Raw genomic sequence first — 56,485 nt, 5'->3', positions numbered from 1 at the left:
GCCGCCGCTGGCGTAACTGGAGACGAACATCCGGTTCTCCGCGTCGAACGCCGCGTTGTCCAGGCCTGCCACGCCACTGGTGACCAGGGTCCTGGACCCGGTGCCGTGCAGGTCGATGCGGGTCACCCTGCCCTCCGGCCCGAGCGACAGGACGTGCAGTACACCGCCCCGGTCGAAGCGCACCGCGACCGGCCGGTCCACCTGGTCCGCGACCATCTCGGGCTCACCGCCGTCCGGTGGGATGCGCCAGATCTGCTCGCTGACCATGTGCGGGTAATAGAGGTACCCGTCCGGCCCGCACTGCATCGCGTTGCCCATGGCGAGCCCGCCGGTGAGCACGGCCGGCTCACCGCCGTCCGGAAACAGTTCCAGCAGACGGCCGTCGGGCTTCATCTCGTTGACGAACAGCCGGTCTCCGATGCAGGTGATGCCGTTGGGATTCCTCACCTCGTCGCAGACCAGGGAGTACTCGCCCTGGGGGCTGCGCCGCCAGACCCGGCCCGGGACCAGGTCGGCGACGTACATCGAGCCGTCCGCCCCGAATGCGAGGTCGTCCGGCGACCGGACCGGTCCGCCCGCCGGTACGACGACGTCGAGTTCACCCCGCGCGAGATCGACCGCGCTGATCCTGCCCCCCAGGAACTCGGCGACGTACAGCCGCCCGTCCGGGCCGAACGTGATGCCGTTGGACCCCCACAGCGGGTTGGCCGGATTGAGCCTCCCGGCGGACCGGTGACCACCGCTGCGCGACCGGGTCCCGTCGTACCGGCTGGGGTACGCGGTTGCCTCCTCCTCCGCTCCGCCCGTCCTCACCGCTCCGCCTCGACCAGGACGTCGTTCATGCCGTCACCCTCGCGCCAGTTCCTGAGCAGTTCGTGGAAGGCGACCGGCCCGTCACCGAAGGACTCGCTGCGTGCCCGGGGCCTGCCCTCGTTGTTGTAGTACCCGGGGGTGCACTCGGCCTGGAACGCGTGGAGGCTCGGCGCCTTCCGGCGGATCGTGGCCACCCACGCCTCCTGCGCCTCGGCGGTGGGTTCGATGCGGTGGGCCCGGCGCTCGTACGACTCGGCGACGACGGCGGCGACGTGCGTGGCCTGCTCGTCGAGGATGTGGACGTAGTTGACGGAGCTGGCGTTCTGGAGCGGGCCGAGCTGGAAGAAGTTGGGGAAGCCGTGACTGTAGAAGCCGTGGAGCGTCTTCGGGCCCGCGGCCCAGGACTCCAGCAGGGACACCCCGTCCCGTCCGTACACCGGGAGCTTCCCGGACATCACACCCGAGATGCCGACCTCGAAGCCGGTCGCGAAGATGATGCAGTCGACCTCGTACTCGACGCCGCCGACCACCACGGCGTTCCGGGTGATCCGCTCGACCCCATGGCTGTCCGCCGTGTCGACGAGAGTGACATGGGGACGGTTGAAGGTCTGGAGGTAGTGGTCGCTGAACGTGGGCCGCTTGCACATGTAGCGGTACCAGGGCTTGAGCTTCTCGGCGGTCTCGCTGTCCTCCACGAGGGCGTCCACGCGGGCGCGGATCTCGTTCATCTTCTGGAAGTCGGCGATCTCGTAAGCCCGTTCGCGTTCCTCAGCCGGGACATCGGCGTACGCGTCGGTCGGGATGAGCTTCTCCTGCAGGCGGGCCGTGCTGGTCCAGGCGTCGTTCACCAGGTCCTCGTCGACCTTCTTGCCGGTGACGACCTTCAGGAAGTTCTCCATCCGCCGCCGCTGCCAGCCGGGCCGGAGCGACTCGGCCCATTCCGGGTCGGTGGGCCGGTTGTCGCGGACGTCGACCGAGGAGGGCGTGCGCTGGAACACGTACACCTGGCGCGCGTCGGCTCCGAGGTGCGGCACGACCTGGACGGCCGTGGCGCCGGTACCGATGAGTGCCACGCGCTTGTCGGCGAGCCCCGTCAGGCCGCCGTCCTGGTTCCCCCCGGTGTACGCGTAGTCCCAGCGGCTGGTGTGGAAGGTGTGGCCCTCGAAGCTCTCGATGCCCGGAATGCCGGGCAGCTTGGCCTGGCTGAGCGTCCCGCTGGAGACCACCACGTAGCGGGCGCGCATGCTGTCCCCACGGTCCGTGGTGACCGTCCACTCCGACGCGTCGTCGTCCCAGCGCAGTCCGGTGACCGCGGTCTGGAAGCAGGCGTCGCGGTAGAGGCCGAAGTGCCGGGCGATCGCCTGCGAGTGTTCACGGATCTCCTCGCCCGGGGCGTACTTCCACTTCGGGACGTATCCGACCTCCTCGAGCAGAGGCATGTAGGTGTAGGAGTCGATGTCGCAGTGAATACCCGGATACCGGTTCCAGTACCAGGTACCGCCGAAGTCCCCGCCCTTCTCGATGACCCGGATCGACTCGACACCTGCCTGGCGCAGCCGGGCCGCAGCGAGGAGACCGCCGAATCCGCCACCGACGATCACCGCGTCGACCCGGTCCCGCAAGGGCTCCCGTGTGAAGTGCGGGTCGGCGTGGGGGTCGGCGTCGTAGTAGCCGAACTCACCGGCGGTACGCCGGTACTGGGCGGCGCCGTCGGGCCGGATCCGCCGGTCGCGTTCCGTGCGGTACTTCAGGCGCAGTTCCTCGGGATCGAAACCCAGCTCGTGCGGGTCAGGGCCGGCCGGCGTGGGGGAGACGCGGGGGGAAGGCATACGGGGCCTCATTCCTCTTCCTGGATCAGGGCTGATGGCGTCGTGCGGACGCCGACGCGCGCAGCGGCGGCCGTGGGCGGGGTTCTGCGGACTGCGTACCGGCGAGGTGTGCGGGACCGGTTGTGAGGAGGTGCGGACACGCCTCGAAGTGCATAGTACACATGATGTGCCTAATGCATATTCATCTCTGGCGGGTGGGGTGGCGGGTGGCCGGAAACCGCCGGACCCCACCGACGTGGATGCGGGAAGTCCCGCCGGTCCTGCGGGATACGCGGCGCGGGGGGAGGGCTGTCCCGTGCCTCGCCGGAAGCGGAGGCGTGGGGCCGGTCCGGAAGCCGGGGGCCGGTCTCCCGCTCGCCCCTGTCCGGCCTTCCGGCCGCGAGCCGACCCGGCCCGCCCGTGCGTCGTCCTCGTGTGAGGGGTGTTCAGACCGCGGACCAGCCGTTGTCGACGGGAAGGACCGCCCCGTTGATGTTGCTCGCCGCGTCGGAGGCGAGGAAGACGATCGCCGCCGCCTGTTCCTCGGCCCGGGAGGGGATGCCGGCGTTGCCCGTGTAGGGGGCGAGCGCAGCCGGGCCGTGGGTGCTCCGGTCGGCGTCGACCCGGATGTTGGTGATCGTGCCGCCGGGTGCGACGGCGTTGGAGCGGATGCCCTTGTCGCGGTACATGACCGCCAGCGACTTGGTCAGTCCGGCGATGCCGTGCTTGGACGCCGTGTACGCGGCCCCTGCGGCGCTGCCCCTCAGTGAGGCCTCCGAGGCGGTGAAGACGACGGCGCCCTTCCCGGCCGCGAGCATGTGCGGCAGGACGGCCCGCGTGAGGCGGAAGGGCGCGGTGAGGTTGATGCCGATGACGCGCTCCCACTCGTCGTCGTCGGTGTCGGCGGCCGCCGACATGCTGTCCATGATCCCGGCGTTGTTGACGAGGACGTCCACGCCGCCGAACTCCGCCGTCGCCGTGGCCGCGACACGGTCGACGACGGCCTGGTCCCGCAGGTCGCCGATCACGGTCACCGCGGTCCCTCCGGCCTGCTCCACCTCCTCGGCGACGGCTCGCGCGGCGGCATCGTCGACATCGGCGATCACGATCCGCGCGCCCTCTTGTGCGAACAGCAGGGCGGTGGCCCGGCCGATACCCGATCCGGCGCCGGTGACCACGACGCTGCGGCCCGGGTCGCTGGTGGTGACGCTCACGTGATGCTCCTTGTGTTCGGCGGTGGTCCGGGCACGCTACCTTTGGTGGCGCACAGTGCCAATCTGGCAAGTTGTGCCATAAAAAATATCGATACGATGAGCGCAGCCGGAAGGAAGGTGGCCGAAAGCCGTGGAACCCGCGCACACCGGAGGGACGCAGAGCCCGGCCGCCGCCGGGACCGGTGGTGCGGCCCGCCTCGGGCGCCCTCCGCTGACCGAACGCCGCAAGGCCGCGACCCGGCTGGAGATCGCCCGCGAGGCCGTGCGCCTCTTCGCCGACCGGGGTGTGGCCGCGACGACCGCCGAAGACATCGCCGTCGCCGCGGGAATCTCGCAGCGGACCCTGTGGCGCTACACCTCGTCGAAAGAGCTGTGCGTCAGCCCTCTGCTGACGTACGCGCTCGACTTCGTCACCGCGCTCATGAGGTCGTGGCCACGCGACCGGTCACTGGTGGAGGCCGTGGCCGGTACCCCGTCCTCGCTGCAGGACGCTCCCGCGGACGCCGATGCGGAAGCGCTGCGCGATCTGGTCCTCCTCACCCGTACCGAGCCCGGGCTGCGTGCCGTGTGGCTCCAGGTCCACCACGACGCGGAACTCGTCTTCGCCGAGGTCATCGCCGAACGGACGGGCCACGAGCCGGACGACCTGGGGCCGAGGATGCAGGCGACCGTTCTCAACGGCGCGCTCCGCGTCGCGGTCGAGCAATGGGCGTGGAGCGCGGATGTGCGGCACGCTTCGCTGTCCCGGACCATCCACGGTGCGCTCGGCATCGCGCAGTCAGGTCTGTCCGTCTGAACGGCAGCTCCGGCCGGGGGTGGGATCCGGACGTGTCCGGTCGTGCGGCTCCTCGTTGACCAGGGCATGAAACTGCGGTCCATGTCCCTCGGGCTCGTCGCCCTGCTGGCTACGGCCGGATGCGTCTCCGTGCAGGGCGAAGCGGGGAGGCCCGCGCCTGCGGCTTCCGCGCGTTCCGGCAACGACCCCGCTGCCCACGCGTCCCCGGCGCCCACCGAACCCCCCGCGGTCCACGACGTCCTGGGCAGAACCGGGGAGCTGCCGGGGTCCGCCGGCGGAAAGGAAGGGAAGGAGGGGGAGGGGGACGCGTCGACCAGGCGCGCGGACGCGCCACCGGCCCGCCAGGAGGCCCGGAACCAGCCGCGGCGTGTGGCCCCCGCCCGTCCCGGGCTGCCGGACCGTGCGGGCACGCCCCGCAGGGCGCAGCCCCGCCGGACGTACGACATGCGCACCATCTGCGCGACGGGCCAGGGTGTCGCCTCCGCCGACATCGTCGAGCTGTGCCGCACCGCGTACGGCCGCTGACGACGCGCGGGCCTGCGCGGCCCTGGCCCGGGCGGGGCGGTGGGCGTCGGGGAGCACTGCCGCGTGCGGTCGGCAGCGGGTGAGCACGGACCGGTGCGGCGCCGGGCCCGGTGCGTTCACCTCGGCCGCATCGGCCGGGCCCCGGTTCCGCGGGCCACCGTGGCGCTGCCGGGCCCCCTCCGGTGGAGCCGTGTCCGGCCTGGATGCCGGGTGGGCGCGCCGGTGTCCGGGCAGGTGCTCCGTCACGTCCGCGTCCGGACCACGACGTCCTGGCCATTGGCCGGACCTTGGTAGGCATGCAGGTGGATGAAGTGGGCCAATGGCTCAGTCCGCAGGGCGACTGTTGAGCCAGCAGTCGGATGCGTGGTCTGATGGTCGCGTCGATGGCGCTGCGGATTCCGTGGCGCCCTTTTTCATGAGGATGGGGCGGAAAGCTGTGCTGAAGAGGGCGTTCGTGGCTCCGGATCCGGGGTGGCTGCGGCTGCGCCACGCGACCAGGGCCGTCCTCGGTATCGGACTGGCCGTCGTGGTGTGCGGGCTGGCCGGTCACTCGCTCGTCGGTGCCGTCACCGGCGGGCTCGCGGCGCTCCTGGCCCTGTTCACGGTGACCGACCCCACGGTGCGGGGGCAGGTGGTCACGACGGCGCTGCTGCCCGTGGCGGGCCTTCCCGTACTCGCCCTGGCCGCTGGACTGCACGGCCTCCCGGTGGCACGTGACCTCGCCTTCCTCGCCGTCATGGGGGCGGGCGTCTACGCCCGGCGGTGGGGACCGCGCGGCCACTCCCTCGGGGTGTTCGCCTTCATGGCGTTCTTCGTCACCCAGTTCCTCCACACCCTGCCGGCGCAGCTCCCCGAGCTGTACTCCGCCGTCCTGCTCTCACTGCTCGCCTCGTCGGCCGTCCGTTTCGGATTCTGGTGCTACGAGCGGCGGCTGCCCGTCGCCGCCGTGCTCGCGCCGGTGACCGGACGGGGGCTTGCCCGGGCGACCACACGCCAGGCGGTCCAGGCGACCGCGGGCGGAGCGCTCGCGCTGATGGCGGGACAATTTCTCTCGGGGGAGCGCTGGTACTGGGCCGTGGGTGCCACCTGGTGGGTCTTCGTCAACACGGCGTCCCGGGGCGAGGCCCTGGTCCGCGGGTTCCGCCGGGTGCTGGGGACGCTCGCGGGCATCCCCGTCGGTCTGGCCGTCATCGCTCCGCTGCACGGAGCGGCCCTGCCCTCCGCGGTCCTGGTGGCGCTCGGTGTCTTCGGGATCTTCTACACCGCGGCTGTTTCCTACACCTGGATGATGTTCTCGGTGACGGTCCTGGCGGGGACGCTCTACGGGCTGCTCGGCGTCCTCGATCCCGCGTTGCTCGCACTGCGTCTCGTGGAGACCGGCGTCGGAGCGCTCGGTGCGATGGTGGCGGTGCTCCTGATCCTCCCGGTCACGACCCACGCCACGACCGATGCCTGGATCCAGCGGGCGCTGCGCTGCGTGCACGCGTGCACCAACGAGGCCGCCGCACGGCTCGCCGGGTCGGCGACCGCCGACCCCGCCCCCCGCGTCGCGGAACTGGAAGCGCTCCTCGGGCGGGTACGGCTGTCGCTGGGCCCGCTCGTACATCCGCTGAGTCCGTTCCGTGCCCGTAAGGCCCGGGCCGGGCGAGTGCTGGCGCTGCTCGACGTCTGCGCACGCGAGGTGCGGGGTCTGGCGTCCGTCGCGGCTGACCCGGAGGCATCCCACGACGCCCGGCTGGCCGCTGCCTGCTGGCGCGTGGAAACCTCGGTGGAGGCACTGACGGCGCCCGAACGGAGGCACCGTACGGCGGCGGTGACCGCCGGTGCACTGCCGCCCGCCGGCGTCGCCGGACCTGCGCTGGAACACCTGCACAGCCTGGAGAAAGCGCTCGCCGAACTCGCCGCGCCCCTTCACAGCTCCCCGCGTGCTCCGCTGCTCGGCGCCTGAACCCGCCGCGGCCCCGTTCTGGTCCGGACCGGAAAACGCTGCCTGCTACCGTCGGCCGGGAAGATCGTGACGGACATGAAGAGGGGTAGCGCGATGGGCGCCGAGCGCGCAAAGCGGGCATTCATAGGGTCTTTCACCTCGGCGGGGGGCCGGGGGGTCAGTGTCGCCGCGGTCGACCGTGACACGGGGGCGCTCTCCGTCCTCGCATCCACGGATGCCGTCGCCGACCCGTCCTACCTCGCGGCCGGGCACGCCCCGGGGACGGGGGGCACCGTGCTGTACGCGGTCAGTGAGACCTCCGACGGCGCAGCGGCGGCCTTCGGTATCGACGACGACGGCACGCCGCGGCTGATCGGCGAGGAGCGGCCGGTCGGCGGGAGCGGCCCTACGCATCTGACCCTCACGGCGGGCCACCTGCTCACGGCCAATTACGGCTCGGGCAGTGTCAGCGTGCTGCCCGTACGGGACGACGGAGCGCCCGGCCCCGTGGCCGGCGTGCTGCGGCACGAGGGCCGTGGTCCCGACGAAAGCCGTCAGTCGGGCCCGCACGCGCACCAGGTCCTGGCCGACCCGTCGGGGAACTGGGTGCTGAGCGTGGATCTCGGTACCGATTCCGTACGCGTCTGCGCCCTCGACCCCGGCGACGGTTCCCTGCGTCTGCACGCCGAAACGGCGCTGCGGCGGGGATCCGGACCGCGTCACCTTGCCTTTCACCCGTCCGGGGGACACGCCTACGTCCTGAACGAACTCGAGCCGACGGTCACCGTGTGCCGCTGGGACGCGGCCGGAGGCACGCTCGAGCCGCTGGGCGAGACGCAGGTGCTTCCGCACGACCACGACGAAGGTGAGGCCGTGCGCACGTATCCGTCGGAGGTGGTGGTCTCGCATGACGGCCGGTTCCTGTGGACCGCCAACCGCGGGCACGACAGCATCTCCGTCCTCACGCTCGACGAGACGGCGGAGAAGCCCGTCCTGGCGGCGGCCGTGGGGTGCGGCGGACGCTGGCCCCGCGATCTCACCCTCGACCCCACCGGACAGTGGCTCTACGTCGCCAACGAGCACTCCGGGAACGTCAGCTGGTTCGCGGTGGACGCGGAGACGGGAATTCCGGTGCACGCGGGCTCCGCCGAGGTCCCGGCGGCCTCCTGCGTGGTCTTCGCCTGACACCCCGCGCGACGACCGCCCGGGTGAAAGGGCATGGCGGAGCACGGCGCGGGCCGGAGAGGACCGCGCCGTGCTCCGCCGGGGCGCGGCAACGGAGCAGGTCAGTGCGCCTGGGCTCCCTGGGGCGTCACCGGCGTGATGCCCAGTGTCGTCGCGTACAGCGAAAGGACGAGCTTGCCGATGGCCGGGTACGCGCCGAGCGGCTCGGCGGTCGAGCAGCCTGCCTCCTTCGCGGCCGCGTCCAGCAGCCCGGCGTCGATCTCCGGGCCCACCAGGTACGGCGCGAGCGCGAGCTGTGCGGAACCGGAGTTCTGCAGCTGCGCGGCCACCGAGGCGACCGAACCCTCCACGTCCAGGGCCGCGGCCATCACCGGTACGGCGAGACGGGCAGCCAGCAGCATGCCGGTGATGCCGGCCGCCTGCACGGCCTCCTCGCCGCCGACCGTGGCGAGCACGATGCCGTCGGCAGCCGTCGCCACGGTGAACAGCCTCGCGCGGTCGGCGCGCGCCAGCCCCGCCTCCGAAAGGCGCACGTGCAGCGCTTCGGCCAGCAGCGGGTGCGGACCGAGCACGTCGGTCAGCTCGGCCTGTGTGCCGCTGTCCATGACGGCCTGCCGTATGCGCCGGACCATGGAGCTGTCCGGGCCCGCGAGCAACGGCACCACGACGGCGGACGGGCCTGAGGGTTCGGCGACTTCGCGGCCCGCGGCGGCGGCGTGCTCGTAGCGCGCGGTGCGCTCGGAGGCGGCATGGGCGAGCACGGAGGTGAGCGCGGGATATTCGGCGTCATCACCGTCGAGATAACCGATGTGTGCATTCAGGCCGGGCAGCTCGGAACGGGCGATGCTGATCACTTCGTCGGCCAGGCTGCGCGAGGCGGACGAAGGGGCACCGGGAACGGCAAGAACGAGCGCGGCAGCGCCCTCAGGTGCGACCACGGGCTCCGGGCGGCGGTGCCGTCCGGACTGGCGAGGTCGCGGCATTCGTACAGGCAGGCCGGAAGCGGGCCCAGTGGGGGTGCTCATGGCGCCGCATGCTACTGGTTTTGCGTGCCCCTCTGTTCGGGGAGGGGGTGGCAAGGCGTTGTCTGTCCGCATATGTCTGCTGAACGGCAAAGTGGAGGATCGGCCCGTTCTGTCCGGACGGAGGATTGCTCGAATCCTCTAGGCCACTCCCGGTACGAACAGCAGGGAGGGATGAGGGGGCAGACGCAGCCCCGGACCGGCGAGAGCTCTGGCGATCTCCAGTGCGCCGTGCAGCGGGTCCCCCTGCGCCGGCACCACACGTGCCTGGGGGACCTGCCGGGCGAGCTCCCTGTGAAGCGGCCCGAGAAGAGGCTCGCCCATGCGGAAGAGCCCACCGGTCAGAGCGACTTCACAGTCACCGGCGCGAGGGCCGGCGGCGCGGGGGCACACCGCGGCAGCCGCTTCGGCGATATGCGCCGCTGCCTCACGGAGAATTCCGGCCGCTGTCCCGTCGTCGGCCGCGCAGGCCCCGACCTCAGGTGCGAACGATGCGAGCAGTGCGGGGCGGTCCGCACGCGGATAGAGCAGACCCGGAAGGCCGGTGGCCGGGCCGAAGACCGCCTCGAGCCGCGCGAGCAGCAGCGGAGACCCGCCCCGCCTGCCGTCGTGGGCCCGCATCGCCGCGTCGAGCCCCGCCCGGCCGATCCAGGCGCCGCCGCCACTGTCACCCAGCAGATGGCCCCATCCGTCCGCCCGGCGCCACGTCCCGAGGTCGGTGCCGAGCGCGATCATGCCGGTGCCGCCCGCGACGACTGCTCCGGGCCGCTGTCCCAGCGCACCGGCGTACGCCGTCACCGCGTCGGCGGCCAGCGCCACCCGTCGTACACCCAGTGCGTCCGCGAGCGCGTCGGGGAGCCGGGCGCGCAGTTGCTCGCCGAGGGTCGCCATGCCGGCGGCCCCGATCGCCGCGGCGACGACGACCGCCCCGGGACCCGCCTGCGCCAGCAGCCGGCGGACGGCGGGCAGCAACTGCTCCAGCAGGTGCCCGGCGTCGATGCCGTCAGCGCCCGTCCGTACCGGTTCCGGGCAGACGGCGGTGTGCGCCGGACGCCCCGCCTCCACCGGCCCGAGCGTCACACGAAGCCCTGAACCGCCCGAATCCACCCCGAGGGCGAACGCGCCCCGTGCGGTGGCGGCCACGGCAGGCCCCGGGCGGCCGGGTGCCGGCCGGCCGGCCTCACCTGAAGTCACGGGCACCACCGTCCGGGGACGAGCGTCTGCGTGACCTCATGGACGGACTCCGTGGGATGGAGGACTGACGACGAGCGGCACCCTACCGCCCGGCCCCGGTCCATGGGAGCGGACGCGATCATCCGGGACCCTGCGGGCCGGTAGGGTGACGGCTGTGGCAGCGCGACCGTTGAGTGAACTTGTGGAGCCCGGCTGGGCCGAGGCGTTGGCGCCCGTGGCCGGCCGGATCGCGGCGATGGGGGACTTCCTCCGTGCGGAGATCGGGGTCGGCCGCACCTATCTGCCGGCGGGGAAGAACGTTCTTCGCGTCTTCCAGCAGCCCTTCGACGAGGTACGCGTCCTGATAGTGGGTCAGGACCCTTACCCGACCCCGGGCATGGCCATCGGGCTCAGTTTCGCGGTGGCGCCCGACGTCCGGCGTCTGCCGGGCAGTCTGGAGAACATCTTCAGGGAACTGCACACCGACCTCGGCCTTCCCCGGCCCTCCAACGGCGACCTGACGCCCTGGACGCAGCAGGGGGTGCTGCTGCTCAACAGGGCGCTGACCACGGCGCCCGGCAAGCCCGCCGCCCACCGGGGCAAGGGCTGGGAAGAAGTGACCGAGCAGGCCATCCGCGCCCTGGCCGCACGGGGCAGGCCGATGGTCTCCGTGCTGTGGGGACGCGACGCACGCAACGTGAGGCCGCTCCTCGGCGACCTGCCCGCTGTCGAATCCGCCCATCCTTCCCCCATGTCGGCGGACCGCGGCTTCTTCGGCTCGCGGCCCTTCAGCCGCACCAACGACTTCCTGGTGCGCGCAGGGGAACAACCGGTGGACTGGCGTCTGCCGTAAGCGGTGCCCGCATCGGCACGTGCGCCTGTGCGGCGCGGCCGTCCCTCGGCATATGCCCGTATGACAGAACGACAACGGCTGTGCGGAACGCCGTCGGCCCGGCTCGGGGAACGGCGAAGCTGTCACCATGAAGCACATCGCCAGTGCCGCCGTCCTCGCGGGTGCCGGAGCCCTCGCCCTGCTGTCGGGCTGCACCGGCGACGGGGCGGCGGATCCCGGCCGGTCCCTCGCCACTGTGGGCCCCACGGCCACGACCACGGTCGCGCCCGATGCCGCCGCGCAGGTGGCGAAGCGGTACCGGGTCGCGGGCGGGGCGCGGACGGTCTACGGAATCCAGACGAGTGACGGGCCTGACGGGGTACCCGTGCTTGTCGTGTGGACACGTGACCCCGACGGCAGTGCCCGGGTGTTCGACGAGCTGAAGGGGTCGGTCACCGGCTACCTCGAACGCGAGGAAGGACTCTCGCTGGACGAGGGTTATCTGCTGGACGTCTTCGGACCGGACGGTTCGCTGCAGCACCGGCTGGACGCCCGGCCGTAGTCCGCACGCAGATCCGGCCGGGACAAGCCCGTCATCGTGGGCGGCGGCTGCGGCGAGCGCCCTGCCCTCCCCGGCCGGGCCGGGCGGCGGTCAGTGGAGCACCGCCGCCCGCACACACAGCACGTCGGGCAGATGTGAGAGCAACTGCTGCCAGCTGTCACCGTCGTCCGCGCTCGCGTACACCTCGCCGTTGCGATTGCCGAAGTAGACGCCGGCGGGGTCCGCGTCGTCCGTGCAGAGCGCGTCACGCAGCACCGTGCCGTAGTGGTCACCGTCCGGAAGGCCCCGCGTGAGGGGCTCCCAGGTCTCACCCGCGTCCTGCGTACGGAACACCCGGCAGCGGCGCCCGGCGGGAACACGGTCCGCGTCGGCGTTGATCGGGAAGACGTAGAACGTGCCGGCGCGATGGGGATGCGCGGCGGCGGCGAAGCCGAAGTCCGAGGGCAGGCCCGCACCGATGTCCTTCCAGTGCTCCCCGGCGTCGTCGCTGCGGAAGACGCCCCAGTGGTTCTGCAGGTAGAGCCGGTCGGGGTCGGCCGCGTCCCGGGTCACCTTGTGCACGCACTGGCCGAACTCGGGGTCCGGGTCCGGCAGGAAGACCGCGGAGACACCTTTGTTGGACGGTTTCCAGCGCTCGCCGCCGTCCTCGGTACGGAACACTCCCGCGGTGGATACGGCGACGGTCACCGCTCCGGCGTCCCTCGGGTCGGTCAGGACGGTGTGCAGCCCCTCGCCGCCCCCGCCAGGGACCCACCGGGACCGCGTCGGATGCTCCCAGAGCGGGCGGACCAGCTCGAAGGACTCACCGCGGTCGTCCGAGCGGAACAGCGCCGCAGGCTCGGTCCCCGCGTACACGACGCCGGGGGCCTCCGGGCCGGCGGGATGCAACTGCCACACCCGCTCCAGCGACGCCCCGGTGAACTCCGGGAACTTCACGGCGGGTCGCCTGGGCTCCACCCAGGTCGCACCCAGGTCGTCCGAGTGGAACACGGAGGGCCCCCAGTGCGCGCTGTCGCCACCGACCAGGAGCCGGGGCGTCCCCCCGCGGGTGTCGATCCCGATCGAGTAGATCGCCTGGGCGTTGAAGTGAGCGTCGCCGAACTCCCAGGAGCCGCCCTGCCTGCGGCCGATGAAGAGCCCTTTGCGGGTACCTACGGTGAGCAGAACATCGGTCATGACAGGACCTCCCGAGACGCCGTTGTACCGGACGGGGACAGTCTGCACCCGGCCACTGACAGTGGCGGGCAGACATGCTGTCGCCCCAGGTCACAGTGATCGTGGCAAGGGCGCACAGGCCACAGGGCCGGACATCGCGGCCCGTACGCCGGGAGTGACGAGCCGCCTGCTCACCGTGCCGGCGGGGCCGTGCTGCTGCGGACCACCAGACTGGTGGCCAGATCGACCCGGGTGGTCGCAGGCTGCCTGCCCCGGCCCAGGTCGAGCACCAGGCGGGCCGCGGTCTCGGCCATCTCTATCAGCGGCTGGCGCACCGTGGTGAGCGGCGGGCCGATCCAGCGGGTGAGCGGCAGGTCGTCGAAGCCGACCACGCTGAGGTCCTCCGGAATCCGCAGCCCCAGCTCGCGCGCGGCCTCGTAGACGCCGAGTGCCTGCAGGTCGTTCCCCGCGAAGACCGCTGTCGGCGGTTCAGGCAGACGCAGCAGCTCCAGGGCCGCCGTATAGCCGCCCTCATGGTTGAACTCGCTCTCCCGGACGAGCTCGCGGTCCATCGGCACACCTGAGGTCTCCAGGGCCGCGCGGTAACCGTCGATCCGGGCGCGGCTGCACATCATGCGGGTCGGTCCGCCGATGACACCGATCCGCCGGTGGCCCAGACCCGTCAGATGGCGGGTCGCGGCGAGGCCGCCCTGCCAGTTGGCCGCCCCCACCGACGGGATGTCGTCCCCGGGGTCACCCGCCGGATCGACGACGACGAAGGGGATGGAGCGGCTGGTCAGCTGGGCCCGCTGTGCCGCGTCGAGATCCGAGAGGACCAGGATCACTCCGGCCGGGCGACGCGCCAGAACGCCGTCCACCCAGGTCTGGCCGGGGGTGAGCCGGCCGGCGCTCTCGGAGAGGACCAGACTCAGGCCCTCCTCCCTGGCGACGTTCTCGACACCCCGGACGACCTCCATCGCCCAGGCGCTGTCCAGCTCGTGGAAGACGAGATCGATGAGCTGGGACTGCTGGGAGGCGCCACGCCTGCGACGGTAGCCGTGCCGCAGCAACAACTCCTCCACCCTCGCGCGCGTACCGGGGGCGACATCGGCACGCCCGTTCAGCACCTTCGAAACTGTCGGAGCCGAGACTCCGGCCGCTCGGGCGATCTCTGCCAGCGTGGCGGTGCTCTCCGACGACTCGTCGGTGGACACCTTCTCCTGTTGGGGCTGGACCTTTGCAGGGCTCATGCACGAATCGTAGCCCCCCGGCACGCCGAAAAGACGTCCGGGCCGGGTTCGTAAATCCTTGCTCCCGCCCCCTTGACTGGCCCGAAACGTGACCGTACGGTTCCGGCAACATTCGAAAAGCACGCCGAAACATTCGACAGAGGGTGCGGTCATGCGGTCGGGGATATTCACTCAGGGCACACGTACGACGAGATGGGCCGCGGCGGGCGCGGCGGTGGTCATGGCCGGCGTGCTGGCCGGCTGCGGATCAGGGGGCAGTGGTGGTGACAGCGGAACCATCACCGCCTATGTCTACGGCGACGACGCGGTCAAGGTTCAGCAGGCGGCGGTCGACACGTTCAACAAGACCTCCAAGGTCAAGGTGAAGCTGGTTCCGGTCCCCGGCGCCGACTACGTGAACAAGCTGCGCAGTGCCATGGGCTCGCCCAACGCCCCTGACGTCTTCTACAACTGGGGCGGCGGCTCCATCAAGCCGTACGTCGACTCCGACGACCTGGTCGACCTGACGTCGACGGTCAAGAACGATGCCACCCTCAAGGACGGCTTCATTCCCTCGATCATGACGGCGGGCAGTCTCGAAGGGAAGATCTACGGGGTGCCCATGCGTGGGATGCAGCCCGTGATGCTCTTCTACAACAAGACCCTCTTCGCCGAGCACGGGGTCGAGCCCCCGAAGACCTGGGAAGACCTCCAGGCGGCGATCAGGACCTTCAAGGCCGCCGGCATCACCCCCTTCGCGCTCGGTGGCGCCGAGAAGTGGCCGGAACTGATGTGGATGGAATACCTGCTGGACCGGATCGGCGGCCCGGAGGTCTTCAGGAAGATCCAGGACGGCGACACCGACGGCTGGGGCGACCCCGCGGTCCTCAAGACGGCCCGGACCGTCAAGGAGCTGATCGACCAGGGTGCCTTCGGCAAGAACTTCAACTCCGTGGACTACGGCAGCGGAGCGGCGCCGACCCTGCTCAGCAAGGGCAAGGCGGCGATGCACCTCATGGGCTCGTGGGAGTACTCGACCCAGTTGGGCAAGGCCCCCGAATTCGCCAAGAAGGACCTCGGCTGGACCGCCTTCCCGACGGTGGCAGGCGGAGTCGGCGACCCGGCGAACATCGTCGGCAACCCGACCAACTACTGGTCCGTCAACGCCCGGACCAAGCACAAGGACACCGCCATCGCGTTCCTGAAGACGATGGCGTCGAAGACCTACGCGCAGGCCCTCGTCGACAACGGTGACGTCCCCACCACGTCCAACGCGGCCTCGATGCTGAGCGGTTCCCCCAACCCGCAGTTCGCCACCGACCAGTACGAAATGGTGCAGAAGGCCCCGAGCTTCACCCTCTCGTGGGACCAGGCACTCGAAGCCCAGTACGCCACGCCACTGCTCACGGAGATCAGCAAGCTGTTCGCCGGCAAGACGACCCCCGAGCAGTTCGTCGAAGCAATGAAGGCCGCAAAGTAACGATGTCCCACCACACTCCGGTCGCGAAGAGGCACGGAGACAGGAAGGCGGCCGCCGGCAGCGTCGGCCGCCCACCGGTCGCCTGGGCCGTCCCGGGCATCCTCTTCTTCGCCGTCTTCGCGATCGCCCCCCTGGCGATCGCCGTCTACCTCTCCTTCTGCGAGTGGGACGGGCTCGGCTCCCCGGCCTTCACGGGTCTGGACAACTGGACCCGCTTGTTCAAGGACTCCGAGTTCGGTCAGGCTGCCTGGCTCAGCCTCCTGCTCACCACGATCAGCTGGGTCTTCCAGACTCCGGTGGCCCTGTTGCTGGGCGTATGGGCCGCGGGCCGCCAGCGCAGCCGTGCGTTCCTGTCCGCGATCTTCTTCATCCCGCTGCTGCTCTCCACCACCGCCATCGCGATGCTGTTCCGCGCCCTCCTGGACCCCAACTTCGGTGTGATCCAGACGATCGGGCCCTGGTTCGGCATCGACCCCAACATCATGGGGTCGTCCACCGGCGCGCTGCTCGTCGTGGCCTTCGTCGGCGGCTGGCAGTTCATGCCCTTCCACACCCTGATCTACCAGGGCGGCGCCCGGCAGATCCCGGAGGTCCTCTACCAGGCCGCCTCCATCGACGGAGCGGGCATGGTGCGGCAGTTCTTCCACATCACCCTGCCGCAGCTGCGCCACACGATGACCACCTCGTCGATCCTGATGATCGTCGGCTCGCTGACGTACTTCGACACCGTGCTCATCATGACCAAGGGCGGCCCCGGCACGGACACGACGATCCTGCCCTACCTGATGTACCGGACCGGCTTCCAGACGTACGACCTCGGCTACGCGGCGGCCATCGCCACGGCTCTCGTCGTCGTGGCCACCAGTATCTCGCTGATCATGGTCCGCCTCAGTGGCTTCGGGTCCATGCGGTCCACCCGGGAAGGTATGTGACGAGATGTCGATCGACACCCGCCCCGCTTCGCCGAAGCAGCGCGCGATGCCCGACGCGTCGCGTCGCGGCCGCCCGGCCCGCCGGCGCAGGTCCCCGGGCAACCCGGTGGCCGGCATCGGCTCGCTGATCTGGCTGGTCATCGTCCTGGTGCCGCTCTACACGATGGTCTCCGCGTCGCTGATGCGGCAGGACGAGGCCCTGAACGGCGACCCGCTGGCGATCCCCGCCGATCCGACGCTCGAGAACTACGACTTCGTGCTGGACAGCGGGTTCCTCACGCTGATCGGCAACACCGCGATCGTCGCGGTGGCCACGGTCGCCATCGTGCTGGTGCTCTCCGTTCCGGTGGCGTACGTGGCGGTGCGCACCCGCAGCCGCCTCTCGTCGCTCGCCTTCCGGACCTTCCTGCTCGGTGTGGCGATCCCGGCGCAGGCGGTGATCGTGCCCCTCTACCTGATGATCGGCAAGATGGGGCTGTACGACACCCTGTGGGCGATCATCCTGCCCACCGCCGCCTTCGCGATGCCCGTTGCGGTCCTCGTGCTCAGCGGCACGATGCGCGACGTCTCCGAGGAGATGTACGAGGCGATGGCCCTCGACGGAGCTTCGCCCGTGCGCATGCTCTGGCAGCTGGCGGTGCCGCTGTCCAAGGCGGGGATCAGCACGGTGGCGATCTTCTCGGCCCTGCAGGCGTGGAACGGTTTCCTGTTCCCGCTGATCCTGACGCAGTCGGAGGAGCAGCGCGTACTGACGCTGGGGCTGTTCAACTTCATGAGCCAGTTCGGAGTGAACATCCCCGCGGTACTGGCAGCCATCGTCCTCTCCGTCATACCCATCTTCGCCGTGTACCTCGTGGCCCGGCGGGCGCTGATCAACGGACTGATGGGGGTGGGCGGCAAATAGCGCACCGACGCCGCCCCGGACCACCGCACTCATGAGAGGAACTCCTGCCGCCATGGCAATCCACCCCGCCCCACCGGCCCGCCAGGCCGACCCGCCCCCCGCTGTCGACGGACCGTGGCGCGACCCTTCGCTCAGCCCCGAAGTGAGGGTGGCCGACCTCGCGGCCCGGATGACGCTCGAGGAGAAGGCCGCCCAGCTGTACGGAATCTGGGTGGGCGCCGATGCGGAGGGCGACGGGGTCGCACCGCACCAGAACGACATGGTCGATCCGGTCGACTTCGAGGAGATCACCACCCGTGGGCTCGGCCAGCTCACCCGGCCGTTCGGCACCGCTCCGGTCGATCCGGGCGTCGGCGCCGTCTCACTGGCCACGGCCCAGGCCAGGATCGCCGAGGCGGGCCGGTTCGGTATTCCGGCACTCGCCCACGAGGAGTGCCTGGCGGGCTTCACCGCCTGGGGCGCGACCGCGTATCCCGTCCCGCTCGCCTGGGGCGCGGCCTGGGACCCGGAACTGGTCGCCGAGATGGCACACCGGATCGGCAGCGACATGCGGTCGGTCGGTGTCCACCAGGGTCTCGCCCCGGTCCTCGACGTGGTGCGGGACCTGCGCTGGGGCCGTGTCGAGGAGACCATCGGCGAGGACCCCTACCTGGTCGCGACCATCGGTACGGCGTACGTACGCGGCCTGGAGTCCTCCGGCGTCGTCGCCACGCTCAAGCACTTCGCCGGCTACTCCGCGTCGGCCGGCGCCCGCAATCTCTCCCCGGTCCGGGCGGGCGCCCGGGAGATGGCCGACGTGATCCTGCCGCCGTTCGAAATGGCGGTCCGTGAGGGCGGCCCCCGTTCGGTGATGCACTCGTACGCCGAGATCGACGGGGTCCCGGTCGCCGCCGACCCGGCCCTGCTGACCGGGCTCCTCAGGGACACCTGGGGATTCACCGGCACGGTCGTCGCCGACTACTTCGGCATCGGCTTCCTCGAAACCCTGCACAAGGTGGCCGCGGGCCGCGGTGACGCGGCCCGCCTCGCCCTGACGGCAGGCGTCGACGTGGAGCTGCCCACCGTACGCAGCTACGGCGACGCCCTGGTCACCGCCGTCCGTGACGGACTCGTGGCCGAGGACCTGGTGGACCGTGCCCTGCACCGCGTACTGCTGCAGAAGTGCCGGCTGGGCCTGCTCGATCCGGGCGGGCCGGCTCTGCCCGCCGTGCTGAAGGGGGTGGACCCGGAGCAGGCGCGCGGCACGGTGGACCTCGATCCGCCGCGGAACCGGGCCCTGGCCCGGCTGCTCGCGGAACGGTCCTGTGTCCTGCTGGCCAACCCCGGGGGTGCGCTTCCGCTGAGCGGCACCGGACGGGTCGCCGTCGTCGGACCTCGCGCCGACGACCCACTGGCCATGCTCGGCTGCTACTCCTTCCCCAGCCACGTCGGTGTGCAGCACCCCGGGACGCCGATGGGCATCGAGGTGCCGACGGTGCTGGAGGCGCTCCGCGAGGAGTTCCCCGGTGCGGTCCTCGACTATGCGCAGGGCTGCGACGTGGACGGTTCCGACGCCTCCGGGATCGAAGGAGCGGCGGCACTCGCGGCCGGAGCCGATGTCTGTGTGGCGGTGCTCGGCGACCGGGCCGGGCTGTTCGGCCGCGGTACCTCGGGCGAGGGCTGCGACGCGGCCGACCTGGCGCTGCCCGGTCTCCAGGACGAGCTGCTGGACGCGCTGCTCGCGACGGGCACCCCGGTCGTCCTGGTGCTGCTGACGGGACGTACGTACGCGCTCGGCGGGTGGGCGGGCCGGCTGGCCGGCTGTGTGCAGGCGTTCTTCCCCGGCGAGGAGGGCGGGCCGGCGCTCGCCGGTGTGCTCTCGGGGCGGGTCAACCCCTCGGGGCGTCTGCCCGTGTCGGTGCCCGACGGCCCGGGCGGCCAGCCGTGGACGTATCTGCAGCCACCGCTGGGCCGGGCGAACGGGGTCAGCAATCTGGACCCGACTCCGCTCCACCCCTTCGGCCACGGGCTCTCGTACACCTCGTTCGCCTGGGAGGCCGGGGCCGACGCACCGGCCGAACTCCCCACCGACCAGGGGACCGACCTCGCGATCACCGTCCGTAACACCGGTGACCGCGACGGGGCCGAGGTGGTCCAGCTCTATGTCCACGATCCGGTCGCCCAGACCACGCGTCCCGAGGCACGGCTGATCGGATACGCCCGGGTGCCGCTCACCGCCGGGGAGTCCCGGAGGGTGACCTTCCGGTTCCACCCGGACCTGGTCTCCTTCACCGGGGCGGGAGGGCGCCGGATCGTCGAACCCGGCGACCTGGAGCTGCGCTTCGCCACGTCCAGCGACGCGGCCGACGTGAGACACACCGTACGGCTGCGTCTCACGGGACCCGAGCGAACCGTGGATCACCGGCGTCACATGGTGTGCACCGTGACGGTCGACGAGCTGATCACGCAGAAGTGACGTGCGGGGGCCGTGCGGCCCCCGCACGCCCGTCCCGCGCACTCCTCCAGGAGGAGTGTGCGGGACGGGCGTCGAAACTTTCGAAAGCAGCCCGGCGTGCTCGGTCCACGGCCTCACGGCCGAGCGCCTCCACGGAGGGAATATGTCATGCTCAGGGCAATCCATTCGATCGCCGTCGGCTCCGCGGCCGCTGTTCTCCTGAGCCCCGCGTCCACCCTCACCAGTGCTTCCGCCGCCACCGGCGACACCGTCCGGCACGGCGGCAAGCAGCACGACGCGGCCCGCAGACGCTCGGAGCTCTCGGCAGGAAGACAGGCCCGCGCATCGGGACGGACGTCGACACCTCCGCACCGGCCGAGGACGCGCCCTGCCGGGCCAGGACCGCGGGGAAGTTCTCCTCCGCCCAGGGCGCGGCCGGCATCTTCGACGAGAACTACGCCCCCGAGCCGGCCCGCAGCACCCTGACGCCCGCCGCGGGCCGGTGCTGGACCACCCCATCCCCACAGGTACGGAAGAGGCGACGGAATGACGACGGACCTCCGGACCATCACCGGAGTGCGCATCACCCCGGTGGCCTTCAGGGACCCGGCGCTGCTGAACGCGGTCGGCGTGCACGAACCCTTCGCGCTGCGGGCGGTCGTGGAGGTGGACACGGGAGACGGCCTGGTCGGTCTCGGCGAGACGTACGCGGACGACGGGCATCTGCGCCGGCTGCGGGCCGCCGCGGAGGCGGTCACCGGCATGGACGTGTACGCGCTCGGTGTCATGCACCGCAAGGTGGCCGAGGCCCTGGCCGGCGACCACGGGCCCGGCGGGTCCGGGCTCACCGGGATGATCACCACCAGCAGCACCGTCGACCGGGTCTTCTCCCCGTTCGAGGTGGCCTGCCTGGACATCCAGGGGAAGGCGGCGGGCCGCCCCGTCAGCGACCTGCTGGGGGGCGCCGTGCGGGACCTGGTCCCCTTCAGCGCCTACCTCTTCTACAAGTGGGCCGGTCACCCCGGAGCGGACCCCGACGAGTGGGGCGAGGCCCTGGACCCGGAAGGCATCGTCGCCCAGGCGCGCCGCATGATCGACGGATACGGCTTCTCTGCGATCAAGCTCAAGGGGGGTGTGCGGCCGCCCGAGGAGGAGGTCCAGGCGGTTCTCGCCCTGCGCGAGGCCTTCCCCGGCGTACCGCTGCGGCTCGACCCCAACGCGGCCTGGAGCGTGGCCACGTCGATCGAGGTGGCCGGCCGCCTGGAGGGCGTACTCGAATACCTGGAGGACCCGACGCCCGGCCTCGACGGGATGGCCGAGGTCGCCCGTGAGACCCCCGTCCCGCTCGCCACCAACATGTGCGTCGTCGCCTTCGGCCAGCTGGCGCCCGCGGTCGAGCGGGGATCGGTGCAGGTCGTGCTGTCGGACCACCACTACTGGGGAGGCCTGCACCGGTCCAGGCTCCTCTCCGGGATCTGCGACACCTTCGGCATGGGGCTGTCGATGCACTCCAACTCGCATCTGGGCATCAGCCTGGCCGCGATGACCCATCTGGCGGCCGCCACGCCGAATCTCGGCTACGCCTGCGACACCCACTGGCCGTGGAAGTCCGAGGAGGTGGTGGTCCCGGGCGCGCTCTCCTTCACCGACGGGGCGGTACGCGTCCCCCGCAGCCCAGGTCTCGGTGTCGAACTGGACCGTGACGCCCTCGCCCGGCTGCACGAGCAGTACATCGCGTGCGGACTGCGCAACCGGGACGACACCGGCTACATGCGGCGGATCGATCCCTCCTACGAGAGGAGGACGCCCCGCTGGTAACGGCCGGACCGCCGGCCGCCCCGGTCACGTACGCACTTCGAGGAGATCTGATGGCCCCGCTCGACTGGGCCGCCCTGGGCGGCTACTTCCTGGTGATGCTGCTCATCGGCCTCTGGTCGCACCGCCGTGTCGGCGATGTGAGTGACTACTTCACCGGGGGCGGCCGGATGTCCTGGTGGCTCTCCGGCATCTCCCACCACATGTCCGGGTACAGCGCCGCCGTGTTCGTCGCGTACGCCGCCATCGCCTACAGCTACGGCATCACCGTCTACGTCTGGGCCTTTCTGCCGCTCGCGTTCGGCACCGCGGTGGGTGCGTGGCTGTTCGCCCCGCGCTGGCAGCGGCTGCGGAAACGCTATGCGGTCGCCTCGCCCTCGAGTACCTCGCCAAGCGCTACAACGTGCCCACCCAGCAGGCGCTCGCATGGAGCGGGGCGCTGCTCAAGGTGTTCGACGTGGCCGCCAAGTGGGCCTCCGTGGCCGTCCTGCTCCACGTGTTCACCGGCATGCCGATGACCCCCGGCATCCTGATCACCGGCATCGTCACGCTGCTCTACTGCACGGTGGGCGGCCTGTGGGCCGACGCACTCACCGACTTCGGGCAGTTCGTCATCCAGGGAGCCGCCGCGCTCGCCATGCTCTGGGTCGTGCTGGACCGGCTGGGCGACGGCGTGGCCGGCCTGGGCACCCTCTGGAACAGACTGCCCGAGGGGCACGGGCAGCCGCTCGTCGGTCCGTACACCGCGACGTTCCTCGGCGCGTACGTCGTGGTGAAGCTCTTCGAGTACAACGGCGGCATGTGGAACCTGGCCCAGCGGTACATGGCCACGGAATCCCCGGAAGCCGCACGGCGTTCGGCCGGGCTCTCCGCCCTGCTGTACGTGGTCTGGCCGGCCGTCCTGCTCTTCCCGCCCGTCGCGGCGGCCGTGCTGCTGCCGGGCATCGCGGACCCGGAGAAGGTGTACGCGCTGATGGCACAGTCGTACCTGCCCGCAGGGCTCGTCGGACTGACGCTGGCAGGGATGTTCTCCCACACCATGGCGATGGCCTCCTCGGACGCCAACGCGGTCTCCGCGGTCGTCACCCGCGACATCATCCCCGCCGTCGTCCGCGGTGCCAGGCACCTGTCCCCGGCGGCCGGGCTGCTCCTCGCCCGGGTGTGCACCGTCGTCTTCATCAGCGTCAGCATGATCGTCGCGATCCAGGCGGATCACTTCGGCGGCGTGCTCGGCATCATCGTCGGACTCGTCGCGGCCGTGATGGGGCCCATATCGATCCCGATGCTCCTGGGGCTGCTGCCCGCCTTCCGCCGGTCCGGGCCCCGGGCCGCGTTGTCCTCCTGGGCGCTGGGGCTCCTGGGGTACCTCTTCGTGAAGTTCGTGCTCGACAGCACGGACCAGACGCTCGTGATCGTGACGCCGCTGGTCACGTCGCTGGTGGTGTACGTCGCCGTCGGACTGGTCACTCCGGAGCCCGACGACACCGCCGACGCGATCGTCGCCGCCCTCTCGCCCGCCCCGGGAGAGGACGGCGAACCGGCACCGGTGACCGGCCGGCGGCCCGCCGCGGCGCCCGGCGCCGCGGACTGAAGCCGCAGGGGCCCGCCGGCCGCCGGCCGGGACCCGCACCCGTCCAATTTGTCATGCAGGTGAACAAAATGGGAGAGGGACATGGACAAGCACACCAGTCGCAGATCGGTCCTCGGGGCCGGTCTCGGGATCACCGCCCTGGCGGCGACGCCGCTCGGATCGCTGACGGGACTGACGGGGGAGGCCGCTGCGAGCCACCTCCGCCAAGGGCCGGCTCCCCGCCCCACCGACCCCGGCGCGTACATCTCCTTCAGTCCCCGATCCGGGGCCTTCCCCCTGGTCAGGGGCGGCAGAGCGGCTCCGGTCGTGGTCAGTGACAAGGACCACGAAGGTGTCGTCCGGGTGGCGGGCGACCTCCAGGACGACATCGAGCGCGTCAGCGGCGTCCGCCCGGCACTGTCACACGGCGCGACACCACACGGCCGTGAGATCGTCCTCGTCGGAACCATCGGCCGCAGCCCGCTGATCGACGCCCTGATCGAAGCCGGCAGGCTGAAGGTCTCAGGGATCGAAGGCGCATGGGAGACCAGCCTCCAGACAGTCGTGGAGAAGCCGCTGCCCGGAGTGGACCGTGCGTTCGTCATCGCGGGCAGTGACCAGCGCGGCACGATCTTCGGCGTGTACGACGTCTCCCGGGGCATCGGGGTCTCGCCCTGGTACTGGTGGGACGACGTCACTCCCGTCCACCGGGACGCGCTGTACGTCCTGCCCGGACTGCACAGTCAGGGCACCCCCGCCGTGAAATACCGAGGGTTCTTCATCAACCACGAGAACCCGGCCCTCGGCACCTGGGCCCCCGCCTACTTCGGCCCCGGCAAGGCACCCGGCTTCGAGGGCGGCTTCAACGCCGCCTTCTATGCCAAGATCTTCGAAGTGATGCTGCGCCTGAAGGCCAACTACCTCTGGCCGGCGGTCTGGGGCCGTGCCTTCGCCGAGGACGACCCGGAGAACCACGCCACCGCGAAGGCCTACGGGGTCGTCATGGGGACCTCGCACGAGGCACCCATGATGCGGGGGATCGAGGAGTGGAACCGGCACGCCGTCGCCGCTGTGCGCGACAGCGCCGGAAACATCACCGAGCCCGGACACGACCCGTACGGCGGCACCGGAGAGTGGTCCTTCCGTCGCAACGCCGAGGCGGTCAAAGCCTATTGGCGGGAGGGTGTCCGCCGCATGGCGGAGGGGGGCTTCGAGGGTGTGGTCACCCTCGGCATGCGCGGCAACGGTGACGTCAGCCTGCCGGACGGGGACGGCATCGAGCTGATGACCGAGATCATCGCAGCCCAGCGCGAGATCCTCGCCGGTGAACTCGGCGCACCGGACGCGGTCCCGCAGGTGTGGACCCTCTACAAGGAGGTCCAGCACTACTGGGACCGCGGGCTGAGGGTCCCGGACGACGTCACCGTCGTCCTCACCGACGACAACTGGGCCAACGTCCGCAAGCTGCCGCACCTGGAACACGATGCCCGCAGCGGCGGTTACGGCCTCTACTACCACTTCGACTACGTCGGGATGGGACGCAACTACAAGTGGGTCGACACCGCCTCGCTCCCCAACATGTGGGACCAGCTCCACCAGAGCGCGGCCTACGGCAACCACGGTCTCTGGGTCGCCAATGCGGGCGATCTCAAGGGCAACGAACTGCCCACCCAGTTCTTCCTGGAGTACGCCTGGGACCCCGGCCGCTGGCCCCTGGACGCCCTCCCGGAATGGGAGGAGCGCTACGCCGCGCAGAACTTCGGCGAACGGCAGGCCGGGGAGATCGCCGGGATCCTGCGTACGTACGCCCGGCTGCAGTCCCGCCGCAAGCCCGAGCTGCTCAACCGGAAGATCACCCTCGACCCGGCCAAGGACCCGGCGACGGACTCCTCCGCCGTCGTCTACGACGACCGGGCCACCCCCTTCAGCATCGTCGACTACCGCGAGCTGGAACGGGTCACCGAGGACTGGCAGCGCCTGGACGCCGCCGCGGAACGCGTCCGGCGTGGCCTGCCGGCGTCCGCCCAGGACGCCTGGTACGAGCTGGTCGGATACGCCGTCCGGGCCACCGCCAACCTGTACGCCCTGCGGGAGGCGGAGTTCACCAACCTGCACTACGCCCCCCAGGGCCGCGCCCTGACCAACCAGCTCGCGGCCACCGCCGAGGCGGGGCTGGCCGAGGACTTCGCCCTGGCGCGGCGCTTCAACACCGAGGTGGCCGACGGCAAGTGGGAGGGCTTCCAGACCCAGCCGCACATCGGCTACGGCGATGTGGACCGCTACGGCCCGAATGCCCCCTGGCAGCAGCCCGAGCTGGACGACGTGGCGATAGCGGACGAGATCTTCCCCGCTGTCCGCCGCATCGAACTCCCGCGCAAGGCCGAGATGGGCGTGGCCGTCGACGGCTCCACCGACTGGTGGCCGGCGTCCGGTGAGGGCGGTGAAGCGGTCCTGCCGGTCTTCAGCCCGTACCAGAGCCAGCCCGCCCAGTACGTCGAGGTGTTCAACCGGGGAACCGAACCCTTCGGCTTCCGCATCCGCACGGGTGCCTCCTGGCTGATCGCCGACCGGACGCGGGGCCGGGTGGACGCCCAGACCCGGGTCACCTTCCGGGTCGACTGGTCGCGGGCCCCGCAGGGCGTCACGCGGGTGCCCGTCACCGTGTCGGGCCCCGGCGGCAGCGAGGTCGTCGTCCAGGCCGTGATCGACCGGCCCGGGAGGGCACGCGCACAGCTGGCGGGGTTCGTCGAGGCCAACGGATACGTCTCCATCGAGGCCGGCCACTTCCACCGTGCGGTCGGCCGAGGAAAGATCTCCTGGCGCCGCATCCCCGGCATCGGCCGCACCGGATCGGGCATGGAACCCTTCCCGGTCACCGCGGCACGGCAGACCCCTGGCGGTCGCGGGCCCCGGCTGGAGTACCGGGTCAGCCTGTTCACCACCGGACCGGTCACCGTCTGGGCCTACCTCTCGCCCCGCAACAGCGCCCTGGCGGCCGGCGGACTCACGTACGCGGTCTCCTTCGACGACGATGCCCCGCAGTCCGTCGACATCATCGAGGTCACGGGTGCCGACGACGGCACCATGAACACGCAGTGGGCCCGCAACACCTCGGACAACGTCAACCGCACCGGCACCACGCACCACATCGACCGGGCGGGGACCCACGTGCTGAAATTCTGGATGGTCGACCCGACCGTGGTACTCCAGAACCTCGTGGTGGACACCGGCGGCCTCAAGCCCAGCTATCTGGGCCCGCCGGAGAGTCTCCGGCTCAGCTGACCGGAGCGGGACGAGGAGGCGGCTGGTATGAGTATCGAGATCCGGGACACCGGGGGACACGGTGTGAGGCTGGAGGTGGCCCCCGGGCCTGTGGAAGGGCCTCTCCAGGTGGAGATCCTCATCGAGGGCTCCTCGGCAGCCGCCTCCTGGTCCTGCTCACCGGCCGCGGCCAGGGAACTGGCCGCGGCGCTCGCCGCGGCGGCCGGCGAAGCGGAGGACGCGCGGACGGCGGACCCCGTCACCGTCAAGGCCCGTGAGCTGCTGCGCGGTGACGTACGGGACGGGAACCGGTCCATGACGGTCGAGGCCGTCAGGACGGACGGAGCCGATGTCCAGGTCACCTGGACATCGGGAGGCGGGCGCAGCTGGAGCCAGACGTACGAGGCGGATACCGACATCCGGCTCCGCCGTCGGCTGCGGCCGGGGGGATGAGGGGGATCGTACGAGCAGCTCGTATTTCGACGATTGCCGTAGTACGGTGAATCTCGTAGTACGGTGAATCTCGTACGAAGTGGCGGCCCGGTATGCCCGGGCCGTCGCGCCCCCGCCGCATCCTGAGGAACCGGAGCCCCCTGTGAGTGCATTGTTCGAGCCCTATGCCCTGCGGTCGCTGAACATTCCCAACCGCGTCTGGATGGCCCCGATGTGCCAGTACAGCGCGGAAGCCTCCGGACCCGACGCGGGCACGGCCAACGACTGGCACTTCGCCCACTACGGCGCACGGGCGGCCGGCGGCACCGGTCTGATCCTCGTCGAGGCCACCGCCGTCAGTCCGGAGGGGCGGATCAGTCCCGCGGACCTCGGCATCTGGAACGACCGCCAGGTGGAGGCGTTCCGCCGGATCACCGGTTTCCTCACCGGCCAGGGGACCGTCCCGGGCGTTCAGCTCGCCCACGCCGGAAGGAAGGCTTCGACCGACCGCCCCTGGCGCGGCGGAACTCCCATCGGCGCCGGCGACCCCGAGGGCTGGAAGCCCGTCGGTCCGAGCCCTCTGGCGTACGACGAGTCCCACACGGTGCCCGCCGAGCTCGGCGTCGAGGAGATCCAGGAGGTCGTGCGGCAGTTCGCCGACGCCGCTCGCCGGGCGCTCGACGCGGGCTTCAGGGTCGCCGAGATCCACGGGGCGCACGGTTATCTGATCGGCCAGTTCCTCTCTCCGCACAGCAATCACCGCACCGACGCCTACGGCGGATCCTTCGAGAACCGCACGCGTCTCGCGCTGGAGGTCGTGGACGCCGTACGCGCCGTGTGGCCCGAGGACCTCCCGCTGTTCTTCCGCATCTCCGCCACCGACTGGCTGACCGAGAACGCGGACGACCCGCGTGAGGGCTGGACCGCCGACGACACCGTCCGTTTCGCACGTGAGCTGCTCGCACACGGCGTCGACCTGCTGGACGTCTCGACCGGCGGACTGGCGCCGAAGGCACGGATTCCCGCGGGCCCCGCCTACCAGGTGCCCTTCGCCGAGCGGGTACGCAAGGAGACAGGCCTTCCGGTCGCGGCCGTGGGTCTGATCACCGACCCCGTGCAGGCGGAGAAGATCCTCGCCGACGGCAGCGCGGACGCGGTCCTGCTCGGCCGCGAACTGCTGCGCGACCCCTACTTCGCCCGCAACGCCTCACGCGCGCTCGGCGGCGACGTCGAGACGCCCGAACAGTACGGCTACGCGGTGTGACGCCGCGCCCGTGGGTACGCTGAGCGGCGATGTTCACTCCTCAGGGCCCCACACTGCGCGAACTGGCCGTCCAAGCGCTCTCCTCGACGATGCGCGGATACGACCTGCTCGCCCCGAAATTCGACGCGACGCCCTACCGGACCCCGGACCGGGTGCTCGAAGCGGTCGCCGAAGCGGCGCGGCCCCTCGGGCCGTTCGGCCGGGGCCTGGACGTCTGCTGCGGCACCGGGGCGGGCGTGGGCGTGCTGCGCGGTCTGTGCGGGGAGCGGGTCACCGGCGTCGACTTCAGCGCCGGCATGCTCGACGTCGCCCGGGCCGCGCATGCCGCGGACGGCGCCGGCCCGGCGGTGGACTGGGTCCGGGCCGACGCCCTGTCGCTGCCGTTCGTGCAGGTCTTCGACCTGGCCTTGAGTTTCGGGGCGTTCGGCCACTTCCTGCCGGAGGAACGACCCGGGCTGTTCGGGCAGGTGCACACGGCACTGAGGCCGGGCGGTCTGTTCGTCTTCCCGGTGGGTGCGCCGCCCGAGGTGGGCTCCCCGGCGTACTGGTCGCTGCTCGGCTTCGATCTGGCCATGCGGGTGCGCAACGCGCTGTGGCGACCGCCCTTCGTCATGTACTACCGCACCTTCCCGCTCGCCGGCGTGGTCGACGACCTGACGGACACCGGATTCACGGTGCGGCTGCTGCCCCTGGAGGAGTTCGGCCGGAGGGCGGACGGCAGCCCGCGCGTCCGGCTCGTGGTGGCGGCCCGTGGATAAAACTACGACGATTCTCGTACAATGAAGTCCCCAGTACGAAGTGGAGCCACCGTGACGACGACCACCGCTCGTGTGCTCGCCCACCCCTCGCGCGAGGAGATCCGCGTCGAGGGCGTGCTCCACGCGCTCTCCGACCCGATCAGGCTCCGCATCGTGCGTCAACTGGCCGGCGCGGCGGACGAGCAGGCCTGTTCCCACTTCGATCTCCCGGTGTCCAAGTCCACCACCACGCACCACTTCAGGGTGCTCCGCGAGAACGGCGTCATCGCCCAGTTCTACCGCGGCACGGCCAAACTGAGCTGTGTACGGACGGAGGACCTGGAGGCGCTCTTCCCCGGTCTGCTCGACAGCGTCCTCGGTGGCGCGGAACGGCAGGCCGAGCGCCTCGGCCGACGCTGACACCCCTCGGCCACGCCACGGGCCGCCCGTCCCGCGGAGGACGCCGGGCGGGCCCGCCCGGTCGCGCGACCGGGTGACGCGCATCAGGCCATCAGCCCTCGCATCCGGTCGATCTCCACGGTCTGCTGGGCGACGACGTCGTTGGCCATCTCCTCCACCAGCACGTTGTTGCCGTCCGCGAGAGCTTCGGTCGCCATGGTGACCGCCCCCTGATGATGAGTGATCATCAACTCCAGGAAGAGCCGGTCGAAAGCCTTGCCCTCTGCGGCACGCAGCTGCTCGACCTGCTCGGCGGTCGCCATGCCGGGCATCGCGGAGTGGTCGTGCGTCCCCCCACGGTCGTCGCCGCCGTTGTTCTTCAGCCAGCCCTCCATGGCGCCGATCTCAGGCTTCTGAGCTGCCGAAACGCGCTCCGCGAGCCGTTCGACAGATGCGGAGGACGCCCGTCCGGGAACGAGGGCGGTAAGTACCAGAGCCTGTTCGTGATGCTCGATCATCATGCGTACGTAGCGGAAGTCCGCAGAGTTGGGAGTGTCGTCCCCGGCGGCCTTCACCGCTTCCTCGGCCGACAGTGTCCTGGCCGGTTCGCCGGGCCTCCCGGGTGCCACCACCGAAGGGCCCTCGTCCGTCCCGGCCTTCGCCCCGTCACGGCCCTCGTCGCAGCCTCCCAGAGTGAGAACGGCAGCCACGAGCGTCGTCACCAGAGCTGCTGCGCGCACGTGCGCGGTCCGACGGGGCATCAACACGGTGACCTCCATTGCCACATGAATGTGTTGCAGACCGTCCTAACACCTCCCACCGGCCGGTGATCAAAAATTTTCATTACATCTCTGTTGCCATCTGTTGGTGTGTACATGCGAGGGACGATACTGCCGGGGTCCAGGAACCGTTCGTCGACGAACGGACACAAGGGAGGACGCAGTGACCTCGTTGCACACCACCAGCGTGCGGCGGAGACGTCTGGGTGTGGCGGCAGCCGCGGCCGGGCTCATCGCCACGCTGTTCACGGCCGGACCCGCGGCCGCGACGCCCGATCCGGGCGACACCGCCACCACCCGCAGCGGTGTCTCCGTGAGTGAGCAGGCCGAAGCCAGGGCAGCCATCGAGAGCGGTGAGATACCCGGCGTGGACGAGATAGTCCACAGTGCCAACATCGAACACCTCACGAACATCCCCAAGGACGCGCTCCAGGGGACCAACACGGACCTGGCGTTCCAGGGCACCTACGCCTACGCCGGGAACTACGACGGCTTCCGGATCTTCGACATCCGTAATCCGAAGAAGCCGAGGACCGTCGCACAGGTTCTGTGTCCCGGCTCCCAGAACGACATCTCGGTCTCCGGGAACCTCCTCTTCCTGTCGACCGACTCCTCGCGCAGTGACGACTCGTGTGCCAGCACCACCCAGCCGGCCACGGAGAAGTCCTCCTGGGAGGGCATGAAGGTCTTCGACATCAGCGACAAGCGCAACCCGAAGTACGTCGCCGCTGTCGAGACCGCGTGTGGTTCACACACCCATACGATCGTTCCCGAGCGCAGGAACGTGTACGTGTACGTGTCGTCGTACTCGCCGAACGAGACGTTCCCGGACTGCCAGCCGCCGCATGACGGAATCTCCGTCATCAAGGTGCCGCGCAGCGCGCCCGAGGACTCCCGGATCGTGAACTTCCCGGTCCTCTTCCCGGACGGTGGCAACCCGGGAGCGCCGGCCAACCCCGGCGTCTCGAAGACCACCGGATGCCACGACATCACCGTTCTGCCCTCGAAGGACCTGGCGGCCGGGGCGTGCATGGGTGACGGCCTGCTGTTCTCCATCAAGGACCCGGAGAATCCGAAGATCATCGATCGTGTCCAGGACAACGTGAACTTCGCGTTCTGGCACTCGGCGACCTTCAACCAGGACGCCGACAAGGTCGTCTTCACCGATGAGCTCGGCGGCGGTGGCGCGGCCACCTGCAACGACGAGATCGGCCCGAACCGCGGGGCCGACGGCATCTACGACATCACGGGCAGGGGGGACCACCGCAAGCTGGTCTTCCGCAGCTACTTCAAGATCGACCGCCCGCAGGCGGACACCGAGGTCTGTGTAGCGCACAACGGCTCGATCATCCCGGTCAAGGGCAAGGACCTGATGGTCCAGGCCTGGTACCAGGGCGGGGTCTCCGTGTGGGACTTCACCAACTCCTCGAAGCCGAAGGAGATCGCGTACTTCGAGCGCGGTCCGGTCTCCACGGACGCGGTCACCACGGCCGGCCCGTGGTCGGCGTACTACTACAACGGCTACATCTACTCCAACGACATCGCCAAGGGCTTCGACGTCCTGAAGCTCGACGACCGGCGGACCGACCCGGCGAAGAAGGTGCGGCTGCCGGAGCTCAACGTGCAGACGCAGCCGGACTACTTCGACCGCTGATCCACCGGTTCCTCCCGCAGGTGAAGGAGAGTGCCCCGCCGGACGGCTTCCGCCCGGCGGGGCACGTTTATCTCATTGACCCATGGGCGGCGCGGGGACATGCTGTACCCCTGATTCCGGCGATGCGGGGGATCGCCGGAATCAGGCGCGGGAGCGCGCTGTCCGGTCGCTCAGACGGCCGGCCGTACGCTCGTACCCGCCGCCGCGGCCCACTCCACGAGCAGGCGCTGGTACTCGGTCTCGTCGTCCGGGGACAGCAGCCCTCCGGAACGCTGCCACAGGGTGCGGATCTCTTCGTTGACCACTGAGGCGGGGCGCACGGCGACGGACGGGTTCGGATACGGGGACATGTCCACCAAGCTAAACCCCCGACAGGCCCTCGGACCCCCTCAGGGGCAGGGATATCCCTCACACCGCCCCCTGGAATCCTTCACGAACGGGGTGTCTCCGTCCCTTCCCGGCGAGTGCCGGGAGCCCGAGTGCCCGCAGTCCTCGGGCCGCTCCGCCACGGGCAGGTGCTCCACGAAACGCACCTCACAGCCCAGGGAGGCCGCGCCTGCGTCCGCGTGACGGTCGTCACCGGCCATGACCACGTCCGCCGGGATCACACCCCAGCAGTGTGCACGCTGTGGGGAAGAGCCGGGGCCGGGCTTCCGGATGCCGTGTTCGAAGGACGGGACGTACGCGTCGACCAGCCCGTCCAGGCCGTGCGCGTGGAAGACGGGACGCGGGTCCCAGCCGATGTCGCTCACGCCACCGACCGCGATGCCGTGGTGGCGCAGCCCGCGCAGCACCTCCGCCGCGTCGGGCTACGGCCGCCGGGCGGCAGGGCCCATGTGGCGGTCGTACAGCGCGTCGTACAGGTCCGGGTCCGGGAGGGCCGCTTCGCGGGCCAGGGCGGTGTACGCCTCCCTGTGCTGGCGCGCGCTGCGGTCGCGCTCGGCCCACACCGTGGTCGGAGGCGGAGCGATCCGCTCGGGGACGGGCCCCCGGGCAGGGCTCCGGCCGCCAGCCGACGCGTGCAGTGCTCGAAGCCGGCCTGCTCCATGGTCGTGCCCCGCGTGTCGACGAGCCACGCATGGACGGACTCCACCCGGAAGAGAGTCCCGGAGAAGTCGGAAAGTACGCCCTTGATCTGCGTGCGACCGGTCATCGCCGCCTCCGGCGGACACCTACAAGAGCGTGTCCTCCTCTCCGGCCGGTTGCCGGGTGCGACGGGTGTACCCGGTGTATCCGGCCACGGAGAGCGCGACCACGGTCCCTCCCAGCAGTGTTCCGCCCACCACGTCGCTCAGCCAGTGCACCCCCAGGTAGACGCGTGTGAGGGCGACTCCGGCCACCGAGATCACGGCGAGCACCAGGGAGCCCCACCACAGGGGCGGCTGAGAGCCGTGCAGGCGCAGCAGCCACAGGAGGAGCCCGCAGGTCACCGCCGCAGTCATGACGTGGCCCGAGGGAAAGGCCGCGTAGTGCGCCGAGTCCACCGGGTCGGGCCACCGCGGGCGTTCCCGGCCCACCGCCGCCTTGAGCCCCTGCTGTACGAGCGTGGCGAACAGACTGGTCGCGGCGACCCACCCCGCGAGGAGCCGGGAACCGCGCCACCACAGACTGATCACGACGACGGCGGTCAGGACACGCATCGTCCAGGGATCCCACACCCAGTCCGTCAGGATCCGGTTGACCTGGACCAGCCCTGGTTCGGTCACCGCTCTGCTGTGCAGCGCGCGGGCCACTGTCGTGTCCAGCGCCGTCAAAGGCGACCAGGACACCGCGACGAGCACGATCAGGACGAGGGACAGCGAGGCGCAGGCGAGTCCGGTGATCAGGAAGGGGGCCCGGAGGCGCGGAGGGGAGTGCATGGGGACGATCCTCGTGCACGACCGGCACACGAAGCTATCCCAGTGCGCTGAGTCCCGGGACGAAGGCCACCAGCAGGGGCACCACGGGCACCAGGGCCGCAGCGGCGGTCAGCCGCAGCCGACGGCCCGCGGTGAGCCGTTCCACGGGGGCGAGCAACCGGTTCACCCTGAACGGCACATGAGCGCCGGAAGCCGGCGCCGGGCCGAACACGCCGCGGTCCTCGTTGAGTTCGACCAGGGCGAGCGCGATCGTGAGGCGGCCGAAACGCCGTGACGCCACGTCGTCCGCGGCCAGTTCCACGAGGTGGTGCATCTGGTCACGGAAGGCGGCGAACACCGGCACCTGCGGGAATCCGGTGGCGAGCGCTTCCGAGCAGTACAGGAGCCAGTCGTGGCGTGCCTGCGCGTGACCCTGCTCGTGGGCCAGCACGGCATCGAGCTGGCGCCCCTTCAGCCGGCCGAGTGCCGCGGTGGTGATGACCAGTTGAGGAGCCGCCCCCGGCAGCCACCAGGCATCGGGCCGTTCGCCCTCCAGCACCACGAGGCGCCCGCTGCCGGCTTCCTCGCCCGGCATCAGCGGGGAACGGACCAGCAGTTCGGTGCGCCGCCGCCTGCGGCGCACCCGGGCCCGGTGGATCTCCCGTACCAGCATGGCGGCGGTCCACACCCCGCCGAGCGCCAGCAGCACCGCGATGACCGCCGACCACGGCCCGTACGCGCCCAGGGCGTACGCCTCGACGACGGCGTTCGGGGCGGGTGCGAAGACATGGCCGCGGACCGCCTGCCAGGCGGCGGCCGCACTGAAGGTCATGGAGAGCCCGAACGACAACAGGACGCCCGCGACCACGCACTGCCACACCCACAGGGCCACGACGGGCTCCCGCTCCGGCCATCGTGCCCTCGCCATCAGGCCCGGAGCCACGACGGCGGCCAGTGCGCCGAGGAGCAGCAACGCGAGGGAGACCAACATGGACGTCAGCCTATGAGTGCCGCGCCGCCCGCGGGTATGGCCGCGTGCGTCAAGTGACGTACGACACCGTGTGCGGGGCCCGCTGTCTCACAGGGTGAGCAGCATGGCGAACATGGCTGTGCCCATGGCCAGCCTGCACGCCAGGGCGAGCTCCGGCCGGGCACCCCATGCCGGACCCGTCATGCCGCCGGGGCCGCCGGCCGGTACGCCGACGGGAGCGGGGGCCGGTATCAGCCGTCCCGCCGAGCGCAGGACATAGAGCGCGTAGTACACCAGCAGCGCCCCGGTCAGCACTGGGATGCCGCCTGCGGTCCCGGCCGCCCCCGCTCCGTGGCTCGCGTGGCCGCCGCCCGGGGCGTGGGCCGCCCCCGGCGCCATGGCCACGGCCATGTAGACCATGGCCAGCGAACCGACCAGATGATGCAGATGATGGCCCCCGCCCCTGGCGTACACGGCCGCGTGCAGCGAGGCGGCGCCGAACACCACGGTGTGGACCACCCATGTCCACTCCGGGAGCGGAGCCGCGGGCACCGCCATCGCGGCCATCCCGAACCCCATCAGCGCCTCGGCCCGCGCCGATCCGCGTTCCCGTCGTGTGCCGTTACGGGTCCGCAGCAGGCAGTACGCCCCCGTGGCCCCGCACAGCACCATGAGCAGCCAGCCGGGCAGCGCCGGTCCGTGCACAGTGCACCTCCCCCCACGGCGAATCACGCCGGTTCCGTCCCATCGATGCCCCGTCCCCGGCACTCCTACCGGGGCGCATTGGGGTACTGGGGGAGCGCGCCCGGGCCTGCGGGGGGCCGGCCGGGCCCGGGTTAGTCTCGGGAGCGCACAGGCGGCAGCACACCTCGGAGAAGAGCCTCATGGACATCGCACCGGCCACGGCACGGACAGAACTGACCTTCCGCGACGCGACCGAGGACGATGTGCCGGTCCTGGTGCGGCTCGTCGAGTCCGCCTACCGGGGCGACGCGAGCCGGGCCGGGTGGACCACCGAGGCGGACATCCTCCAGGGCCGCCGCACGGACGCCGACGGGGTGCGCGAAGTGCTCGCGGTCCCCGCGGGCCGGATCCTGGTGGCCGAGCGCGACGGTGAACCGGTTGCCTGTTGCCAGCTCGAACACCGTGGGGAGGCCGCGTACTTCGGTATGTTCGCGGTCAGGCCGGAGCTGCAGGGCGCCGGCCTCGGCAAGGTGATCATCGCCGAGGCGGAGCGCGTGGCCCGCGAGAGCTGGGGCGTGCACGAGATGCACATGACGGTGATCTCGGTCCGGACCGAGCTGACCGCCTGGTACGAGCGCCGGGGTTACCGCCGCACAGGAGAGCTGACACCCTTCCCGTACGGCGACGAGCGCTTCGGCATTCCGCAGCGCGACGACCTCGTGTTCGAGCTGCTGGTCAAGGAGCTGTAGGGCCTACGGAGCCGTGGCGCGCGCCGGAGCCCCCGGGCGCCCGTGGCGGTGGTCCGAGACCTCCGGGCACCCGTGGCGGCGGGCCGGGGCCGTGGGGCGCCTCAGACGGTGAAGCGGCCCGCGCGCCGGATCTCCGGGTGGTCGGTCGTCGCGCCGTCCAGGCCGAGGGCGCGGACGAGACGCAGGTGGTCCGGGGTGTTGACCACCCAGCCGATCACCTTCAGGCCCTCCGCGTGTGCCTGCTCGACCACCTCCAGGGTGAGGCGGCGGATGTTCAGGGCGAGTGTCCCCGCGCCCACCGCCTTCGCCCGGTCCACCACATCGCCTTCCCAGCGGCTGGCGATGAGCACCGTCCGCACGCCCGGGACCAGCTGCGCGATCTCGGCGACCGCCGCGTCATGGAACGAGGACACCTCGACGCGGCCGGCCAGATCGCGTCGCAGCATCACCTCGGCCAGTGCCCGTGCGGCCGTCACGTCCTTGATCTCGGCCTGGAGGGGCGAGCTGATCGCGTCGAGCACCTCCTCGAAGACGGGCACCCGTTCACCCTGGCCGGCGTCGAGCTCGCGCAGCTCCGGGAGCGTCTTCTCGGCGATCAGCCCCTGCCCGTCCGTCGTGCGGTCCACGGCGGCGTCGTGCATCACGGCGAGCGCGCCGTCCTTGCTCAGGTGGAGGTCCAGCTCCACGGCGTCCATGCCGGCCTGCTCCGCGCGCTTGAACGAGCGCAGCGTGTTCTCCGGTTCGACGCCCATGACCCCGCGATGACCGATGGTGAGAAAAGTCAAGACACTCCCGCTTCCGTCCCTCGTGCTGACCCCGCGTGCGGTTCCTACCCCCAGGGAACCAGTTCTCGCGTGCAGGACGGCCTCTGCTCCTTCAGTCCGGCGGAAGAAGCCGTCGCGCGGATGTGTGGCAGGAAAAATAGCGGTGAAGATGAGGTGTGACAGGATATTTTTCTGCCCTCCACTTGTCCGAACGGACCGAGCCTGGATACGGTTGCCTGACGCGAGGTTCTCCCGTGAAGGAAGTGCTATGACGGAAATTCTTGAGCATGCCACCGCAGCCGGTGCGATAGCTGCTGCCCAGCGGGTCGTGGAGCACCCGGCCTGGCCCGCGCTCAAGGGTGCCGTGGAAGAGCTCCGCCCCTGGCAGGCCAAGGACGGCTCCATCGACTTCACGGCTGACGGGGCCCCTTCCGCGGAAACGGCCGGCGCCCTCGTCGAGCGCGTGATCGCCGCGGTCGAGCAGCTCTCTCCGCTGCTCCCGCACGACGACGCCTACCACCGCGCGCTCGTCACCGACCTGCGCCGCTGGGCCGCCGACGGCTTCGGCGTCCCGGACTTCCTGGACTCCCTGCTCGCCTTCCAGCCCGCCAAGGACCGCGCGGACGGCCTCCAGCACCTGGTCGTGTTCGCGATGTACACGCAGAACGGCAACCCGGACCGCAATCTCGAAGCCGTCGTACTGCGGATGGTCTGGCCCGAGTGGCTCGCCGACCTCGAAGCCACGCGTTACGACAACCCGCTCTTCTGCGGCATCACCTTCGAGGACTTCACCTCGGGTTACGACACCAACTCCGCCGTGCTCTTCCCCGAGACCATCGCCGTGCGCGAGGCGCCGGAACGCTTCAGCTGGGGCGGCATCTTCTGTGACCGCGAGGCCGCCCGCTTCCGCCGCGTGACCGAGGCCTCGGTGGATCTGCTGGGCCTCGAGCTGCCCGACGACATCCGGGAGATGCTCGGTGACCAGAAGCGCTGTGAGCAGGCGTTCGTGCTCTGGGACATGGTCCACGACCGCACCCACAGCCACGGTGACCTGCCGTTCGACCCCTTCATGATCAAGCAGCGCCAGCCGTTCTGGATGTACGGGCTCGAGGAACTGCGCTGCGACCTCACCGCCTTCAGGGAGGCCGTGAAGCTGGAGGCCGACGGCTTCGGCCAGGGTCGTGACGTCCAGTTCGCCGTGCTCTTCGACCGGATGTTCCGCTTCCCCGTCACGGGCGAGCGCGTGCGCAACTACGACGGCCTCGGCGGCCAGCTGCTCTTCGCCTACCTCCACAAGCACGACGTGGTCCGCTGGACCGACAACACGCTCAAGATCGACTGGGTCCGCGCCCCGGAGGTCACCAACCAGCTCTGCGGAGAGATCGAGAAGCTCTACCGCGACGGCATCGACCGCCCCAAGCTCGTTCACTGGTTCGCGGCGTACGACCTGGTCGCGACCTATCTCGCGCCCCACCCGGGGTCCCGCTGGGCCAAGGGCCCGGACGCCCTGGACCTGACCCAGCCGCCCCGCAAACTCGTCGACGACGTGCTTCCGGACGAGTTTCCCCTGAGCATGTTCTATGAGGCGCTCTCGAAGAAGCTGAAGCATGTGATCGCCTCCACCAAGGGGATCACCGCGGCGGACGCCGGGCGGGCAGCTGCGTGAGCGCGGGTTCTGAGGAGGCGGTGGCGATGAACGGAACAGACAGGGGTGACAGCGGCGTGCTCGAGGGTGCTGTGATCGCGGTGGCCGGAGCGGCGGGGCCTGCGGGCCGCGCCACCCTGCTCAGGCTCGCCGAGGCGGGTGCGACCGTGGTCGCCGCCGACGCCAGTCCCGAGCGGCTCGTGGAGGCCGTCGACGCCGCACGCTACGCCCACGGCGGAGCGACGGTCACCGGCGACACGGTCGATCTCCTCGACCTGGCAGCCGCGCGGGAATGGGCCGACAAGACGGAGAAGGAGTTCGGCCGCGTCGACGGCCTGGTCCACCTGGTCGGGGGCTGGCGCGGCGGTTCCGGCTTCGCGGACACCAGCCTCACCGACTGGGAGCACCTCGAGAAGCTGCTGATCCGCACCGTCCAGTCCACCTCGCTCGCCTTCCACGAGGCCATCCAGCGCAGCGACCGGGGCCGGTACGTGCTGATCAGCGCGGCCGGTGCCAGCAACCCCACCGCGGGCAACGCGGCCTACGCCGCTTCCAAGGCGGCGGCCGAGGCCTGGACGCTCGCCATGGCCGACGCCTTCCGCAAGGCGGGGGGCGACGAGGGCCCGACGTCGGCAGCTGCGATCCTGGTGGTCAAGGCACTGGTGCACGACGCGATGCGCGCCGAGCGCCCGAATGCGAAGTTCGCGGGCTTCACGGACGTCACGGAGCTGGCCGAGGCCATCGCCGGAGTCTGGGACAAGCCCGCCGGAGAAGTGAACGGAAAGCGTCTGTGGCTGACCCCGCAACCGTAAGGACCGATGCGCGACGTCATCACGATCCGCAGGTACGCGGTTTCGCCAGTGACAACTACGCCGGCGCGCACCCCGAGGTTCTCGCCGCGCTCGCTCTCGCCAACGGCGGCCATCAGGTCGCCTACGGAGAGGACGATTACACCGGCCACCTCCAGCGGATCATGCACAGCCACTTCGGCCCGACCGCCGAGGCCTTCCCGGTCTTCAACGGCACCGGAGCCAACGTCGTCGCCCTCCAGGCCCTGACGGACCGCTGGGGCGCGGTGATCTGCGCCGAGTCCGCGCACATCAATGTGGACGAGGGCGGGGCCCCGGAGCGGGTGGGCGGACTGAAGCTGCTCACCGTCCCGACCCCGGACGGCAAGCTCACGCCGGAGCTCATCGACCGCGAGGCGTACGGCTGGGAGGACGAGCACCGGGCCATGCCGCAGGTCGTCTCGATCACCCAGAACACCGAGCTCGGCACCGTCTACACACCCGACGAGATCCGTGCCGTCTGCGACCACGCCCACGAGCGGGGTATGAAGGTCCACCTCGACGGAGCTCGGATAGCCAACGCCGCCGCGTCGCTGGACGTACCCATGCGTTCGTTCACCAACACGGTCGGCGTCGATGTCCTCTCCTTCGGCGGCACCAAGAACGGCGCGCTCTTCGGCGAGGCAGTCGTCGTCCTGGACCCGGACTCCGTCCGGGCCATGAAGCATCTGCGCAAGCTGTCGATGCAGCTCGCGTCCAAGATGCGCTTCGTCTCGGTCCAGCTGGAGGCGCTGCTCGCCCGGGACCTCTGGCTGCGCAACGCACGGCACGCCAACGAGATGGCCCAACGGCTCGCCGAGGGGGTCCGGGCGGTGGACGGCGTGGAGATCCTCTACCCGGTCCAGGCCAACGCCGTCTTCGCCCGGCTGCCGCACGAGGTGTCCGAGCGGCTGCAGAAGCGGTTCCGGTTCTACTTCTGGGACGAGAAGGCCGGCGACGTCCGCTGGATGTGTGCCTTCGACACCCGCGAGGACGATGTGGACGCCTTCCTGCTGGCGCTCAAGGAGGAGATGGGCAGGCAGTAGGCGTACGGAGGTGCGGTCGGCCGGACTCGGCCGACCGCACCGGCGTGCTCCGCGGGGCAGGATCTCTCCGCCTGTCCCGACGCCGAAACCGGTGATGCACACGCATGCGCTTCTGCCGCCTTCGCGGCCGTACGTGACGTGATCCCGCATTCGGAGGACGGGCTGTGAGTGACCAGGACACGGCGAAGCCCGGGGCGCAGCCGCCGAGCCCGCCGGAGCGCTCGGAACCATGAGTCCCGGAGCACGGATCACTCCGCGTGGCCCGGCCCGGGATCCCTCCGCCTGCGACGGATCAGCCGAACTCGCGCACCTCGGCGGGCGTCGGAGCCGTACCGCCGAGGTGCGCCGGCACCCACCAGGTGTCGGCCGCGTCCTTGGGGCGCACGGGATAAGCCCGTTGCGCGGCTTCGAGGAGCTCCTGGACGCGCTCGCGCAGCCGACGGGTGAGGGCGCCCGCGTACTGGTCGGCGGGAGCCTCCATGGCCTCGCCGACCCGGATCGTGATCGGTGTGTGGCTGCGCTTGAAATTGCGCGGACGCCCCTTGGTCCACAGGCGCTGGGTGCCCCACAGTGCCATCGGGACCAGCGGTACGCCGGCTTCCTGGGCCAGCCGTGCCGCACCCGACTTGAAGCTCTTGAGCGTGAACGACTGCGAGATGGTCGCCTCGGGGAACACGCCGACGATCTCACCCGAGCGCAGCGACGCGAGCGCGTGGGCGTAGGCGTCCTCGCCCTGGTCGCGGTCGACGGGAATGTGTTTCATGCCGCGCATCAGGGGGCCGGACACCTTGTGGCGGAACACCGAGTCCTTCGCCATGAAGCGGACGAGCCGTTTCTGCGGCAGGGCACCGAGTCCGGTGAAGATGAAGTCCAGATAGCTGATGTGGTTGCTGACCAGAACCGCGCCACCGGTTTTCGGGATGTGTTCCGAACCCTGGGTGTCGATCTTCAGGTCGAGCGCCTTGAACAGCGTGCGAGCGGCGCCGATGACCGGCCGATAGACGAGCTCTGCCATCTGGTTGAAGACCCTTCTTCGGTGCCTGGGGAGGGTTCTCCCGGCGGAAGTTACGCAGCCGTAGGTTTTCGGCATTGGGGCGATCGTGCCCCATGCGCGACGCCGTGGCCAGCCCCAAAGGGCCCGAGGCGAGAGATTCTCGTCACGTGAATCATCCGGGAATGTAATGCGGTCGCAGGGTGCTGGCCTTTTGTGCGGACTCCGAGAGGGAGGCAGTGGATGGACCCGGACACGGCTGTCGTCACCATGGACGCAGCCCGACTAGGCGCGGAACTGGGGGACCGGGCCACCCTGGTGCAGTTCTCGAGCGCGTTCTGCCAGCCGTGCCGCGCCACCAGGCGCATCCTCACGGAGGTGGCCGGGATGGTCGAGGGCGTCGTCCACGTCGAGATCGACGCCGAGGCGCATCTCACGCTCGTGCGCAGCCTCGGGATCAGCCGGACCCCCACGGTCCTGGTGCTCGACGCGAAGGGCCGCATCGTCCGCCGCGCGGTGGGCCGGCCGCGTACGGCGGATGTCGTGGCCGCACTGGGGCAGGCGATGTGACGGACCGTGACGCATCTCCCACATGACGGGACCCGCTTGACTGTGTACACCACGGATCGTCACCCTGACGGCATGCCGCCGGTACCCCTTCTCTTCGTCCGGGTCCACGTGGACCTCGTGCGCCATGCGAGCGCGCGCTGTCCGGATGCCTGAAGAAGTACGGCCCGTACGCCTCCCCGCAGAAGGATCTCTCCATGACGGCCTCACCCGGTCTCGGCACTCCCGTGACGGCTGCCCCCGAACTGCTCCGCTCCGTCTTCCGGCAGCACGCCGCCGGGGTGGCCGTGATCACCGCCGCCGGCGCGCGTCCCGTCGGTTTCACCGCGACCTCGCTCAACTCCGTGGCGGCCGAGCCGCCGCTCATCTCCTTCGGGGTGGGCGTCTCGTCCTCCAGCTGGCCGGTGATCGCGGAGGCCGGGTACGTGGGCGTGCACATACTCGGCGAGGGCCAGCAGGAGCTCGCCGCGACGTTCGCGCGCAGCGGCGCCGACCGGTTCGGTCCGTCCACCGACTGGCGCCGGGGCCCGGAGGGGGTGCCGCTGCTCGGCGGGGTGGTGGCCTGGCTGGTCTGCCGGGTGGCGGCCCGGATCCCGGCGGGGGACCACCACATCGTGATCGCCGAGGCCGTGGCCGGGGACCCCTCGGGAGGGGGTCGGCCACTGGTCTACCACCAGGGCCGGTTCACGGCTCTGCGAGACTGAGGACGAGCAGGGCGACGGCGGGGCGGTCTCCGTTGGCTAGGTCACAGTTCCAAGCGCTTGCTTATGGGTAACGTACTGGGTGTACTGGCGAGTAATATTTCACCGGGAGCCGGGTCGCCCCGACCGGAAACCGCCCGATAAGGCGCCTATGCTGCGTGCAACAAGGCAGCCCAGAAATGACGATGCAGTAGGAGAGCCGGCGTGAGCTTGAGGATCGTTGTCTGTGTGAAGTACGTGCCCGACGCCACCGGCGACCGGCACTTCGCCGATGACCTGACCCTGGACCGTGACGACGTCGACGGTCTGCTGTCGGAGCTCGACGAGTACGCGGTCGAGCAGGCGCTGCAGATCGCCGACGAAGCGGACGACGCGGAGATCACCGTGCTCACGGTGGGACCCGAGGACGCCAAGGACGCGCTGCGCAAGGCGCTGTCGATGGGCGCCGACAAGGCCGTCCACGTCGAGGACGACGACCTCCACGGCACCGACGTCATCGGCACCTCCCTGGTCCTGGCCAAGGCCGTCGAGAAGACCGGCTACGACCTGGTGATCTGCGGTATGGCGTCGACGGACGGCACCATGGGTGTGCTGCCGGCGCTGCTCGCGGAGCGCCTCGGCGTCCCGCAGGTCACACTGCTCTCCGAGGTCTCGGTCGAGGACGGCACGGTCAAGGGCCGCCGCGACGGCGACTCCGCGAGCGAGCAGCTCGAGGCGTCCCTGCCGGCCGTGGTCTCCGTGACCGACCAGTCGGGCGAGGCCCGTTACCCGTCGTTCAAGGGCATCATGGCGGCCAAGAAGAAGCCGGTTCAGTCCTGGGACCTCGAGGACCTGGAGATCGAGGCGGACGAGGTCGGCCTGGGCGGCTCCTGGACCGCGGTCGACTCCGCGGCCGAGCGCCCCGCCCGTACGGCGGGCACGATCGTCAAGGACGAGGGTGAGGGCGGCAAGCAGCTGGCCGAGTTCCTCGCGGGCCAGAAGTTCATCTGAGCCCCGGCCGTTCCTTCCACCGCCCCGCCTCTTTCGCACGCAGGAGATTGAAGTCCCATGGCTGAAGTTCTCGTCTATGTCGACCACGTGGACGGTGCCGTCCGCAAGCCCACGCTGGAGCTGCTGACGCTCGCCCGCCGCATCGGCGAGCCGGTCGCCGTCGCGCTGGGCAACGGGGCGGCCGACACCGCCGCCGCGCTCGCCGAGCACGGTGCGGTCAAGGTGCTGACCGCCGACGCCCCGGAGTTCGCCGACTACCTCGTCGTGCCCAAGGTCGACGCGCTCCAGGCCGCGTACGACGCGGTGTCCCCGGCCGCGGTGCTGCTGCCCTCCTCGGCCGAGGCCAAGGAGATCGCGGCCCGTCTCGCGCTCCGTATCGGTTCCGGCATCATCACCGACGCCGTCGACCTGGAGGCCGGTGACCAGGGTCCGGTCGCCACGCAGTCCGCGTTCGCCGCCTCGTACACCACCAAGTCCCGTGTCTCCAAGGGCACTGCGGTCATCACGGTCAAGCCGAACTCGGCCGCCGTCGAGGCCGCCCCGGCCGCGGGTGCCGTCGAGGCCCTCACGGTCTCCTTCTCCGCGACGGCCACCGGCACCAAGGTCCTCTCGCGCACCCCGCGTGAGTCGACCGGGCGTCCGGAGCTGACCGAGGCCGCGATCGTCGTCTCCGGCGGCCGCGGAGTCAACGGCGCGGAGAACTTCGGGATCATCGAGGCGCTCGCCGACTCCCTCGGCGCGGCCGTCGGCGCCTCCCGCGCCGCCGTCGACGCCGGCTGGTACCCGCACACCAACCAGGTCGGTCAGACCGGCAAGTCGGTCTCCCCGCAGCTGTACATCGCCTCCGGCATCTCCGGCGCGATCCAGCACCGGGCTGGCATGCAGACCTCGAAGACCATCGTCGCGGTCAACAAGGACGCCGAAGCGCCGATCTTCGACCTCGTCGACTACGGCGTCGTCGGTGACCTCTTCGACGTCGTCCCGCAGCTCACCGACGAGGTCAAGTCCCGCAAGGGCTGACCCGGCAGGAGCTGTTCGCGTACCAGGGCCCGGGGCCGCGTGGTGTTCTCACCGCGTGGCCCCGGGCTGTTTTCGACCACCGTTGACGCAGCGACCGGGAGGCTTATAACTTCACTATGCGGATGAAACATTCCGAGAAGCGGAATAATTAAGCGCTGGAGGATATGGTCATGGGTCAGCAGGAGAAGGTGGCGACGAGCCTCGCCGGCACGGTCGGTGAGGAGATCAGCGCCTCCCTCACGCCGGTGGACGCCGAACTCGCCCGCCGATACCCGGGGGACCCCGGCACGCGCCAGCCCGTCCACACCGTCTACGTGCCCGCCGACAGTTTCACCCCCGACACCCTCCGCACCTGGGGCGACCAGGCGCTGGCGGCGCTCGACGAGCACGCCCCCGACGCCGCCGCGCTCGCCACGGCCCTCGGGATCCCGCAGGGACTCGCGGAGCCCGTCCACGACCGTGTGCGGGCCAAGCTGGAGCGGGAGCCGGTCGAGGACCTGCGCATCGACTTCGAGGACGGCTACGGGCCCCGTCCCGACGCCGAGGAGGACGAGGCTGCCGCCCGCGCGGCGCGCCTGATCGCCGAGGCGTACGGCGACGGCACCGCCGCCCCGTACATGGGCATCCGGATGAAGTGCATGGAAGCGGCCGTCCGCGACCGGGGCATCCGCACCACGGACATCTTCCTCACCGGCCTGATGCGGGCCGGAGGTCTGCCCGAAGGGCTCGTCCTGACGCTGCCCAAGGTGACGTACCCCGAGCAGGTCACCGCCTTCGTGCGGCTCCTCGAGGCGTTCGAGGAGACCCACGGCCTGCCCTCCGGGCGCCTCGGGTTCGAGATCCAGATCGAGACCAGTCAGTCCATCCTCGCGGCGGACGGCACCGCCGCCGTGGCCCGCATGATCGACGCCGCCCGGGGCCGGGCGACCGGCCTGCACTACGGGACCTTCGACTACAGCGCCTGCGTCGGCGTCAGTCCCGCCCACCAGGCCAGTGACCACCCCGCTGCCGACCACGCCAAGGCCGTCATGCAGGTCGCCGCCGCAGGCACGGGGGTGCGGGTCTGCGACGGCTCGACGAACGTCCTGCCCGTCGGGTCCACCCAGCAGGTCCACGACGCCTGGCGCCTGCACTACGGCCTCACCCGCCGCGCTCTGGCCCGCGCCTACTACCAGGGCTGGGACATGCACCCGGGCCATCTGCCCACCCGCTACGCGGCCGTGTACGCCTTCTACCGCGAGGGCCTCGGCCAGGCCGCGTCCCGGCTCGCCGCCTACGCGGCCAGGGCCGGTGGAGACGTCATGGACGAGCCCGCCACGGCGAAGGCGCTCAGTGGCTATCTGCTCCGGGGCATCGACTGCGGGGCCCTGGACACCGCTGAGGTCGCCGGCCTCACCGGCCTGACCCGCGCGGACCTGGACGCCTTCGCCTCACCCCGCCGCGGCGGGCTGACCGTGACGGCGCCGTAGGCGTCACGCGGGAGGGAGCTCCCCCGAGCCGCGTGGGATGAGCCGGGTCGGGAGCTCCACCCTGGCGGGGGCGTGAGCGGCGCCGTCCAAGCGGCGGAACAGATGTTCCGCCGCGGTACGCCCGACCGCCGCGGCATCCTGCGAGATCACCGTGATGCCGAGCAGGTCGGCCAGTTCGATGTCGTCGAAGCCGACCAGGGCGACGCGGCGGTCGCACTCGGCGAGGACGCGGACAGCGGTGACCGTCACCCGGTTGTTGCCCGCGAAGAGGGCGGTCACCGGCTCGGGGCCGGTGAGCATGGCCTCGACGGCGGCCCGCACCCGGGCCGGATCGGTCGGGCCGAGGGAGACCCAGCTGTCCTCGGCCTCGATCCCGGCGTCGGCCAGGGCCGCGTGGTACCCGCGGACTCGTTCCGTGGCGGTGTGGATGCGCGGCTGGTCCCCGATGAAGCCGATCCTGCGGTGACCGTGCGCGACGAGGTGGGCGACGCCTGCGCGGGCTCCGCCGAAGCTGTCCGACAGGACCATGTCCGCCTCCACCCGGCCCGCCGGGCGGTCGACGAACACGGTGGCGATGCCCGCCCTCATCTCCGGCTCCAGATAGCGGTGGTCGTCGCCCGCCGGGATCACGATGAGGCCGTCCACCCGGCGGGCGCACAGCGCGAGGACGAGCTCCTGTTCACGCTCCGGGTCCTCGGCGCTGGAGCCGTTGATCAGCAGCGCGCCGTGGGCGCGGGCCACTTCCTCCACGGCGCGGCTCAGCGGGCCGTAGAAGGGGTCCGCCAGGTCCTCCAGCACCAGACCGATGGACGCGGTGCGGCCCTTGCGGAGGACGCGTGCACTGTCGTTCCGGCGGAAGCCGAGTGCCTCGATGGCCTCATGGACGCGACGCTCGGTGTCGGGGGTGACCCCGGCCTCGCTGTTCACCACGCGTGAGACCGTCTTGAGCCCCACTCCGGCACGGGCTGCCACATCCTTCATGGTCGGCCTGTTGCCGTAGCGGGACTCGGAAGGGCGGGCGGTCTCGGCCACGGTGCGCTGTCCTGACGTCGGGAACGTGTGATTCCGGCCTCCGCCGGTGGCGCCGGGGAGAGGCCGGATGCTGTGGCGTCGAGCATAGGCCCTGGACAACGTTGTCAAGAGAATGGAAACTGGGTGGGCCATCCGACTGAAGCCGCAGGTCCTGCGCCACACCCCTCCGGAGAGTCCACACCGATGCATACCGACCTCGTCACCGCGCTCGACATCGGCGGTACCAAGATCGCCGGAGCGTTGGTGGACGGCGGCGGCTCTCTTCTCGTACGGACGCAGCGTCCGACACCGGCTCACGACGGAGCCGAGGCCGTGATGGGCGCGGTGAATGACGTCCTGGCGGAGCTGATGGCCTCTCCGCTGTGGCACCGGGCGCGAGCGGTCGGCATCGGCAGCGCAGGGCCCGTGGACGCCTCGGCCGGCACGGTCAGCCCCGTCAACGTCCCGGGCTGGCGCGGGTTTCCGCTGGTTGACCGGGTGGCCGTGGCGACCGGCGGGCTGCCGGTCACACTCGTCGGTGACGGAGTCGCGATGACGGCGGCCGAGCACTGGCTGGGTGCCGCCCGCGGTTATGACAACGCGCTGTGCCTGGTCGTCTCGACCGGTGTCGGCGGCGGCCTCGTACTGGGCGGAAAGCTGCACCCCGGGCCCTCGGGCAACGCCGGTCACATCGGTCACATCAGTGTCGACCTGGACGGGGACCCGTGCCCCTGCGGAGCACGCGGCTGCGTGGAACGCCTCGCCAGCGGGCCGAACATCGCCCGGCGGGCCCTGGAGAACGGCTGGTGCCCCGACCCGGACGGTGATGCGACAGCCGCCGCGGTGGCCGCCGCTGCGCGGGCAGGGGACCCGGTCGCGGCCGCCTCCTTCGAACGGGCCGCCCAGGCACTCGCCGCCGGAATCGCCGCCACCGCCACGCTGACCGACATCGAGATCGCTGTGATCGGAGGGGGAGTGGCCGGGGCGGGTGAGGTGCTCTTCGCCCCGCTGCGCAGGTCGCTGCGCGACTACGCCACGCTCTCCTTCGTCCAGGGCCTCACCGTGACCTCCGCGGTCATGGGCGCCGACGCGGGCCTGGTCGGTGCGGCGGCCGCAGCCTCGAGGGCCCGCGCCGGCGTCCCGAACGGCGTGCGGGCCGTAGCCGCTCCGTAGGCGACCCCGGTCCTGCTGTTCAGCGGCCCTGGTCCGCCGGCTGCTGGGGCGCGACCACCAGGTAGGTGTCCTGCTCCAGGTCCATCACGACCTCGGCGGCCACTCCCTCGCGGCGCCGCGCCGCCGCGAATTCCTCCGCGGGCCGGCTGCCCCGTGGGCCTCCCGCGGGAAACCGTTCCAGTACCGTGCGGTGCACCGCGCACCCCCTCGTCGTCCCCGTGGCTGTCTGCTCCAACGACGTCCGGCCGCCGCTCGTCACGGTGGTGCGACCGTCCGGGCTCGTACAGTGGAACGCCCCGGCGGCCGCGCCGGCGCAACCGCCTCACCCCGCAGGGTTTCCGGAGCGGGGTGTTGCGGGCAAGCCACAGGGGGCTACGGAAGAGGGGGACCCGTGATCGTCTGGATCAACGGTGCGTTCAGTGCGGGCAAGACCAGCGCCGCGTGCGAACTGATCGATCTGATCCCGAACAGCACCTTCTACGACCCCGAACTCACCGGCGGGGCGCTGCGCCGGCTGCTGCCCCAGAAGAAGCTCGCCGAAGTGACCGACTTCCAGGACCTGCCGATATGGCGGCGCCTGGTGGTCGATACGGCAGCCGCTCTTCTCGCGGAACTCCCCGGGGTGCTGGTGGTGCCGATGACACTGCTGAGACAGGACTACCGTGACGAGATCTTCGGAGGGCTCGCCTCCCGGCGCATACCCGTGTGCCATGTACTGCTCTCACCTGAGGAAACGATCCTGCGTAAACGGATCGCGGAACGGGAGGAGTTCGCCGACGACCCCGAGCACAGCGAGCGGATCAGGCAGTGGGCCTACGACCACATCGAGCCCTACCGGGCGGCGCTCGGGTGGATCACCGCGGACGCCCACACGATCGACACCAGTGCCCTCACCCCGTACGAGACGGCCGAGCGGATCGCCGAAGCACTGCGCACCGGTGCGGCCGGGGAGTGCGGGATAGTCCAGACCCCCGAGCCGCGCGGGGAGACCGTGGCGTCAGGGGTGCTGCTCTTCGACGAGCAGGACCGGGTGCTGCTCGTGGACCCCACCTACAAGCCAGGCTGGGAGTTCCCCGGCGGTGTGGTGGAGCCCGGAGAGGCCCCGGCACAGGCAGGGATCCGGGAGGTCGCCGAGGAGCTCGGGCTTCGCCTGGACAGGGAGCCGGACCTCCTGGTGGTCGACTGGGAGGCGCCTGAGCCGCCCGCGTACGGAGGCCTGCGCTTCCTGTTCGACGGCGGCCGGCTGCGGGGTGAGGAGGCCGCTCGACTGCTCCTGCCGGGTTCGGAACTGCGCGGCTGGCGGTTCGTCACCGAGGAGGAGGCGGCCGGCATGCTCCCGCCGACCCGCTTCGAGCGGCTCCGCTGGGCGCTGCGCGCCCGCGAGCGCTCCGTCGTGCTGAATCTGGAGGCCGGGGTCCCCGTGGGCGCCCGATGACCCCCTGCGGGCCGCCGGTCACCGCGCGGCGGCCCGCAGAGCAGCCGCCGCGCCCTCGGTGAGGGGATCACCGTGACCGAAGCAGGCGACCGCGGGACCGAGAGCGGCCAGCCGGCGGAACGACGCTCCGGCCTGGGCGTGGTCGGTGTTGAACACTCCCAGCATCACCCTGCCCACCCCGGCCACGGCGTCCCCGGTGAACAGCACGTCATGGCGGGGCAGGTGGAGGCCGATGGACCCGGGGGTGTGACCGGGGGAGTGCACCACCAGGGCGCCGCCGCCGAAAGGCAGCTCGTCGCCGTCCGTCAGCTCCCGGTCGACCCGGGTGGGCGGAGCCTCGGGAACCGTCAGCGCATGCTCGTAGAGGGGCAGTTCCCAGTCGTGCAGGACGGGTTCGGGCACGGGCTCCTCACCCCGGACGACCGGTGCGTCCAGCCGGTGCGCCAGGATCTCGGCGCCGTACCTGTCCGCGAGTTCCTGCGCGGCACCGTAGTGGTCGCGGTGGCCGTGGGTGAGAACGATCCGCCGGACCCCGGCCGGGTCGTGACCGAGCCGGCGGATGCCTTCCTCGACGGCGCCGGCCGCGTGCCGGTCGCCCGCGTCGACCAGGGTCAGGTCCGCTCCGTCACACCAGAGGTAGGCCTGGCCGATGGGGAAACGGAACATGTGCAGTTGCGGAAGCACCTCGACACAATCCATACGGCCAACGTACGGACGGCGGTGCGCCGGTGCCCGGGGTTCTGCTCCGGGCGACTTCGCTCAGCGCGTACGCCGGGGTCAGCCGCGCGGTCACCGGGGGAAGGACGGGCGGTGCGGGGCAGGTGGTCTCTCCTCATGCCGTCATGCCGATCCGCGGGCAGGGAAAGCCGGTGAGACGAGTCCTGTGCGACAGACCGCGACGTGACCTGCGGGCTCCGGATCCTCCGCGTCCGGCCCGTCTCCGCCCGCAGGGACCGGCCGGACGCAGGCCGTACCCGCGCCCCCGGCCTCTCGCGCGCCGCCGGGACAGGCTCCTGCGCCGGCTGGCGGACACCGGCAGGGCGACCGCATCGACCCGTGCGGTCACTCAGCCCTTCCTGGCCTCCGCGTAGTTCCGCAGGAACAGGGCCTCGGCGACCGAGAGCCGCTCGAGCTCCTCGGGGGACACGCTCTCGTTCACCGCGTGGATCCGGGCCTCGGGCTCGCTCAGCCCGATGAGCAGGATCTCCGCCTGCGGATAAAGCGCGGCCAGGGTGTTGCAGAGCGGGATGGAGCCGCCCATGCCGGAGGACTGCATCTCCTCACCCGGGTAGGCGAGCCGCATGGCCTCGGCCATCGACGTGTACGCGGGGCTGGTGATGTCGGCGCGGAACGGCTGTCCCTGGCCCACCTGTTCCACGGTCACCCGCGCGCCCCAGGGAGCGTGCGTCTCCAGGTGGGCGGTGAGCAGCTTCGTCGCCTCGGCCGCGTCCTGGCCCGGCGGCACCCGCAGACTGATCTGCGCCCGGGCGCTCGCCTGCAGCGACGGGGTGGCGCCGACCACCGGCGGGCAGTCGATGCCGATGACGGTGACCGCGGGCCGCGCCCAGATGCGGTCGGCGACCGTGCCCGTGCCGATGAGCCCCACGCCGTCGAGCACCTTGGCGTCCTCACGGAACTCGCTCTCCGGGTACTGCAGTCCGTCCCACTCCGCGTCGGCCGTGAGCCCGTCGACCGTCGTCGTACCGTCCTCGGCCCGCAGGGATGCCAGGAGCTGGATCATCGCGGCCAGCGCGTCCGGGGCCGCGCCGCCGAACTGCCCTGAGTGCAGGTTCCCCTCGAGGGTGTCCAGCTGCACCCGCAGCATGGTCATACCCCGCAGCGTGGCGGTGACGGTGGGCAGCCCGACACGGAAGTTGCCGGTGTCACCGATGACGATCGTGTCGGCGGCCAGCAGCTCCGGATGAGCCTCGGCGTACTGTTCGAGGCCGCCCGTGCCCTGCTCCTCCGAGCCTTCCGCGATGACCTTGACGGAGACCGGGACGCCGCCGTTCGCCTTGAGGGCGCGCAGCGCGAGCAGGTGCATGATGAATCCGCCCTTGCAGTCCGCGGCGCCCCGGCCGAACCAGCGGCCGTCGCGCTCGGTCAGCTCGAACGGCGGTGAGAGCCAGGCGGACTCGTCCAGCGGCGGCTGCACGTCGTAGTGCGCGTAGAGCAGCACCGTGGGGGCACCGGCCGGCCCGGGCAGGTAGCCGTACACCGACTGGGTTCCGTCGGGGGTGTCGAGCAGGGCGACGTCCTGGAAGTCCTCGGCGCGCAGTGCGTCGGCGACCCAGTCGGCCGCGGCCTCGCACTCGCTCCTGGGGAACTGCGCGGGGTCCGCCACCGACCGGAAGGCCACCAGCTCGGCGAGCTCCGCCTTCGCGCGGGGCATCAGCGAGGCGACGGTCTCGGAAATCGGACGGGCGGTCATGGGCACGCTCCTCGTGGGTGCGACGTTAGGACTAGGGCGCGGTGTGTACGCGGCCGGAGGCGACGCCGTGGATGCGACGTTGCGTGTACGACGAATTCATGGCTGATCCTCCCACAGCGGAGTTCGGCCGCGACGCGCCGTAGGATGCCGTGAGCAGTCGGGGCCACTGGCCGGATCGGGAGCAGAAGCACATCGTGAGCAGCGAGAACGCAGACGCCGGACGTGAGCCGGATGAGTCGTCGTCGGTACCGCAGGATTCCCCGGTATGGGACGTCGTCGTGGTCGGCGCGGGACCGGCCGGAGCTTCCGCGGCGTACGCGGCAGCTGTCGCAGGCCGTCGGGTGCTGTTGCTGGAGAAGGCGGAGATCCCCCGCTACAAGACGTGCGGCGGCGGAATCATCGGGTTCTCGCGGGATTCCCTCCCCCCTGGATTCGAACTGCCCCTGAAGGACCGGATCCACGCGGTCACCTTCTCGCTCAACGGGAAGCTGTCGCGCACCCGCAGGTCCAAGCGCATGCTCTTCGGTCTGATCAACCGGCCGGAATTCGACGCCGGTCTGGTGGAGGAGGCCCAGAAGGCGGGCGCCGAGCTGCGCACGGGCGTGGCGGTGACGCGGGTGGAGCAGCACGGTACCGCTGTGCCCGACCGGCGCACGGTCGCCGTGGTGACGGCGGGCGGAGAGACGGTGCTGGCCCGGGCCGTCGTCGGTGCGGACGGGAGCGCCGGCCGCATAGGAGCTCATGTCGGTGTGAAGCTCGATCAGGTGGACCTCGGGCTCGAGGCCGAGATCCCCGTGCCGGAGACGGTCGCCGAGGACTGGGCGGGCCGGGTGCTCATCGACTGGGGCCCGATGCCCGGGAGTTACGGCTGGGTGTTCCCCAAGGGGGACACGCTGACCGTCGGTGTGATCTCGGCGCGCGGCGACGGGGCGGGGACCAAGCGGTATCTGGAGGACTTCGTCGGCCGTCTGGGCCTCGCCGGATTCGAGCCCACGATCTCATCCGGTCATCTGACGCGGTGCCGCAGCGACGACTCGCCGCTCTCCCGTGGGCGGGTGGTGGTCTGCGGCGACGCGGCTGGACTGCTGGAACCCTGGACCAGGGAGGGCATCTCCTTCGCTCTGCGGTCCGGGCGGCTCGCGGGTGAATGGGCGGTGCGGATCGCGGAGTCGCACGACGCGGTGGACGCCCGGCGCCAGGCGCTCAACTACGCTTTCGCGATCAAGGCGGGGCTGGGCGTGGAGATGAGCGTCGGGCGCCGCATGCTCAGGCTCTTCGAGCGGCGCCCCGGGCTCCTGCACGCGGTCCTGACGGGCTTCCGCCCGGCCTGGAACGCCTTCGCGGGCGTCACCCGGGGAACGACGTCGCTGGCCGAGCTGGTCCGTTCACACCCGCTGGCACAGCGGGCACTGCACGTGATGGACCGCCAGGGAGCGGACCGGGTCAGCTCTCGACCGTGATCCGGAAGACCGGGTGGTCGGGGCACGCGGCGAGGAGCTCGGCGTCGGTCGACTTCACGGTGACGCCCTGGAAGTACTGGTTGACCTCCCAGCCCCAGCGTTTCAGGTAGGCGCGGACGATCCGTACCTTCTGTTCGTCCTCCGCGATCTCCACGGCGGTGAACGTGCGGACCTTCCGGCCCACCTTCAGCTCTCCGCCCCCGGCCACGCGCATGTTGCGCACCCACTGGGAGTGGCCGCGGGCGGAGACCAGGTACTGGGCGCCGCCGTGGTGGTGGGGGTTCACGGGGATGCGCTGCATCCGGCCGCTCGTGCGGCCGCGCACCGACATCTCGGCGGAGCCGAGGAGGCTGACGCCATGGCGTGCGAGCCAGCCGACGACGCTGTTCATCCGCTGCGCGAAGGCGGTGGCCTGGAGGTAGTAGGGCTGCTGCGACACGGTGACTCCTGCCATGGGGAGAGCGGTGCTCTCGTTTGGGATCAGTGTGTACGCGTGGGGTACCCAAAAGCAAGAGCAGTGCTCTCTTTTGTGTTCGCTGCTCCGATCGCATGGCAGACTGATGGCATGAGCACCATTCGAGGAGCCAGGGAACGCGCCCGCATCGAAGTCGCCGCAGCCATCAAGGACGAGGCCAGGGAGCAGCTCGCTGCGGAGGGCGCCGCGAAGCTCTCCCTGCGCGCCGTCGCCCGCGAGCTCGGCATGGTGTCCTCCGCGCTCTACCGCTACTTCCCCAGTCGCGACGACCTGCTGACCGCGCTCATCATCGATGCCTATGACGCGGTGGGCGAAGTGGCCGAGGCGGCCCTTGCGAAGGCCGGTGGCCCGTCGGAGGCTCCTTCCGCCCGCTGGATGGCGGTCGCCTGCGCCGTACGTGACTGGGCTCTCGCACACCCCCATGAGTACGCGTTGATCTACGGTTCACCCGTCCCCGGCTACACCGCACCGCAGGACACCGTCGGCCCCGCCTCCCGTGTGGGCCAGGTGTTCATCGGTCTGGTGCGCGACGCCCACCTCACCGAAGGGCTCGCCGTCCCCCCGCTGACCGCCGAACTGCGTCCTGAGGCCGCACGTATGGCGGCCGGCCTGGCCGCCGATCTGCCACCGGCTGTCGTGGTGGCCCTGGTTTCCGCCTGGGCGCAGCTCTTCGGGATGATCTCCTTCGAGCTCTTCGGTCAGTTCGACAAGGTCGTCGAGGCACGCGAACAGCTTTACCGGCACGCTGTGCACCGACTGGGGTGCTCGGTGGGCCTGCTCGAGGGCCGGCCCGTCGGCGGCAGCGGTACGAGGGCCTGACGCGTGCCGGACTGAGCCCCGGTGCGAGGGTGGAGCCCGCACTGCCGAACGAGGAGATCGCGCGGCCCCGTCGTCAGCCCGCTCACCGCCAGGGCCCACGCCGGCCGCGCCATGGCCGAGCCGGGGGCCGTGACAGGGCACGGCTCGTGGTGCTCGCCTGCGAGTCAGGGCTCGTACGCCCCGGTCGGCCCGGCCGGACGGGCGGCGGGCGCCTTTCCCCGGCCTCGAAGGGAGTGCGCCGGAGCGCATGGACCACCCGGACGGTGAAGGCCAGCGCGCCGAGCGCGGCGCCGGCCCGGAACAGCATGTCTTCCGCCCCGTCCGGCAGTTCGAGGAGCAGGGCGGGAAGGAGGACTCCGGTGAACGTGGCCGCGGCCACCACGGCTCCGCTGACCAGGGCGTAGCCGATCTCGACGGTCATGGCGTCCCGCTCCGCCTGGGTGCGTCGCATCATGTCCGCAGTTTCACAGGGGCCGTGACCGGCGGCAAGGGAGTTCACCCGCCGCAGGCGAGAGCATGGATGCGTAAGCAGTTGATGTGCATACATCGATAAATTGATCCTCTGCTAAGGGCTGTCCCGCACTTCCTGGTGGATCAGCGCGCGGCGTCGGACGCGGTGCATCGCAAGGCGGAGAGGCGCCCGCGTACTGGATGTATCCGGGCGTTTCGACAACGCGGCGGGGTGCCGTGGCTGGCGTCGTGCGCCCGCCAGGAAGTGCGGGACAGCCCTTAGCGTGCTGCCATGGCGGCGAAGAAGTCCGAGCAGACGCTCGTGGATGAGTGGCGCGAGATACTCGCGCTGCACGCCAGGACTCCGGGCGAGTTCGGTCTGGGAGCCAGTGACTTCGAGGTCCTGGACGTCCTCGCGGAAGCGGCGGCGGAGCGTGGCGAGGCCTGCCTCCGCGTGCAGGAGATCGCTTCCCGGGTCCATCTCGGCCAGAGCGCGCTGTCGCGGCTCGTCGCGCGGCTGGAGAGGGACGGGCTCGTGCGCCGTGCGATGTGCAGTGAGGACCGCCGGGGCGTGCGTGTCGAGCTGACGGACACCGGCCGGGATCGCCACCTGGACGTCAGGCCGGTTCAGCGGGCGGTGCTTTCCCGGATGCTGAACCGGGCCGGATGCTGAACGAGCCAGGAGCCGGCACCCGGGCGGGCAGTGGATCCGGCTGGAGACCGGATCGGGCCGGAGCCTGGACCGGGCCGGAGTCCGAAGGCTGGCCCGGTCCGCTCAGGACCGGACGACCGCGGAGCTCTCCTCCCGCGGTCCGGCGACCGCAGGGTCTCCCGAGATGTCGACGGCCGAGAGCGGCAGGCGATTCCACAGCACCGGAAAGAGCTCTTCGGCCGCGGCGCTCAGTGTGCAGTCGGCGGGGCCGTCCAGGGCGGCGGTCCCGCACACCGTCACCGGTGGCCCGTCGGACAGCCGTACGGTCCACACCGTGTCCGTGTCCAGGGCCCGCACCCGAAGCACGCGTGGGGGCCGCGTACGTACCCGGCTCTTGGCGCGGGCGTGGAAACCGG

Annotated in this window: 51 protein-coding genes and 3 pseudogenes (2 of these 54 running past the window's edge); 32 read left to right on the top strand and 22 right to left on the bottom strand. The window is 71.0% G+C overall.

Annotated elements, in window-relative coordinates; genetic code table 11:
• The 3 genes from ACF1FZ_RS24725 to ACF1FZ_RS24715 all read right to left on the bottom strand — a co-directional run.
• Positions 1-813 carry the start of a hypothetical protein gene (locus tag ACF1FZ_RS24725; protein WP_391775576.1) on the bottom strand. 867 nt of this gene lie to the left of the window's left edge, so only the first 813 of its 1,680 coding nucleotides appear in the window; its start codon is at positions 811-813; the stop codon falls past the left edge of the window.
• The gene (locus tag ACF1FZ_RS24720) at positions 810-2,642 is read right to left on the bottom strand and encodes a flavin-containing monooxygenase (RefSeq protein ID WP_391775575.1); all 1,833 of its coding nucleotides are present in this window, start codon (positions 2,640-2,642) and stop codon (positions 810-812) included. The genes ACF1FZ_RS24725 and ACF1FZ_RS24720 overlap by 4 nt, the downstream gene beginning before the upstream one ends.
• A gap of 425 nt (positions 2,643-3,067) precedes the next feature.
• Positions 3,068-3,835 carry an SDR family NAD(P)-dependent oxidoreductase gene (locus tag ACF1FZ_RS24715; protein ID WP_391775574.1) on the bottom strand — a complete coding sequence of 256 codons (768 nt, stop codon included), beginning with the start codon at positions 3,833-3,835 and terminating at the stop codon, positions 3,068-3,070.
• A gap of 211 nt (positions 3,836-4,046) precedes the next feature.
• On the opposite strand from ACF1FZ_RS24715, the gene ACF1FZ_RS24710 reads away from it, so the two are divergent.
• From ACF1FZ_RS24710 to ACF1FZ_RS24695, 4 genes are all read left to right on the top strand, one after another.
• Entirely contained in the window at positions 4,047-4,631 is a 585-nt protein-coding gene (locus ACF1FZ_RS24710) for a TetR/AcrR family transcriptional regulator (protein ID WP_391775641.1), read from the top strand.
• A gap of 81 nt (positions 4,632-4,712) precedes the next feature.
• Positions 4,713-5,156, top strand: coding sequence for a hypothetical protein (locus ACF1FZ_RS24705; protein WP_391775573.1), 444 nt, complete (start codon positions 4,713-4,715; stop codon positions 5,154-5,156).
• Between the two features lie 436 nt (positions 5,157-5,592).
• Positions 5,593-7,104, top strand: a complete 1,512-nt coding sequence (locus ACF1FZ_RS24700; RefSeq protein ID WP_391775572.1) for an FUSC family protein — start codon at positions 5,593-5,595, stop codon at positions 7,102-7,104.
• Positions 7,105-7,197: 93 nt separating this feature from the next.
• The gene (locus ACF1FZ_RS24695) at positions 7,198-8,268 is read left to right on the top strand and encodes a lactonase family protein (protein ID WP_391775640.1); all 1,071 of its coding nucleotides are present in this window, start codon (positions 7,198-7,200) and stop codon (positions 8,266-8,268) included.
• A gap of 101 nt (positions 8,269-8,369) precedes the next feature.
• Here the strand turns inward: ACF1FZ_RS24695 and ACF1FZ_RS24690 are convergent, their stop codons facing one another.
• Positions 8,370-9,293 (bottom strand): sirohydrochlorin chelatase, encoded by a 924-nt coding sequence (locus tag ACF1FZ_RS24690; protein ID WP_391775571.1) that lies wholly within the window; start codon positions 9,291-9,293, stop codon positions 8,370-8,372.
• A gap of 138 nt (positions 9,294-9,431) precedes the next feature.
• Positions 9,432-10,433: an N-acetylglucosamine kinase gene (locus ACF1FZ_RS24685; RefSeq protein WP_391775570.1), complete on the bottom strand. Its 1,002-nt coding sequence runs from the start codon at positions 10,431-10,433 to the stop codon at positions 9,432-9,434.
• Between the two features lie 205 nt (positions 10,434-10,638).
• Here ACF1FZ_RS24685 and ACF1FZ_RS24680 point away from each other — a divergent pair, with 205 nt between their 5' ends.
• On the top strand, positions 10,639-11,316 hold the full coding sequence (locus ACF1FZ_RS24680; RefSeq protein WP_391775569.1) for a uracil-DNA glycosylase: 678 nt from the start codon (positions 10,639-10,641) through the stop codon (positions 11,314-11,316).
• A gap of 127 nt (positions 11,317-11,443) precedes the next feature.
• Positions 11,444-11,857, top strand: a complete 414-nt coding sequence (locus tag ACF1FZ_RS24675; RefSeq protein WP_391775568.1) for a hypothetical protein — start codon at positions 11,444-11,446, stop codon at positions 11,855-11,857.
• A gap of 90 nt (positions 11,858-11,947) precedes the next feature.
• On the opposite strand, the gene ACF1FZ_RS24670 is transcribed toward ACF1FZ_RS24675, so the two are convergent.
• Positions 11,948-13,033 (bottom strand): WD40/YVTN/BNR-like repeat-containing protein, encoded by a 1,086-nt coding sequence (locus ACF1FZ_RS24670; protein WP_391775567.1) that lies wholly within the window; start codon positions 13,031-13,033, stop codon positions 11,948-11,950.
• Between the two features lie 170 nt (positions 13,034-13,203).
• Positions 13,204-14,262, bottom strand: a complete 1,059-nt coding sequence (locus ACF1FZ_RS24665; protein ID WP_391775566.1) for a LacI family DNA-binding transcriptional regulator — start codon at positions 14,260-14,262, stop codon at positions 13,204-13,206.
• Between the two features lie 214 nt (positions 14,263-14,476).
• On the opposite strand from ACF1FZ_RS24665, the gene ACF1FZ_RS24660 reads away from it, so the two are divergent.
• From ACF1FZ_RS24660 to ACF1FZ_RS24610, 11 genes and pseudogenes are all read left to right on the top strand, one after another.
• Positions 14,477-15,721, top strand: coding sequence for an extracellular solute-binding protein (locus tag ACF1FZ_RS24660; RefSeq protein WP_391775639.1), 1,245 nt, complete (start codon positions 14,477-14,479; stop codon positions 15,719-15,721).
• A gap of 2 nt (positions 15,722-15,723) precedes the next feature.
• Entirely contained in the window at positions 15,724-16,653 is a 930-nt protein-coding gene (locus ACF1FZ_RS24655) for a carbohydrate ABC transporter permease (RefSeq protein ID WP_391775565.1), read from the top strand.
• Between the two features lie 4 nt (positions 16,654-16,657).
• Entirely contained in the window at positions 16,658-17,557 is a 900-nt protein-coding gene (locus ACF1FZ_RS24650) for a carbohydrate ABC transporter permease (RefSeq protein WP_391775564.1), read from the top strand.
• Positions 17,558-17,609: 52 nt separating this feature from the next.
• Positions 17,610-20,012, top strand: a complete 2,403-nt coding sequence (locus ACF1FZ_RS24645) for a glycoside hydrolase family 3 N-terminal domain-containing protein (RefSeq protein ID WP_391775563.1) — start codon at positions 17,610-17,612, stop codon at positions 20,010-20,012.
• Positions 20,013-20,537: 525 nt separating this feature from the next.
• Entirely contained in the window at positions 20,538-21,809 is a 1,272-nt protein-coding gene (locus ACF1FZ_RS24640; RefSeq protein ID WP_391775562.1) for a glucarate dehydratase family protein, read from the top strand.
• A 50-nt stretch (positions 21,810-21,859) separates the two neighbouring features.
• Positions 21,860-23,397, top strand: a pseudogene (locus ACF1FZ_RS24635) (sodium:solute symporter family protein).
• An 81-nt stretch (positions 23,398-23,478) separates the two neighbouring features.
• Positions 23,479-26,658 carry a glycosyl hydrolase 115 family protein gene (locus ACF1FZ_RS24630; protein WP_391775561.1) on the top strand — a complete coding sequence of 1,060 codons (3,180 nt, stop codon included), beginning with the start codon at positions 23,479-23,481 and terminating at the stop codon, positions 26,656-26,658.
• Positions 26,659-26,685: 27 nt separating this feature from the next.
• On the top strand, positions 26,686-27,090 hold the full coding sequence (locus ACF1FZ_RS24625) for a hypothetical protein (RefSeq protein ID WP_391775560.1): 405 nt from the start codon (positions 26,686-26,688) through the stop codon (positions 27,088-27,090).
• Positions 27,091-27,232: 142 nt separating this feature from the next.
• Complete coding sequence (locus ACF1FZ_RS24620) at positions 27,233-28,333, top strand: NADH:flavin oxidoreductase/NADH oxidase (protein WP_391775559.1); 1,101 nt, start codon at positions 27,233-27,235, stop codon at positions 28,331-28,333.
• Between the two features lie 29 nt (positions 28,334-28,362).
• Positions 28,363-29,091, top strand: a complete 729-nt coding sequence (locus tag ACF1FZ_RS24615) for a class I SAM-dependent methyltransferase (protein WP_391775558.1) — start codon at positions 28,363-28,365, stop codon at positions 29,089-29,091.
• Between the two features lie 21 nt (positions 29,092-29,112).
• Positions 29,113-29,490 carry an ArsR/SmtB family transcription factor gene (locus ACF1FZ_RS24610; RefSeq protein WP_391775557.1) on the top strand — a complete coding sequence of 126 codons (378 nt, stop codon included), beginning with the start codon at positions 29,113-29,115 and terminating at the stop codon, positions 29,488-29,490.
• 83 nt (positions 29,491-29,573) lie between these two features.
• Here ACF1FZ_RS24610 and ACF1FZ_RS24605 read toward each other — a convergent pair whose 3' ends face one another.
• Positions 29,574-30,230, bottom strand: coding sequence for a DUF305 domain-containing protein (locus tag ACF1FZ_RS24605; protein ID WP_391775638.1), 657 nt, complete (start codon positions 30,228-30,230; stop codon positions 29,574-29,576).
• A 181-nt stretch (positions 30,231-30,411) separates the two neighbouring features.
• Between ACF1FZ_RS24605 and ACF1FZ_RS24600 the strand changes: the two genes are divergently transcribed.
• A complete protein-coding gene (locus ACF1FZ_RS24600) occupies positions 30,412-31,902 on the top strand; it encodes an LVIVD repeat-containing protein (RefSeq protein WP_391775556.1) in 1,491 nt (496 codons plus the stop codon).
• Between the two features lie 170 nt (positions 31,903-32,072).
• Here ACF1FZ_RS24600 and ACF1FZ_RS24595 read toward each other — a convergent pair whose 3' ends face one another.
• From ACF1FZ_RS24595 to ACF1FZ_RS24575, 5 genes and pseudogenes are all read right to left on the bottom strand, one after another.
• Positions 32,073-32,252, bottom strand: coding sequence for a hypothetical protein (locus tag ACF1FZ_RS24595; RefSeq protein ID WP_391775555.1), 180 nt, complete (start codon positions 32,250-32,252; stop codon positions 32,073-32,075).
• Between the two features lie 39 nt (positions 32,253-32,291).
• Positions 32,292-33,055, bottom strand: a pseudogene (locus ACF1FZ_RS24590) (HAD family hydrolase).
• Positions 33,056-33,074: 19 nt separating this feature from the next.
• Entirely contained in the window at positions 33,075-33,761 is a 687-nt protein-coding gene (locus ACF1FZ_RS24585) for a phosphatase PAP2 family protein (RefSeq protein WP_391775554.1), read from the bottom strand.
• Between the two features lie 34 nt (positions 33,762-33,795).
• Positions 33,796-34,731, bottom strand: a complete 936-nt coding sequence (locus ACF1FZ_RS24580) for a M56 family metallopeptidase (protein ID WP_391775553.1) — start codon at positions 34,729-34,731, stop codon at positions 33,796-33,798.
• 87 nt (positions 34,732-34,818) lie between these two features.
• Positions 34,819-35,415 (bottom strand): DUF5134 domain-containing protein, encoded by a 597-nt coding sequence (locus ACF1FZ_RS24575; protein WP_391775552.1) that lies wholly within the window; start codon positions 35,413-35,415, stop codon positions 34,819-34,821.
• 179 nt (positions 35,416-35,594) lie between these two features.
• On the opposite strand from ACF1FZ_RS24575, the gene ACF1FZ_RS24570 reads away from it, so the two are divergent.
• Positions 35,595-36,143 carry a GNAT family N-acetyltransferase gene (locus ACF1FZ_RS24570; protein ID WP_391775551.1) on the top strand — a complete coding sequence of 183 codons (549 nt, stop codon included), beginning with the start codon at positions 35,595-35,597 and terminating at the stop codon, positions 36,141-36,143.
• Positions 36,144-36,244: 101 nt separating this feature from the next.
• Here ACF1FZ_RS24570 and ACF1FZ_RS24565 read toward each other — a convergent pair whose 3' ends face one another.
• On the bottom strand, positions 36,245-36,895 hold the full coding sequence (locus ACF1FZ_RS24565; RefSeq protein WP_391775637.1) for a glycerophosphodiester phosphodiesterase: 651 nt from the start codon (positions 36,893-36,895) through the stop codon (positions 36,245-36,247).
• A gap of 280 nt (positions 36,896-37,175) precedes the next feature.
• Here ACF1FZ_RS24565 and ACF1FZ_RS24560 point away from each other — a divergent pair, with 280 nt between their 5' ends.
• From ACF1FZ_RS24560 to ACF1FZ_RS24550, 3 genes are read left to right on the top strand one after another with little or no spacing between them, the layout of a single operon-like run.
• Positions 37,176-38,573: a DUF6421 family protein gene (locus ACF1FZ_RS24560; RefSeq protein ID WP_391775550.1), complete on the top strand. Its 1,398-nt coding sequence runs from the start codon at positions 37,176-37,178 to the stop codon at positions 38,571-38,573.
• 26 nt (positions 38,574-38,599) lie between these two features.
• Entirely contained in the window at positions 38,600-39,364 is a 765-nt protein-coding gene (locus tag ACF1FZ_RS24555) for an SDR family NAD(P)-dependent oxidoreductase (protein ID WP_391775549.1), read from the top strand.
• Positions 39,343-40,425 carry a threonine aldolase family protein gene (locus ACF1FZ_RS24550; protein ID WP_391775548.1) on the top strand — a complete coding sequence of 361 codons (1,083 nt, stop codon included), beginning with the start codon at positions 39,343-39,345 and terminating at the stop codon, positions 40,423-40,425. The genes ACF1FZ_RS24555 and ACF1FZ_RS24550 overlap by 22 nt, the downstream gene beginning before the upstream one ends.
• Positions 40,426-40,717: 292 nt before the next feature.
• Here the strand turns inward: ACF1FZ_RS24550 and ACF1FZ_RS24545 are convergent, their stop codons facing one another.
• Positions 40,718-41,440, bottom strand: coding sequence for a lysophospholipid acyltransferase family protein (locus ACF1FZ_RS24545; RefSeq protein WP_391775547.1), 723 nt, complete (start codon positions 41,438-41,440; stop codon positions 40,718-40,720).
• Between the two features lie 219 nt (positions 41,441-41,659).
• Here ACF1FZ_RS24545 and ACF1FZ_RS24540 point away from each other — a divergent pair, with 219 nt between their 5' ends.
• The 5 genes from ACF1FZ_RS24540 to ACF1FZ_RS24520 all read left to right on the top strand — a co-directional run bounded on the left by ACF1FZ_RS24540 (position 41,660) and on the right by ACF1FZ_RS24520 (position 46,163).
• Positions 41,660-41,986, top strand: a complete 327-nt coding sequence (locus ACF1FZ_RS24540) for a TlpA family protein disulfide reductase (RefSeq protein ID WP_391775546.1) — start codon at positions 41,660-41,662, stop codon at positions 41,984-41,986.
• A 194-nt stretch (positions 41,987-42,180) separates the two neighbouring features.
• Positions 42,181-42,687, top strand: a complete 507-nt coding sequence (locus ACF1FZ_RS24535) for a flavin reductase family protein (protein ID WP_391775545.1) — start codon at positions 42,181-42,183, stop codon at positions 42,685-42,687.
• Between the two features lie 201 nt (positions 42,688-42,888).
• Positions 42,889-43,674, top strand: a complete 786-nt coding sequence (locus ACF1FZ_RS24530; protein ID WP_391775544.1) for an electron transfer flavoprotein subunit beta/FixA family protein — start codon at positions 42,889-42,891, stop codon at positions 43,672-43,674.
• A 57-nt stretch (positions 43,675-43,731) separates the two neighbouring features.
• The gene (locus ACF1FZ_RS24525; protein ID WP_391775543.1) at positions 43,732-44,694 is read left to right on the top strand and encodes an electron transfer flavoprotein subunit alpha/FixB family protein; all 963 of its coding nucleotides are present in this window, start codon (positions 43,732-43,734) and stop codon (positions 44,692-44,694) included.
• Between the two features lie 170 nt (positions 44,695-44,864).
• On the top strand, positions 44,865-46,163 hold the full coding sequence (locus tag ACF1FZ_RS24520; protein WP_391775542.1) for a DUF6986 family protein: 1,299 nt from the start codon (positions 44,865-44,867) through the stop codon (positions 46,161-46,163).
• Between the two features lie 3 nt (positions 46,164-46,166).
• Here ACF1FZ_RS24520 and ACF1FZ_RS24515 read toward each other — a convergent pair whose 3' ends face one another.
• Positions 46,167-47,195, bottom strand: a complete 1,029-nt coding sequence (locus ACF1FZ_RS24515) for a LacI family DNA-binding transcriptional regulator (protein ID WP_391775541.1) — start codon at positions 47,193-47,195, stop codon at positions 46,167-46,169.
• 183 nt (positions 47,196-47,378) lie between these two features.
• Here ACF1FZ_RS24515 and ACF1FZ_RS24510 point away from each other — a divergent pair, with 183 nt between their 5' ends.
• A complete protein-coding gene (locus ACF1FZ_RS24510) occupies positions 47,379-48,347 on the top strand; it encodes an ROK family protein (protein ID WP_391775540.1) in 969 nt (322 codons plus the stop codon).
• Positions 48,348-48,366: 19 nt separating this feature from the next.
• Here ACF1FZ_RS24510 and ACF1FZ_RS24505 read toward each other — a convergent pair whose 3' ends face one another.
• Entirely contained in the window at positions 48,367-48,543 is a 177-nt protein-coding gene (locus tag ACF1FZ_RS24505) for a hypothetical protein (protein ID WP_391775539.1), read from the bottom strand.
• 195 nt (positions 48,544-48,738) lie between these two features.
• On the opposite strand from ACF1FZ_RS24505, the gene ACF1FZ_RS24500 reads away from it, so the two are divergent.
• Positions 48,739-49,782, top strand: coding sequence for an NUDIX domain-containing protein (locus ACF1FZ_RS24500; RefSeq protein ID WP_391775538.1), 1,044 nt, complete (start codon positions 48,739-48,741; stop codon positions 49,780-49,782).
• Positions 49,783-49,800: 18 nt separating this feature from the next.
• Here the strand turns inward: ACF1FZ_RS24500 and ACF1FZ_RS24495 are convergent, their stop codons facing one another.
• Both ACF1FZ_RS24495 and ACF1FZ_RS24490 read right to left on the bottom strand, forming a co-directional pair.
• A complete protein-coding gene (locus tag ACF1FZ_RS24495) occupies positions 49,801-50,481 on the bottom strand; it encodes an MBL fold metallo-hydrolase (RefSeq protein WP_391775537.1) in 681 nt (226 codons plus the stop codon).
• Positions 50,482-50,848: 367 nt separating this feature from the next.
• On the bottom strand, positions 50,849-52,213 hold the full coding sequence (locus ACF1FZ_RS24490) for a dipeptidase (protein ID WP_391775536.1): 1,365 nt from the start codon (positions 52,211-52,213) through the stop codon (positions 50,849-50,851).
• Between the two features lie 194 nt (positions 52,214-52,407).
• Between ACF1FZ_RS24490 and ACF1FZ_RS24485 the strand changes: the two genes are divergently transcribed.
• Entirely contained in the window at positions 52,408-53,673 is a 1,266-nt protein-coding gene (locus tag ACF1FZ_RS24485) for a geranylgeranyl reductase family protein (RefSeq protein WP_391775535.1), read from the top strand.
• On the opposite strand, the gene ACF1FZ_RS24480 is transcribed toward ACF1FZ_RS24485, so the two are convergent.
• Complete coding sequence (locus ACF1FZ_RS24480) at positions 53,657-54,112, bottom strand: nitroreductase/quinone reductase family protein (RefSeq protein WP_391775534.1); 456 nt, start codon at positions 54,110-54,112, stop codon at positions 53,657-53,659. The genes ACF1FZ_RS24485 and ACF1FZ_RS24480 overlap by 17 nt on opposite strands.
• A 126-nt stretch (positions 54,113-54,238) precedes the next feature.
• On the opposite strand from ACF1FZ_RS24480, the gene ACF1FZ_RS24475 reads away from it, so the two are divergent.
• Positions 54,239-54,967 (top strand): TetR/AcrR family transcriptional regulator, encoded by a 729-nt coding sequence (locus ACF1FZ_RS24475; RefSeq protein ID WP_391775533.1) that lies wholly within the window; start codon positions 54,239-54,241, stop codon positions 54,965-54,967.
• A gap of 82 nt (positions 54,968-55,049) precedes the next feature.
• Here ACF1FZ_RS24475 and ACF1FZ_RS24470 read toward each other — a convergent pair whose 3' ends face one another.
• Positions 55,050-55,421 carry a DUF6332 family protein gene (locus ACF1FZ_RS24470; protein ID WP_391775532.1) on the bottom strand — a complete coding sequence of 124 codons (372 nt, stop codon included), beginning with the start codon at positions 55,419-55,421 and terminating at the stop codon, positions 55,050-55,052.
• 288 nt (positions 55,422-55,709) lie between these two features.
• Here ACF1FZ_RS24470 and ACF1FZ_RS24465 point away from each other — a divergent pair, with 288 nt between their 5' ends.
• A complete protein-coding gene (locus ACF1FZ_RS24465; RefSeq protein ID WP_391775531.1) occupies positions 55,710-56,090 on the top strand; it encodes a MarR family transcriptional regulator in 381 nt (126 codons plus the stop codon).
• A 102-nt stretch (positions 56,091-56,192) separates the two neighbouring features.
• On the opposite strand, the pseudogene ACF1FZ_RS24460 reads toward ACF1FZ_RS24465, so the two are convergent.
• Positions 56,193-56,485, bottom strand: a pseudogene (locus ACF1FZ_RS24460) (maleylpyruvate isomerase N-terminal domain-containing protein); it runs 458 nt beyond the window's last position.

Origin of the sequence: Streptomyces sp. NPDC014623 (assembly GCF_043088245.1) — a bacterium.
GTDB lineage: Bacteria > Actinomycetota > Actinomycetes > Streptomycetales > Streptomycetaceae > Streptomyces.
The sequence above is the reverse complement of the archived record's forward strand: the minus strand, read 5'-3'. Positions and strand labels throughout refer to the sequence as shown.

Excerpts from the sequence above, each read along its gene's own strand:
- ACF1FZ_RS24690 (WP_391775571.1), bottom strand. The coding sequence starts at position 9,293 with ATGAGCACCCCCACTGGGCCCGCTTCCGGCCTGCCTGTACGAATGCCG.
- ACF1FZ_RS24615 (WP_391775558.1), top strand. The coding sequence starts at position 28,363 with ATGTTCACTCCTCAGGGCCCCACACTGCGCGAACTGGCCGTCCAAGCG.
- ACF1FZ_RS24525 (WP_391775543.1), top strand. The coding sequence starts at position 43,732 with ATGGCTGAAGTTCTCGTCTATGTCGACCACGTGGACGGTGCCGTCCGC.
- ACF1FZ_RS24465 (WP_391775531.1), top strand. The coding sequence starts at position 55,710 with ATGGCGGCGAAGAAGTCCGAGCAGACGCTCGTGGATGAGTGGCGCGAG.
- ACF1FZ_RS24630 (WP_391775561.1), top strand. The coding sequence starts at position 23,479 with ATGGACAAGCACACCAGTCGCAGATCGGTCCTCGGGGCCGGTCTCGGG.
- ACF1FZ_RS24490 (WP_391775536.1), bottom strand. The coding sequence starts at position 52,213 with ATGACCGCCCGTCCGATTTCCGAGACCGTCGCCTCGCTGATGCCCCGC.
- ACF1FZ_RS24645 (WP_391775563.1), top strand. The coding sequence starts at position 17,610 with ATGGCAATCCACCCCGCCCCACCGGCCCGCCAGGCCGACCCGCCCCCC.
- ACF1FZ_RS24695 (WP_391775640.1), top strand. The coding sequence starts at position 7,198 with ATGGGCGCCGAGCGCGCAAAGCGGGCATTCATAGGGTCTTTCACCTCG.
- ACF1FZ_RS24650 (WP_391775564.1), top strand. The coding sequence starts at position 16,658 with ATGTCGATCGACACCCGCCCCGCTTCGCCGAAGCAGCGCGCGATGCCC.
- ACF1FZ_RS24570 (WP_391775551.1), top strand. The coding sequence starts at position 35,595 with ATGGACATCGCACCGGCCACGGCACGGACAGAACTGACCTTCCGCGAC.
- ACF1FZ_RS24720 (WP_391775575.1), bottom strand. The coding sequence starts at position 2,642 with ATGCCTTCCCCCCGCGTCTCCCCCACGCCGGCCGGCCCTGACCCGCAC.
- ACF1FZ_RS24675 (WP_391775568.1), top strand. The coding sequence starts at position 11,444 with ATGAAGCACATCGCCAGTGCCGCCGTCCTCGCGGGTGCCGGAGCCCTC.
- ACF1FZ_RS24585 (WP_391775554.1), bottom strand. The coding sequence starts at position 33,761 with ATGCACTCCCCTCCGCGCCTCCGGGCCCCCTTCCTGATCACCGGACTC.
- ACF1FZ_RS24705 (WP_391775573.1), top strand. The coding sequence starts at position 4,713 with ATGTCCCTCGGGCTCGTCGCCCTGCTGGCTACGGCCGGATGCGTCTCC.
- ACF1FZ_RS24610 (WP_391775557.1), top strand. The coding sequence starts at position 29,113 with ATGAAGTCCCCAGTACGAAGTGGAGCCACCGTGACGACGACCACCGCT.
- ACF1FZ_RS24580 (WP_391775553.1), bottom strand. The coding sequence starts at position 34,731 with ATGTTGGTCTCCCTCGCGTTGCTGCTCCTCGGCGCACTGGCCGCCGTC.
- ACF1FZ_RS24670 (WP_391775567.1), bottom strand. The coding sequence starts at position 13,033 with ATGACCGATGTTCTGCTCACCGTAGGTACCCGCAAAGGGCTCTTCATC.
- ACF1FZ_RS24560 (WP_391775550.1), top strand. The coding sequence starts at position 37,176 with ATGACGGAAATTCTTGAGCATGCCACCGCAGCCGGTGCGATAGCTGCT.
- ACF1FZ_RS24640 (WP_391775562.1), top strand. The coding sequence starts at position 20,538 with ATGACGACGGACCTCCGGACCATCACCGGAGTGCGCATCACCCCGGTG.
- ACF1FZ_RS24510 (WP_391775540.1), top strand. The coding sequence starts at position 47,379 with ATGCATACCGACCTCGTCACCGCGCTCGACATCGGCGGTACCAAGATC.
- ACF1FZ_RS24475 (WP_391775533.1), top strand. The coding sequence starts at position 54,239 with ATGAGCACCATTCGAGGAGCCAGGGAACGCGCCCGCATCGAAGTCGCC.
- ACF1FZ_RS24470 (WP_391775532.1), bottom strand. The coding sequence starts at position 55,421 with ATGATGCGACGCACCCAGGCGGAGCGGGACGCCATGACCGTCGAGATC.
- ACF1FZ_RS24625 (WP_391775560.1), top strand. The coding sequence starts at position 26,686 with ATGAGTATCGAGATCCGGGACACCGGGGGACACGGTGTGAGGCTGGAG.
- ACF1FZ_RS24545 (WP_391775547.1), bottom strand. The coding sequence starts at position 41,440 with ATGGCAGAGCTCGTCTATCGGCCGGTCATCGGCGCCGCTCGCACGCTG.
- ACF1FZ_RS24535 (WP_391775545.1), top strand. The coding sequence starts at position 42,181 with ATGACGGCCTCACCCGGTCTCGGCACTCCCGTGACGGCTGCCCCCGAA.
- ACF1FZ_RS24655 (WP_391775565.1), top strand. The coding sequence starts at position 15,724 with ATGTCCCACCACACTCCGGTCGCGAAGAGGCACGGAGACAGGAAGGCG.
- ACF1FZ_RS24665 (WP_391775566.1), bottom strand. The coding sequence starts at position 14,262 with ATGAGCCCTGCAAAGGTCCAGCCCCAACAGGAGAAGGTGTCCACCGAC.
- ACF1FZ_RS24520 (WP_391775542.1), top strand. The coding sequence starts at position 44,865 with ATGGGTCAGCAGGAGAAGGTGGCGACGAGCCTCGCCGGCACGGTCGGT.
- ACF1FZ_RS24540 (WP_391775546.1), top strand. The coding sequence starts at position 41,660 with ATGGACCCGGACACGGCTGTCGTCACCATGGACGCAGCCCGACTAGGC.
- ACF1FZ_RS24495 (WP_391775537.1), bottom strand. The coding sequence starts at position 50,481 with ATGGATTGTGTCGAGGTGCTTCCGCAACTGCACATGTTCCGTTTCCCC.
- ACF1FZ_RS24555 (WP_391775549.1), top strand. The coding sequence starts at position 38,600 with ATGAACGGAACAGACAGGGGTGACAGCGGCGTGCTCGAGGGTGCTGTG.
- ACF1FZ_RS24595 (WP_391775555.1), bottom strand. The coding sequence starts at position 32,252 with ATGTCCCCGTATCCGAACCCGTCCGTCGCCGTGCGCCCCGCCTCAGTG.
- ACF1FZ_RS24605 (WP_391775638.1), bottom strand. The coding sequence starts at position 30,230 with ATGCCCCGTCGGACCGCGCACGTGCGCGCAGCAGCTCTGGTGACGACG.
- ACF1FZ_RS24565 (WP_391775637.1), bottom strand. The coding sequence starts at position 36,895 with ATGGGCGTCGAACCGGAGAACACGCTGCGCTCGTTCAAGCGCGCGGAG.